The sequence below is a fragment of the Pseudonocardia alni genome (assembly GCF_002813375.1).
In the GTDB taxonomy this organism is placed as follows: domain Bacteria; phylum Actinomycetota; class Actinomycetes; order Mycobacteriales; family Pseudonocardiaceae; genus Pseudonocardia; species Pseudonocardia alni.
This window is the reverse complement of sequence record NZ_PHUJ01000003.1, coordinates 4,046,870-4,103,455: the sequence shown is the minus strand read 5'-3', so window position 1 is coordinate 4,103,455 and position 56,586 is coordinate 4,046,870. Positions and strand designations below refer to the sequence as shown.

Annotated in this window: 55 protein-coding genes, 1 tRNA gene and 1 pseudogene (2 of these 57 only partly in view); 23 read left to right on the top strand and 34 right to left on the bottom strand. The window is 74.9% G+C overall.

Features of this window, described 5'->3' with window-relative positions; genetic code table 11:
* Both ATL51_RS20335 and pth read left to right on the top strand, forming a co-directional pair.
* Positions 1-108, top strand: the 3' portion of a protein-coding gene (locus ATL51_RS20335) for a 50S ribosomal protein L25/general stress protein Ctc (RefSeq protein WP_073577623.1). It extends 591 nt beyond the left edge of the window; only the last 108 of its 699 coding nucleotides appear in the window; the start codon falls outside the window, past its left edge; it ends in the stop codon at positions 106-108.
* Positions 105-698: an aminoacyl-tRNA hydrolase gene (gene pth, locus ATL51_RS20330; RefSeq protein ID WP_073577622.1), complete on the top strand. Its 594-nt coding sequence runs from the start codon at positions 105-107 to the stop codon at positions 696-698. The genes ATL51_RS20335 and pth overlap by 4 nt, the downstream gene beginning before the upstream one ends.
* Positions 699-758: 60 nt before the next feature.
* Here the strand turns inward: pth and ATL51_RS20325 are convergent, their stop codons facing one another.
* Positions 759-2,441, bottom strand: a complete 1,683-nt coding sequence (locus tag ATL51_RS20325; protein WP_100879593.1) for a fatty acyl-AMP ligase — start codon at positions 2,439-2,441, stop codon at positions 759-761.
* Positions 2,442-2,531: 90 nt separating this feature from the next.
* Between ATL51_RS20325 and ATL51_RS20320 the strand changes: the two genes are divergently transcribed.
* On the top strand, positions 2,532-3,899 hold the full coding sequence (locus tag ATL51_RS20320) for a dipeptidase (RefSeq protein ID WP_100880835.1): 1,368 nt from the start codon (positions 2,532-2,534) through the stop codon (positions 3,897-3,899).
* A 29-nt stretch (positions 3,900-3,928) separates the two neighbouring features.
* Positions 3,929-4,753 carry an LLM class F420-dependent oxidoreductase gene (locus tag ATL51_RS20315; protein WP_100879592.1) on the top strand — a complete coding sequence of 275 codons (825 nt, stop codon included), beginning with the start codon at positions 3,929-3,931 and terminating at the stop codon, positions 4,751-4,753.
* Here ATL51_RS20315 and ATL51_RS20310 read toward each other — a convergent pair.
* The 8 genes from ATL51_RS20310 to metG all read right to left on the bottom strand — a co-directional run bounded on the left by ATL51_RS20310 (position 4,737) and on the right by metG (position 15,562).
* Positions 4,737-5,552 (bottom strand): alpha/beta fold hydrolase, encoded by an 816-nt coding sequence (locus tag ATL51_RS20310; RefSeq protein ID WP_301549108.1) that lies wholly within the window; start codon positions 5,550-5,552, stop codon positions 4,737-4,739. The genes ATL51_RS20315 and ATL51_RS20310 overlap by 17 nt on opposite strands.
* Positions 5,553-5,856: 304 nt before the next feature.
* On the bottom strand, positions 5,857-7,659 hold the full coding sequence (locus ATL51_RS20305; protein ID WP_100879590.1) for an ABC-F family ATP-binding cassette domain-containing protein: 1,803 nt from the start codon (positions 7,657-7,659) through the stop codon (positions 5,857-5,859).
* A gap of 23 nt (positions 7,660-7,682) precedes the next feature.
* Positions 7,683-8,672 (bottom strand): 4-(cytidine 5'-diphospho)-2-C-methyl-D-erythritol kinase, encoded by a 990-nt coding sequence (locus ATL51_RS20300; protein WP_073577619.1) that lies wholly within the window; start codon positions 8,670-8,672, stop codon positions 7,683-7,685.
* Between the two features lie 495 nt (positions 8,673-9,167).
* Positions 9,168-10,688, bottom strand: a complete 1,521-nt coding sequence (locus ATL51_RS20295) for a DHA2 family efflux MFS transporter permease subunit (protein ID WP_301549107.1) — start codon at positions 10,686-10,688, stop codon at positions 9,168-9,170.
* A gap of 34 nt (positions 10,689-10,722) precedes the next feature.
* A complete protein-coding gene (rsmA, locus tag ATL51_RS20290; protein ID WP_301549266.1) occupies positions 10,723-11,595 on the bottom strand; it encodes a 16S rRNA (adenine(1518)-N(6)/adenine(1519)-N(6))-dimethyltransferase RsmA in 873 nt (290 codons plus the stop codon).
* A 169-nt stretch (positions 11,596-11,764) separates the two neighbouring features.
* Entirely contained in the window at positions 11,765-12,676 is a 912-nt protein-coding gene (locus tag ATL51_RS20285; RefSeq protein WP_100879588.1) for a resuscitation-promoting factor, read from the bottom strand.
* A 265-nt stretch (positions 12,677-12,941) separates the two neighbouring features.
* The gene (locus ATL51_RS20280) at positions 12,942-13,775 is read right to left on the bottom strand and encodes a TatD family hydrolase (protein WP_073577616.1); all 834 of its coding nucleotides are present in this window, start codon (positions 13,773-13,775) and stop codon (positions 12,942-12,944) included.
* Entirely contained in the window at positions 13,772-15,562 is a 1,791-nt protein-coding gene (gene metG, locus ATL51_RS20275) for a methionine--tRNA ligase (protein WP_073577615.1), read from the bottom strand. Before metG ends, ATL51_RS20280 begins: the two co-directional genes overlap by 4 nt.
* 113 nt (positions 15,563-15,675) lie before the next feature.
* Between metG and ATL51_RS20270 the strand changes: the two genes are divergently transcribed.
* A complete protein-coding gene (locus tag ATL51_RS20270; protein WP_073577614.1) occupies positions 15,676-16,239 on the top strand; it encodes a TetR/AcrR family transcriptional regulator in 564 nt (187 codons plus the stop codon).
* A gap of 10 nt (positions 16,240-16,249) precedes the next feature.
* Here ATL51_RS20270 and ATL51_RS20265 read toward each other — a convergent pair whose 3' ends face one another.
* Both ATL51_RS20265 and zwf read right to left on the bottom strand, forming a co-directional pair.
* On the bottom strand, positions 16,250-18,079 hold the full coding sequence (locus ATL51_RS20265) for a glycoside hydrolase family 15 protein (RefSeq protein WP_100879587.1): 1,830 nt from the start codon (positions 18,077-18,079) through the stop codon (positions 16,250-16,252).
* On the bottom strand, positions 18,076-19,485 hold the full coding sequence (gene zwf, locus ATL51_RS20260; protein WP_073577612.1) for a glucose-6-phosphate dehydrogenase: 1,410 nt from the start codon (positions 19,483-19,485) through the stop codon (positions 18,076-18,078). Before zwf ends, ATL51_RS20265 begins: the two co-directional genes overlap by 4 nt.
* Before the next feature lie 95 nt (positions 19,486-19,580).
* Between zwf and ATL51_RS20255 the strand changes: the two genes are divergently transcribed.
* Positions 19,581-20,063 carry a cation:proton antiporter regulatory subunit gene (locus ATL51_RS20255; RefSeq protein ID WP_073577611.1) on the top strand — a complete coding sequence of 161 codons (483 nt, stop codon included), beginning with the start codon at positions 19,581-19,583 and terminating at the stop codon, positions 20,061-20,063.
* 16 nt (positions 20,064-20,079) lie between these two features.
* Entirely contained in the window at positions 20,080-21,255 is a 1,176-nt protein-coding gene (locus ATL51_RS20250; RefSeq protein WP_073577610.1) for a cation:proton antiporter, read from the top strand.
* A gap of 45 nt (positions 21,256-21,300) precedes the next feature.
* Here ATL51_RS20250 and ATL51_RS20245 read toward each other — a convergent pair whose 3' ends face one another.
* From ATL51_RS20245 to rsmI, 4 genes are all read right to left on the bottom strand, one after another.
* A complete protein-coding gene (locus ATL51_RS20245; RefSeq protein ID WP_157818464.1) occupies positions 21,301-21,933 on the bottom strand; it encodes a TetR/AcrR family transcriptional regulator in 633 nt (210 codons plus the stop codon).
* A 70-nt stretch (positions 21,934-22,003) separates the two neighbouring features.
* The gene (locus tag ATL51_RS20240) at positions 22,004-22,408 is read right to left on the bottom strand and encodes a TIGR03618 family F420-dependent PPOX class oxidoreductase (protein WP_301549106.1); all 405 of its coding nucleotides are present in this window, start codon (positions 22,406-22,408) and stop codon (positions 22,004-22,006) included.
* Positions 22,405-23,547, bottom strand: coding sequence for an epoxide hydrolase family protein (locus tag ATL51_RS20235; protein ID WP_100879585.1), 1,143 nt, complete (start codon positions 23,545-23,547; stop codon positions 22,405-22,407). Before ATL51_RS20235 ends, ATL51_RS20240 begins: the two co-directional genes overlap by 4 nt.
* Positions 23,548-23,606: 59 nt before the next feature.
* Entirely contained in the window at positions 23,607-24,482 is an 876-nt protein-coding gene (rsmI, locus tag ATL51_RS20230) for a 16S rRNA (cytidine(1402)-2'-O)-methyltransferase (protein WP_167410027.1), read from the bottom strand.
* A gap of 25 nt (positions 24,483-24,507) precedes the next feature.
* Here rsmI and ATL51_RS20225 point away from each other — a divergent pair, with 25 nt between their 5' ends.
* The 3 genes from ATL51_RS20225 (at position 24,508) to ATL51_RS20215 (ending at position 27,705) form a co-directional block, all read left to right on the top strand.
* The gene (locus ATL51_RS20225; RefSeq protein ID WP_100880831.1) at positions 24,508-26,103 is read left to right on the top strand and encodes a dolichyl-phosphate-mannose--protein mannosyltransferase; all 1,596 of its coding nucleotides are present in this window, start codon (positions 24,508-24,510) and stop codon (positions 26,101-26,103) included.
* A gap of 61 nt (positions 26,104-26,164) precedes the next feature.
* On the top strand, positions 26,165-26,731 hold the full coding sequence (locus tag ATL51_RS20220) for a copper resistance CopC family protein (protein ID WP_208623040.1): 567 nt from the start codon (positions 26,165-26,167) through the stop codon (positions 26,729-26,731).
* Positions 26,662-27,705, top strand: coding sequence for a CopD family protein (locus tag ATL51_RS20215; RefSeq protein ID WP_100879584.1), 1,044 nt, complete (start codon positions 26,662-26,664; stop codon positions 27,703-27,705). Before ATL51_RS20220 ends, ATL51_RS20215 begins: the two co-directional genes overlap by 70 nt.
* A gap of 20 nt (positions 27,706-27,725) precedes the next feature.
* On the opposite strand, the gene ATL51_RS28385 is transcribed toward ATL51_RS20215, so the two are convergent.
* The 7 genes from ATL51_RS28385 to ATL51_RS20180 all read right to left on the bottom strand — a co-directional run bounded on the left by ATL51_RS28385 (position 27,726) and on the right by ATL51_RS20180 (position 33,563).
* Positions 27,726-28,586, bottom strand: a complete 861-nt coding sequence (locus tag ATL51_RS28385; RefSeq protein ID WP_157818462.1) for a helix-turn-helix domain-containing protein — start codon at positions 28,584-28,586, stop codon at positions 27,726-27,728.
* Between the two features lie 66 nt (positions 28,587-28,652).
* Positions 28,653-29,195, bottom strand: a complete 543-nt coding sequence (locus tag ATL51_RS20205; RefSeq protein ID WP_100879583.1) for a GNAT family N-acetyltransferase — start codon at positions 29,193-29,195, stop codon at positions 28,653-28,655.
* A gap of 58 nt (positions 29,196-29,253) precedes the next feature.
* Positions 29,254-29,329 (bottom strand) — tRNA-Ala (locus tag ATL51_RS20200).
* A gap of 52 nt (positions 29,330-29,381) precedes the next feature.
* The gene (gene sepX, locus ATL51_RS29730; RefSeq protein ID WP_157818461.1) at positions 29,382-30,563 is read right to left on the bottom strand and encodes a divisome protein SepX/GlpR; all 1,182 of its coding nucleotides are present in this window, start codon (positions 30,561-30,563) and stop codon (positions 29,382-29,384) included.
* A 203-nt stretch (positions 30,564-30,766) separates the two neighbouring features.
* Complete coding sequence (locus ATL51_RS20190; RefSeq protein WP_301549105.1) at positions 30,767-31,432, bottom strand: GNAT family N-acetyltransferase; 666 nt, start codon at positions 31,430-31,432, stop codon at positions 30,767-30,769.
* Between the two features lie 5 nt (positions 31,433-31,437).
* Complete coding sequence (glp, locus tag ATL51_RS20185) at positions 31,438-32,658, bottom strand: molybdotransferase-like divisome protein Glp (RefSeq protein WP_100879581.1); 1,221 nt, start codon at positions 32,656-32,658, stop codon at positions 31,438-31,440.
* A gap of 2 nt (positions 32,659-32,660) precedes the next feature.
* Positions 32,661-33,563 (bottom strand): UTP--glucose-1-phosphate uridylyltransferase, encoded by a 903-nt coding sequence (locus ATL51_RS20180; protein WP_100879580.1) that lies wholly within the window; start codon positions 33,561-33,563, stop codon positions 32,661-32,663.
* 36 nt (positions 33,564-33,599) lie between these two features.
* Here ATL51_RS20180 and ATL51_RS20175 point away from each other — a divergent pair, with 36 nt between their 5' ends.
* From ATL51_RS20175 to ATL51_RS20165, 3 genes are all read left to right on the top strand, one after another.
* A complete protein-coding gene (locus ATL51_RS20175) occupies positions 33,600-34,247 on the top strand; it encodes a 5-formyltetrahydrofolate cyclo-ligase (protein WP_301549104.1) in 648 nt (215 codons plus the stop codon).
* A gap of 107 nt (positions 34,248-34,354) precedes the next feature.
* Positions 34,355-34,714, top strand: coding sequence for an FmdB family zinc ribbon protein (locus ATL51_RS20170; protein ID WP_100879579.1), 360 nt, complete (start codon positions 34,355-34,357; stop codon positions 34,712-34,714).
* A 100-nt stretch (positions 34,715-34,814) separates the two neighbouring features.
* Positions 34,815-35,465, top strand: coding sequence for an SAF domain-containing protein (locus tag ATL51_RS20165; protein WP_100879578.1), 651 nt, complete (start codon positions 34,815-34,817; stop codon positions 35,463-35,465).
* Positions 35,466-35,523: 58 nt separating this feature from the next.
* Here ATL51_RS20165 and ATL51_RS28705 read toward each other — a convergent pair whose 3' ends face one another.
* Positions 35,524-35,691 carry a hypothetical protein gene (locus ATL51_RS28705; RefSeq protein WP_167379102.1) on the bottom strand — a complete coding sequence of 56 codons (168 nt, stop codon included), beginning with the start codon at positions 35,689-35,691 and terminating at the stop codon, positions 35,524-35,526.
* A 166-nt stretch (positions 35,692-35,857) separates the two neighbouring features.
* Here ATL51_RS28705 and ATL51_RS20160 point away from each other — a divergent pair, with 166 nt between their 5' ends.
* Positions 35,858-36,277 (top strand): antitoxin, encoded by a 420-nt coding sequence (locus ATL51_RS20160; RefSeq protein ID WP_073577592.1) that lies wholly within the window; start codon positions 35,858-35,860, stop codon positions 36,275-36,277.
* An 86-nt stretch (positions 36,278-36,363) separates the two neighbouring features.
* On the opposite strand, the gene ATL51_RS20155 is transcribed toward ATL51_RS20160, so the two are convergent.
* The 5 genes from ATL51_RS20155 to ATL51_RS20135 form a co-directional block, all read right to left on the bottom strand.
* A complete protein-coding gene (locus tag ATL51_RS20155) occupies positions 36,364-36,855 on the bottom strand; it encodes a MogA/MoaB family molybdenum cofactor biosynthesis protein (protein WP_373324192.1) in 492 nt (163 codons plus the stop codon).
* A 224-nt stretch (positions 36,856-37,079) separates the two neighbouring features.
* Complete coding sequence (locus ATL51_RS20150; RefSeq protein WP_100879577.1) at positions 37,080-38,873, bottom strand: trypsin-like peptidase domain-containing protein; 1,794 nt, start codon at positions 38,871-38,873, stop codon at positions 37,080-37,082.
* Positions 38,874-38,936: 63 nt separating this feature from the next.
* The gene (locus tag ATL51_RS20145; RefSeq protein WP_392567406.1) at positions 38,937-40,385 is read right to left on the bottom strand and encodes a sensor histidine kinase; all 1,449 of its coding nucleotides are present in this window, start codon (positions 40,383-40,385) and stop codon (positions 38,937-38,939) included.
* Between the two features lie 5 nt (positions 40,386-40,390).
* Positions 40,391-41,086, bottom strand: coding sequence for a response regulator transcription factor (locus ATL51_RS20140; RefSeq protein ID WP_073577591.1), 696 nt, complete (start codon positions 41,084-41,086; stop codon positions 40,391-40,393).
* A gap of 77 nt (positions 41,087-41,163) precedes the next feature.
* The gene (locus ATL51_RS20135; RefSeq protein WP_455342416.1) at positions 41,164-42,012 is read right to left on the bottom strand and encodes an NAD(P)-dependent oxidoreductase; all 849 of its coding nucleotides are present in this window, start codon (positions 42,010-42,012) and stop codon (positions 41,164-41,166) included.
* 92 nt (positions 42,013-42,104) lie between these two features.
* On the opposite strand from ATL51_RS20135, the gene ATL51_RS20130 reads away from it, so the two are divergent.
* Positions 42,105-42,809 carry a mycothiol-dependent nitroreductase Rv2466c family protein gene (locus tag ATL51_RS20130; RefSeq protein WP_100879574.1) on the top strand — a complete coding sequence of 235 codons (705 nt, stop codon included), beginning with the start codon at positions 42,105-42,107 and terminating at the stop codon, positions 42,807-42,809.
* 22 nt (positions 42,810-42,831) lie between these two features.
* Positions 42,832-43,518 carry an SGNH/GDSL hydrolase family protein gene (locus tag ATL51_RS20125; protein ID WP_073577589.1) on the top strand — a complete coding sequence of 229 codons (687 nt, stop codon included), beginning with the start codon at positions 42,832-42,834 and terminating at the stop codon, positions 43,516-43,518.
* Positions 43,519-43,524: 6 nt separating this feature from the next.
* Here ATL51_RS20125 and ATL51_RS20120 read toward each other — a convergent pair whose 3' ends face one another.
* A complete protein-coding gene (locus ATL51_RS20120) occupies positions 43,525-44,724 on the bottom strand; it encodes an MFS transporter (protein ID WP_100879573.1) in 1,200 nt (399 codons plus the stop codon).
* 139 nt (positions 44,725-44,863) lie between these two features.
* On the opposite strand from ATL51_RS20120, the gene ppk2 reads away from it, so the two are divergent.
* The 5 genes from ppk2 to ATL51_RS20095 all read left to right on the top strand — a co-directional run bounded on the left by ppk2 (position 44,864) and on the right by ATL51_RS20095 (position 50,607).
* On the top strand, positions 44,864-45,661 hold the full coding sequence (gene ppk2, locus ATL51_RS20115; RefSeq protein WP_073577784.1) for a polyphosphate kinase 2: 798 nt from the start codon (positions 44,864-44,866) through the stop codon (positions 45,659-45,661).
* 91 nt (positions 45,662-45,752) lie between these two features.
* Positions 45,753-46,847, top strand: coding sequence for an SDR family oxidoreductase (locus ATL51_RS20110; protein ID WP_301549103.1), 1,095 nt, complete (start codon positions 45,753-45,755; stop codon positions 46,845-46,847).
* 25 nt (positions 46,848-46,872) lie between these two features.
* Positions 46,873-47,430: a TetR/AcrR family transcriptional regulator gene (locus tag ATL51_RS20105; protein ID WP_100879572.1), complete on the top strand. Its 558-nt coding sequence runs from the start codon at positions 46,873-46,875 to the stop codon at positions 47,428-47,430.
* A 44-nt stretch (positions 47,431-47,474) separates the two neighbouring features.
* Positions 47,475-48,227 (top strand): FkbM family methyltransferase, encoded by a 753-nt coding sequence (locus ATL51_RS20100; RefSeq protein ID WP_100879571.1) that lies wholly within the window; start codon positions 47,475-47,477, stop codon positions 48,225-48,227.
* 49 nt (positions 48,228-48,276) lie between these two features.
* Positions 48,277-50,607 carry a CDP-alcohol phosphatidyltransferase family protein gene (locus tag ATL51_RS20095; protein ID WP_100879570.1) on the top strand — a complete coding sequence of 777 codons (2,331 nt, stop codon included), beginning with the start codon at positions 48,277-48,279 and terminating at the stop codon, positions 50,605-50,607.
* 4 nt (positions 50,608-50,611) lie between these two features.
* On the opposite strand, the gene ATL51_RS20090 is transcribed toward ATL51_RS20095, so the two are convergent.
* A complete protein-coding gene (locus ATL51_RS20090; RefSeq protein WP_208623039.1) occupies positions 50,612-51,280 on the bottom strand; it encodes a RibD family protein in 669 nt (222 codons plus the stop codon).
* 92 nt (positions 51,281-51,372) lie between these two features.
* Between ATL51_RS20090 and ATL51_RS20085 the strand changes: the two genes are divergently transcribed.
* On the top strand, positions 51,373-52,353 hold the full coding sequence (locus tag ATL51_RS20085) for a zinc-dependent alcohol dehydrogenase (protein WP_100879569.1): 981 nt from the start codon (positions 51,373-51,375) through the stop codon (positions 52,351-52,353).
* On the opposite strand, the gene ATL51_RS20080 is transcribed toward ATL51_RS20085, so the two are convergent.
* A complete protein-coding gene (locus tag ATL51_RS20080) occupies positions 52,347-52,997 on the bottom strand; it encodes a GTP cyclohydrolase II (RefSeq protein ID WP_100880827.1) in 651 nt (216 codons plus the stop codon). The genes ATL51_RS20085 and ATL51_RS20080 overlap by 7 nt on opposite strands.
* A gap of 12 nt (positions 52,998-53,009) precedes the next feature.
* On the opposite strand from ATL51_RS20080, the gene ATL51_RS20075 reads away from it, so the two are divergent.
* A complete protein-coding gene (locus ATL51_RS20075; RefSeq protein ID WP_100880826.1) occupies positions 53,010-53,753 on the top strand; it encodes a creatininase family protein in 744 nt (247 codons plus the stop codon).
* Between the two features lie 60 nt (positions 53,754-53,813).
* Here the strand turns inward: ATL51_RS20075 and ATL51_RS20070 are convergent.
* From ATL51_RS20070 to ATL51_RS20060, 3 genes and pseudogenes are all read right to left on the bottom strand, one after another.
* Positions 53,814-54,647 (bottom strand): annotated as a pseudogene (locus ATL51_RS20070) (lysylphosphatidylglycerol synthase domain-containing protein); the annotation flags it as partial.
* 8 nt (positions 54,648-54,655) lie between these two features.
* A complete protein-coding gene (locus tag ATL51_RS20065; protein ID WP_100880825.1) occupies positions 54,656-55,480 on the bottom strand; it encodes an SAM-dependent methyltransferase in 825 nt (274 codons plus the stop codon).
* Positions 55,481-55,536: 56 nt separating this feature from the next.
* Positions 55,537-56,586, bottom strand: the 3' portion of a protein-coding gene (locus ATL51_RS20060) for a glycosyltransferase family 4 protein (protein ID WP_100879568.1). The gene runs 15 nt beyond the window's last position; 1,050 of the gene's 1,065 nt are visible here — the last part of the coding sequence; its start codon lies off the right edge, out of view — the gene reads right to left on this strand; its stop codon occupies positions 55,537-55,539.

Genomic DNA, 56,586 nt, shown 5'->3' with positions numbered 1-56,586 from the left:
GTCGAGGAGCCGTCCGACGAGGAGCAGGCCGCCGAGGCCGAGACCGAGGGCGACTCCGCCGAGGGTTCCGCGGACTCCGAGGGCGACTCCGAGTCCTCCGACAAGTGAGCCCCGTGCCGGGGCCGGCTCTCGTCGTCGGACTCGGGAACCCGGGTCCGGACTACGAGGGCACCCGGCACAACGTCGGTACCCGCGTCGCCGCACTGCTGGCGACGCGGGCCGGCGCCGGCCGGTTCTCCGCGCACAAGCGGTCGAACTCCGACATCGCGCAGGGCCGGCTCGCCGGTCGCCCGGTGACCCTGGCCGTCCCCCGGACGTACATGAACCTCTCGGGTGGCCCGGTCGCCGGGCTCGTGCAGTACTTCTCGATCCCGCCGACCGAGGTGATCGTCGTCCACGACGAGCTGGACCTCGACTTCGGCGTGGTCCGCCTCAAGCGCGGTGGTGGCGAGGGCGGGCACAACGGCCTGCGCTCGATCAGCAAGGCGCTCGGCACGAAGGACTACCTGCGCGTGCGGTTCGGCATCGGCCGGCCGCCGGGTCGCCAGGATCCGGCGGACTACGTGCTCAAGCGGTTCTCCGGCGTGGAGAACAAGGAGCTCGACCTCGGTCTGGACCTCGCCGCGGACGCCGCCGAGGCCCTGCTGTCCGAGGGCCTGGAGCCGGCGCAGAACCGGTTCCACCCGCTGTCGGGCTGAGCCCCGCCCTCCACGGGAGCCCCGGTCCCTCGCAGGGACCGGGGCTCCCGTGCGTCCGGGTCAGCGGCGGGCGGTGAGCAGGTCCGCCGTCGCGGCGCGGCGCAGCTTCCCCGACGGCGTCTTCGGCAGGCTCCCCGGCGCCAGCACGGCGACCTCGGCCGGCCGTACCCCCACCGCGGAGACGACGCGGCGGATCACGTCGTCGCGGATGGCACGCACCGCCTCGGGGCCGTCGGCCCCCTTCGCCTCGACGGCGACGGCGAACGACTCCCGGTGCCGCCCGTCACCTGCTGGGATCCGGACCGCGACGACGTTGCCCGCGCGCACGCCCTCGACCGCACCGGCGGCCCGCTCGATGTCGGTCGGGTAGATGTTGCGCCCACCCATGATGATCACGTCCTTGGTGCGGCCGCACACGACGACGGCGCCGTCGGGGGTCAGGTAGCCCTCGTCGCCGGTGTCGAACCAGCCGTCGCGGTCCTGGGTGGACAGCGGGCCGTCGACGGTGAGGTAGCCGGGCGTCACGGCGTCGCCGCGCAGGTGCAGCACCCCGACCTCCCGGGGGCCCAGCACGTGACCGCCGCTGCCGACGACCTTCACCTCGATCCCGGGCAGCGGCGGTCCGAGCTCGGGGAACTCCCGCGCCGGACCGGTGCCCGCGGGCTCGGCGCGCCGGTGCGCCTCCAGGGACTCGGCGTCGACCCGGTCCACCTTCAGCCCGGTGTGGACGGGCGCGAAGGACACCCCGAGCGCGGTCTCCGCCATCCCGTAGGCACACAGGACCGACTCCGGTCGCAGCCCGAAGCGGGCACCGGCGTCGGTGAACGCCGCGACGGCCGCCGGGTCCACCGGCTCGGCGCCGTTGAGCGCCAGCCGCAGCGAGGAGAGGTCGAGCGCGCCGTCGTCGACCCGGGCGAGCTGGCGGGCCAGCACGGCGTAGGCGAAGTTCGGCGCCGCGGTGACGGTGCCGCCGTAGGACGAGATCAGCTCGGCCCACAGCCGCGGGCGGCCCAGGAAGTCCGCGGGGGTGACGGTGACCAGGTCCAGCCCGACCGTCATGGGGACGGTCAGGAACCCGACCATCCCCATGTCGTGGAACAGCGGCAGCCACGACACCATCCGGTCGGTCGCGACGTCCAGAGCGGACGCGGTCACCATGGCGCCGATGTTGGCGTGCAGGTTCGCGTGGGTGATCCGCACGGCCTTCGGGGCGGCGGTGGAACCGCTCGTGAGCTGCAGCAGCGCGGTGTCGTCCTCGTCGGCGACGGCGGCGTCCGCGACGAACGCGGCGGGGTCGCCGGTCAGCGAGTCGAGCATCCGGAACGGGACGCCCCGCTCGGTCAGCACCGGCGCGAGCGCATCGAAGGGCGGGCCGAGCAGCACCATCGCGGCGTCGACCATGCCCAGGGTGGTCACGGTGTCGGCGGCCCACTCGGCGAGGTCGGTGCGCGGGGTCGGCTGGTGCAGCATCGTCACGCTGCCGCCGCACAGCCACACCGCCTGCGCGGCGGGGGCGATCGCCGCGGGCTCGCCGGCCAGCACCCCGACGGCGCCGCCGAAGGGCAGGGCAGGGCCGCCGTCCTCGCCGGGGCGTCGCAGGGCGTCCGCGATCCCGCGGGCCGTCTCGTGCACCTCCGCCCAGGAACGCCGCACGGGCTCGCGCGGCTCCCCCGTCGTCATCCCACGGGCGAGCCCGCCGGGAACGGTCGCGGACTCCAGCAACGTCGCCAGGAATCGGGACATGGGCCCGAATGTAGCGACGAACCGCCCGTGCGGGGCGGCACGATCGACGACCGGCCGTACGCGGCGCGCCGCGGCGTAGCATCCGGGCGCATGGCCGAGCCGCACACCGACCCCGCTCCCGCCGACCTCTCCGCCGCCGTCGACGCCGTCCTCCCGGGCGCGCGCACGGACCTCGAGGCGCTGGTCCGCATCCCGAGCATCTGGGCCGACCCGGCACACGCCGAGGACACCCGCCGCTCCGCGGACGCCGTCGCGACGCTGGCCCGCGACGCGGGCGCCGCCTCGGTCGAGATCCTCTCCGCAGACGGCGGGGCCCCGGCCGTCGTCGCGCACTGGCCCGCACCCGAGGGCATGCCGACGGTCATGCTCTACGCCCACCACGACGTCCAGCCCACCGGCGGCGACGACGAGTGGAGCAGCCCGCCGTTCGAGCCGACCGAGCGCGACGGGCGGCTCTACGGCCGTGGCGCCGCCGACGACAAGGCCGGCGTCATGACCCACCTCGCCGTGCTCCGCGCCTACGAGGGACGGCCGCCGGTCGGGGTCGTGCTGTTCATCGAGGGTGAGGAGGAGTCCGGTTCCCCCACGCTGACCGCGCTCCTGGCCGAGCACCGCGAGAAGCTCTCCGCCGACGTCATCGTGATCGCCGACGCCGCCAACCCGGCCGTCGACGTCCCGGCGCTGACCACCAGCCTGCGCGGCCTGGTCGACGTCGTCGTCGAGGTGTCGATGCTGGAGCGTCCGGTGCACTCCGGGGTCTACGGCGGCCCGATCGGGGACGCGCTGACCGCGCTGTGCCGCACCCTGGCCACCCTGCACGACGACAAGGGCGAGGTCGCCGTCCCCGGCCTGGTGCGCGGCAGCTCCGACGCGCCCGACCCGGACGAGGCCACCTACCGCTCCGACGCGGGCCTGCTCAACGGCGTCGAACTGCTCGGCACCGGCTCGATCCCGGACCGCGTCAATCACGCGCCCGCCGTCGCCGTGCTGGGGATCGACGCGCCCAAGGTCGCCGAGGCCTCGAACGTGCTGCTCCCCCGCGCCCGCGCGATGGTCAGCATGCGGCTGGCCCCCGGGCAGGACGCCCGTGAGGCCCAGCGCGCGCTGACCGAGCACCTGGAGGGCAACGTCCCGTGGGGCGCGCACGTGTCGGTGACGCCCGGCCACGGCGTCGCCGAGCCGTTCAGCCTGTCCTCGACCGGCGAGGTCTACGACCACGCCCGCGCCGCGTTCTCCGCCGCCTACGGCAACGACGCCGTCGAATCCGGCATCGGCGGCTCGATCCCGTTCATCGCGGAGTTCGCGCGGACCTTCCCGGGCGCGGCGGTGCTGGTCACCGGGGTCGGGGACCCGGCCAGCCGCTGGCACGGCATCGACGAGAGCCTGCACCTGGGCATGTTCGGGCGCGGGGTGCTGGCGGAGGCCCTGCTGCTGGACCGGCTGGCCGGGGGGGCGTGACCGTCCGGCCCGACGGGTACCCAGGGGTCATGAAGTTCGGTATCGCCACGTTCGTGACCGACGAGGGCATCCGCCCCGGGCCGTTGGGCCGGGCCCTGGAGGAGCGCGGCTTCGACTCGGTGTTCCTCGCCGAGCACTCGCACATCCCCACCAGCAGGGAGTCGCCCTACCCCGGCGGGGGCGACCTGCCGCGGGTGTACTACCGCACCCTCGACCCGTTCGTCGCGCTCACCGCGATGGCGGGGACGACCACCGACCTGCTCCTGGGCACCGGGATCGCGCTCCTGCCGCAGCGCGACATCATCCACACCGCCAAGCAGACCGCCAGCCTCGACCTGGTGTCCGGCGGACGGCTGCTGTTCGGCGTCGGCGCGGGGTGGAACCGCGAGGAGATGCGCAACCACGGCGTCGACCCGAGTACCCGGGGACCACTGATGAGCGAGCAGCTGCACGCGCTGCGGGCGCTGTGGACCGAGGACGAGGCCGAGTTCCACGGCGACCACCTCGACGTCGAGCGGTCCTTCTCCTGGCCCAAGCCGGTGCGCACCCCGCCGATCTACCTGGGCGGGGAGAGCGAGGCCGCGCTGAACCGGCTCGCCGAGGTCGGCGACGGCTGGCTCCCGCGCGGGCACACCTCCTTCGACGAGATCCGCCGCGTCCGTGACGACCTCGCCGAGCGGGGCAAGCCGGACGTGCCTACCACGGTGTTCGGCGGGGAGCCGGACCCGGATGTCGTCGCGGGGTACGCCGAGGCGGGCGTCGAGCGGGTCACCTTCCTGCTCCCGACACTGCCCGAGTCCGAGACCCTCGCGAAGCTCGACGAGCTGGCGAAGGTGGTCACGGCGTCCGGCTGAGTGCCCCCAGCACCAGCGCGGTGAGCGCCTCCGGGGCGTCGAGCTGGATCAGGTGCCCTGCCCCGGGCACCAGGTGCAGCTCGGCCCCCGGTACCGCTGCGGTCAACCGGTGCGCTCGGTCGACCGGTATCCAGGTGTCCTCGGTGCCCCACACCACCCGCACCGGCAGGTCCAGCTCGCCGTAGCGCGGCTCGACCTCGTCGGTGAAGCGCTGGTCGGCCTGCGCGATCTGGCGGTAGAACGCGGCCGCACCCCGCTCGCCCAACCACGGCCCGACCAGCGCGTCCTCGTCGGCGGGCCGCAGGGGCCGGTGCGCGGCACCCCGCACGTAGGCCCGGACGAGGGCCTCGTGCAGCGGCCCCGGCAGCGCCGCGAACACCTCGGCGTTCTCCCGCACCAGCCGGAAGAACGGCGAACCCCACGGGGCGAGCGCGACGACGTCGACCAGCGTCAGCGACCGGTAGGCCGCGCCGTGCAGCAGGTGCGCACGCAGGGCGACGGCGCCGCCGTAGTCGTGGGCGACGACGTGCGGCGGCTCGGGCAGGTCCCACCGCTCGAGTAGCCCGGCCAGCACCCGGCCCTGTACGCCGAGCGAGACGTCCGCGCTGTGCCCGGACACCCCGTAGCCCGGCATGTCCCACAGCAGGACCCGGTGCGACCCGGCCACCGCCGCGGCGATCGGCGCCCACAGCCACGACGACCAGGGGGTGCCGTGGCAGAACACCACCGGCGGTCCCGAGCCCCGTGCGGTCCAGCGCACCCGGTGACCGTCCACGACGAACTCGTCATCCAGTTCCACGGTCCCACCGTGCCACGACACCCCGACATCGTTCCGGGGCACAATGACCATGATGTCGATCCGGCTGCTCGGCCCGCATCGCGGTGACAGCCGCGGGCGGCGGACTCACCGCCACGAGCCCGGTCCCGTCGCCACCCCCCGACTGTGGCGACGGAACCGGCCCGTCTCTCCCCCCGCGCCCCGGCGAGGCTCCCCAGCCCGCCGTGACGCGAGTACGACGGTATCCGCGCACCCGGGGGCCGCGGATCGGTCGAACTACTGATTTCTTACCCGGGGTCTCTCCTACCTGGGTAGGAGAGACCCCTCATCCCTCGGCGCGCTCGGCGGCCTCGAACCACTCCAGCTCGACGCTCTCGCGCTCGGCGACGACGGCCTTCAGCTCCCGGTCCAGCTCCATCAGCCGGCCGGGCTCGGTGGCGGCCTCGGCGAGCCGGGCGTGCAGCTTCTCCTCCTGCGCGGTGAGCTGCCCCATCCGTCGTTCCAGGCGCTGGGCGTCCTTGCGGGCGGCCCGCTGCTCCGCGGCGCTCGCCTTCGGCCCGGCCGCCTGTGCGACGGGCGCACCGGCCGGTACCGGCGCAGTCGGTGCGGCTCCGGCGGGGCCGTGGCCGGTGGCGGCACGGCGGGTCAGGTACTCGCCGATCCCGCCGGGCAGGTGGGTGAGGTGTCCGTCGCCGAACAGGGCGACGACCTGGTCGCAGACCCGCTCGGTGAGGTAACGGTCGTGGCTGACGACCACCAGGGTGCCCGGCCAGCCGTCGAGGAGGTCCTCCAGCCCGGCGAGGGTGTCGACGTCCAGGTCGTTGGTGGGCTCGTCGAGCAGCAGGACGTTGGGCTCGTCCATCAGCAGCCGGGTCAGCTGCAACCGCCGTCGCTCGCCACCGGACAGGCGTCCGACCGGGGTCCATTGGCGGGCCGCGGGGAACCCGAGCCGCTCCAGTACCTGCGACGCGGTCATCTCCTGCTTGCCGAACCGCACGTACTTGGCGACGGCCTCGGTGGCCTCCAGCACGCGCATCTCGGCGGGCAGGTCGACGAGCTCCTGCGACAGCTGCGCCATCTTCACGGTGCTGCCCTGGACACGCCGGCCCGAGTCGAGCGCGCGTTCCCCGGACAGGGCACGCAGCAGCGTCGTCTTGCCGGAGCCGTTGACCCCGACGATGCCGACCCGGTCGCCCGGGCCGAGCCGCCAGGTCACGTCGTCGAGCAGGGTGCGCCCGGCGACGGAGACGGTCGCGTCCTCCAGCTCCAGCACGGTGCGCCCGAGCCGGTTGGTCGCGAACGCCATCAGCTCGACGGTGTCGCGCGGCGCAGGCACGTCGGCGATCAGGGCCTCCGCGGCCTCGATCCGGTAGCGGGGCTTCGAGGTCCGGGCGGGCGGGCCGCGGCGCAGCCAGGCCAGCTCCTTGCGGGCCAGGTTGCGGCGGCGCTGCTCGGCGGCGTCGGCCTGCCTGCCGCGCTCGGCGCGGGCGTAGACCCAGTCGGCGTAGCCACCGGTGTAGGACTCGACGCGCCCGTTCGCGACCTCCCAGGTCCGGGTGCAGACGGTGTCGAGGAACCAGCGGTCGTGGGTGACGACGACGAGTGCGATCCGCCGCGCCGTCAGGTGCGTCGCGAGCCAGCCGATGCCCTCGACGTCGAGGTGGTTGGTGGGCTCGTCGAGGACGACGAGGTCGAGCTCCCCGATCAGCGCCGCGGCGAGCGCGACCCGGCGCTTCTCGCCGCCGGACAGGCCGTCGGTGGGCCGCTCGATGTCGGAGATGGCGAGCCCGTCGAGGACGTCGCGGACCCGGGCGTCGGCGGCCCACTCGTGGTCGGCGCCGTAGTCGGCGAGGACGATGTCGCGCACCGTCGATCCGGCCGGGAAGCGGTCGTGCTGCACCAGGTGCGCCATCCGCAGGCCCCCGAGGCGGCTGACCCGGCCGCCCTCGACGGGCCGGTCGCCGGTGATCACGTCGAGCAGGGTCGACTTCCCGCCGCCGTTGAGGCCGACGACGCCGATCCGGTCGCCGCGCTCGACACCGAGCGAGACGCCGTCGAGCAGGACACGGCTGGCGTCACCGGGCACGTGCGCGGTGACGTTCTCCAGGTTGAGCAGGTTCTCGGGCAACTACGTCTCCACCGTCGGGAAGGTCAGGCACGGACCGGGGGCCACGAGCCGGAGCTCGAGGGACCGCCGCGGTCGGGGGGGTGGTCGCCGCCGGTCTCGGAGGTGTCGACGATGCGGGCGCCGCCGGCCGGGCCGTGGGCAACCCGCACCGTCCGGCACACCCCCATGCCGGCGAGCTCGGTCGCGACCTCGACGGCCGAGTCGGCGTCGGCGCACAGGAACGCGCAGGTCGGCCCGGACCCGGACACCAGCCCGGCGAGCGCGCCGGAGTTGACCCCGGCCCGCAGGGTGCGGCGCAGGTCCGGGGCCATCGAGACGGCGGCCACCTGCAGGTCGTTGCCCAGGTTGAGCGCGAGCCGCCGCGGGTCCCCGGAGGACAGTGCCTCCAGGACGGGCTCGACCGGCCGCTCGGCGATCGGGCCGTCGCCGCGCAGCCGGTCCAGCTCGGAGAACACCGCCGGTGTGGACAGCCCGCCGCGGGCCAGCGCGATCACCCAGTGCAGCCGGTGCCGGGCGAGCACGGGGATGATCTTCTCGCCGCGGCCGGTGCCGAGCGCGGTGCCGCCGTGCAGGCCGAACGTGACGTCCGATCCGAGCTCGGCGGCCAGCTCGGCCAGCTCGTCGCGGCCCAGCTCCAGCCGCCACAGCGACGACAGCGCGACGAGTGTGCCCGCCGCGTCCGCGGAGCCGCCCGCCATGCCGCCCGCGACCGGAATGCCCTTGCGCAGGGTCACCCGCACGTCCGGGGCGCGCCCGGCCTTCTCCGCGAGCAGCTCGACCGCTCGCCAGGCCAGGTTGGTGGCGTCCAGCGGCACCTCGGCGACGCCGTCGCCGTGCACCTCCAGCGCGGGCTCCTGCGCCTGCTCGACCGAGATCTCGTCGAACAGGCTGACGGCGTGGAACACCGTGACGAGGTCGTGGAAGCCGTCCGGCCGCACCCCGCCCACGGCGAGGTGCAGGTTGATCTTCGCGGGAACCCGGACGGTGACCGGTCGCGGCACGGCGGACAGCACCGCTCAACCCTACGGGCAGCACGGGACGGGCCGCCGCCGCCCGGCATCCGGGGTGGCCGGGCTCACCGGTCCGGCCGATCCGACCCCGACCGATCCGACCTCGGCCGACCCGTCCTTTGCGGCGCGGCACCGGGTGACGCGGCAGGGCGACCAGGCCGGTCACGGGCACCCGTCTCCCAACGAATTCGCTTACCCGGTAAGCGAAATTCGGAGAACCGGCACCCTGCGCGGGCCGATGGGCAGGATCACGCTGCCGGTGGGACCGCCACGGCCCGCCCCACCTGACACCGCCCCCACCCGACACCGCCCGATCTCCCACCGTCGACACCGGGATCGTCCCCACCGATACCGTCTCTCCGGCGAATTCGCTTACCGGATAAGCGAATTCGCACACCAGGCATCCGCGACCGCCCGGTGCGGACCGCCGCCTGACCGATCAGCCGGCCCACCGCCGACGCCCGCTCCCGGAGGAGGCGTCCGCTCCCGGAGGAGGAGCTACCGGGTGAGTGACTCCGCGGAGCCGGTGCGCTCCGCGGCCGCGCGGCGCTCGACCAGGTGGCGCGGCGTCGCGAAGCAGGCGACGGCCACGAACCCGATCACCAGCACGGCCGCGGGCAGCAGCATCGACTGGGCCATCGCCGTCGCGAAGGGGACACGGAGCACCTCGGGCAGCGGGCCGCCGGTCGCGGCGACCTCCGGGGAGCCGCCGATCGCCGACGCGCCCGGGACGAGCGCGGCGATCCGCGACTCCATGAGCACCGCGATGCCCGCACTGCCGAGCACCGCGCCGACCTGACGGGTCGTGTTGTAGACACCCGACCCGGATCCGGCCTGGTCCATCGGCAGGTTACGGGTGGCGCTGGTGGAGATCGGCGCCCAGACGCAGGAGTTGGAGATGCCGAGCAGGGTGAGCGGCAGCAGCAGCTGCCAGACCGGGGTGTCCGGGCCCATCACCCACGCCAGCCAGGCCAGCGCGATGACGAACGTCGACATCCCGAAACCGCCGATCAGTCGCGGGTGGACGCGGTCGGTCAGCCGACCGGTGTACGGCGCGAGCGCGCCGGAGAAGATCGCCAGTGGCGCGAGCAGCAGCGCGGCCTGGGTCGGGGTGAAGCCGCGCACGCTCTGCGCGTAGATCATCAGCGGGAAGCCCTGCGCGGTGATCGCGAAGCCGACGGTGCAGATCGCGATGTTGGCCAGCGAGAAGTTGCGGTCCCGGAACAGGCGCAGCGTGACCAGCGGCTCGCTGGTGGTGACCCGCTGCCACCACACGAACGCGACCAGCACGACGACGCCGCTGCCGATCAGCGCCCAGATCCCGGCACTCCAGCCGAACTTCTGGCCCTCCTGGATACCGAAGACCAGCAGGAACATGCCCGCGGCGGACAGCACCACACCGACGACGTCGAACCGGCGGCGCGAGGTCTCGAGCGAGGGCACCAGCCGCCAGGCGGCGACGAAGGCGATCACCCCGACCGGGACGTTCACGAAGAAGATCCACTCCCAGCCGAGGCCGCCGACGAGGAGCCCGCCGACGATCGGCCCGGTGAGCGTCGCGATGCCGGCGACGGCGCCCCACAGGCTCATCGCGCGTCCGCGCTGGGCGGCCGGGAAGGTCCGGGTGATGACGGCCATGGTCTGCGGCGTCATCATCGCGGCGCCGAAACCCTGGGCGACCCGCGCGACGATCAGGGCGCCGACGGTCGTCGTGAGCCCGCACCACAGCGACGCCAGCGTGAACACGGCGAGCCCGCAGAGGTAGACGCGCTTGGGCCCGAACCGGTCCCCCAGCCGCCCCGTGACCAGCAGCGGGACGACGTAGGCGAGCAGATAGGCGCTGGTCACCCAGACCACGGAGTTGACGTCGGCGTCCAGCGACGTCAACAGCGCCGGCGTCGCGACGGTGACGATGGTGGCGTCGACCAGGATCATGAAGAACCCGATCACCAGCGCCCACAACGCGGGCCACGGGTTCGTCCCGTCGGCGCTGACCACCTGTTCCCTCGACCGCGTCACCACGCCATCATGCGCCGCCCCCGGCACGGTCCGGTCAGGCGGGAGGGGGCCCCGCCGGGCGGTTCCGGGCGATCCGGGCGAAGTCGGACACCGCCAGGGTCTCGGCGCGGGCGGTGGGGTCGACCCCCGCGGCGCGCAGGGCCTGTTCGGCCGCCGCGGCCGAGCCGGCCCAGCCCGACAGCGCTCCCCGCAGCACCTTGCGGCGCTGGGCGAAGGCCGCGTCGACGACCGCGAAGGTCGCCGCCCGGTCGGCGTCGGCGGGCGGGTCGTGCCGGGTGAAGGCCAGCAGCCCGGAGTCGACGCCGGGGACCGGCCAGAACACCGCGCGCGGCACCGGCCCGGCCCGGCGGGCGGCGGCGTACCAGGCGAGCTTGGCGCTGGGGGCGCCGTACTCGCGCGAGCCGGGTCCGGCGGCGAGCCGGTCGGCGACCTCGGCCTGCACCATGACCAGCCCGGTCCGCAGCGACGGCAGCTCGGCGAGCAGATGCAGGATCACCGGCACCGCGACGTTGTAGGGCAGGTTCGCGACGATCGCGGTGGGCGGCGCCGCACCGGGCCCGGCGTCGGCCGCGAGCCGGTCCGCGCCGACCCGCATGGCGTCGGCCCCGGTCACGGTGAGGCGACCGGCCAGCTCGGGGGCGCGCTCGGCGACGGTGTCGGGGAGCAGCCCGGCCAGCACCGGGTCGATCTCGACGACGTGCACCCGGGCCGCGACCGGCAGCAGCGCCAGGGTGAGCGAGCCGAGACCGGGGCCGACCTCGAGGACGACGTCGTCGCCGTCGACGCCGGCCGACTTCACGATCCGGCGGACGGTGTTGGCGTCGTGGACGAAGTTCTGGCCGAGCTTCTTGGTGGGGCGCAGACCGAGCCGCTCGGCCAGCACCCGGACGTCGGCCGGGCCCAGCAGGCGGGCGGTGGCGGTGGTCCGGCTCCGGTCGCCGTCGCCGTCGCCGTCGCCGTCGCCGTCGGCGTCGGCGTCGGCGTCGGCGTCGATGCTCCGGCTCCGGCCGCCGTCGGTCCCGTGGTCGCTCACGGCACCATTCTCGCCGGGCACCCCGGGCGGGGTGCGTGCGGGATCAGCTCAGGCCGAGCTTGGAGGAGCAGGACGGCCAGGCGCTGTAGCCGCCGCGGTCGTCCTTGACCTTCTCCGCGACCGCGATCTGCTCCTCGCGGGAGGCCTGGTCCGCGGTCGGGGCGTACTGCCCGCCGCCGTAGGCCTGCCAGGTCTGCTTGTTGAACTGCAGCCCGCCCTGGTAGCCGTTGCCGGTGTTGATCGCCCAGTTGCCGCCGGACTCGCACTTGGCCAGCTTGTCCCAGGTCCCGCCGTTCGAGACCGCGGGCGCCGAGGACTTCGCATTCGCGGCGGCCTTCTCGACGGTCTCCTCGACCTTCTTCTTGGTGCCGACCTTGACCACGCGCGGCATGGCAGGGGTGTCCTGACCGGCGCCGACGCGCTCGCGGGCGATCTCGCGGCCCTGGTCGTAGGTGACCCGCCAGATGATGCTGCGGGCGCCCTCACGGCCCGGGTCGACGACGGTGCGGGTGCCCTCGTCGAGCGACGGGTCCTGCACCTCCTGCTCCGGCGCCGGGAGCTTCTGCGACTCGACGATCTGGGCGTTCACGATGTCCGAGCCGGTGGTCGGGGCGGCGACCGGGGCGAACGACGCGGGCGAGGAGGGCCGGTCGAGGTTCATCGACGCCGTGCCGAGGTCGGTGGCGTTCGCGGCGAGCCCGGCCCGGAGCTCCTGAGCGGGCTGCTCGGCCGGGGCGGTGAGCACCGCGGCGGCGAGGCCGCCGGTCGGGACCGAGAACAGCGCGGCCGCAGCGGCCGTTCGGACCCCGGCCCGGGAGCGGGCACCGGCGGTGCGGTGACGGCCCTCGTAGGTGACGTACCCGGCCTCGTCGCCGGCGAGACCGGCGGGCGCGATGACGGGGAGCGGTCGCGTGAGCTCGTCGTCGGCGAGCGGTGCGGCGTGACGCGAAGACATGACTTCCCGGGGGCTCGGCTGTCCGGGGAGGGGCCATGACCTGCGGGAACGACGACCGGCGCGGTGCCGGGGAGCGGAACCGTCGCTGGGGAGCGGACCGGTCGTCGTCCCGCGGGTCGGGGGAGCGACCCCGTCCCGGCGGGTACGACGAGGGACGTTAGCGGACCGTGACCCGGCGCAGCGTTTCCGACGCGCGCGTGGCGACGAGCGGACTGTGATCGACGGTGAGTGACGACAACCCCGCCATTCGTCACGGCGGACGGCGTCAATCGGTTGTGCGCAGCCGGAAGATCCGTTCGGCGTTGCGGCGGGCCGTCTCGGCGACCAGGGCCTCGGACTCCCCGCGGGTCGCGGCGATCCCCCGCACGGTCCACGGCAGCACGTAGGGCTCGTTGGCCCGGCCGCGGTGCGGGTGCGGGGTGAGGAACGGCGCGTCGGTCTCCACGAGGTACTGCCCGGCGGGCACCAGTGCCGCGGCGGCCCGCAGCTCGTGGTTGTTCTTGAAGGTGACGGGCCCGGCGAAGGACAGGACGTACCCGGCGTCGGCGCATTCCCGGGCCATCGCGGCGTCGCCGGAGAAGCAGTGGAAGACCACGGTGTCCGGGGCGCCCTCCTCGCGGAGGATGCGCAGGACATCGTCGTGGGCGTCCCGGTCGTGGATCATCAGCGGCTTGCCGGTGCGCTTGGCCAGCCCGATGTGCCAGCGGAACGCATCCTGCTGCGCGGCGGGCGGGCTGTGGTCCCAGTAGTAGTCCAGGCCGGTCTCGCCGATCGACACGACGCGGTCGTCGACGGCCAGCCGCTCGATCTCGGCGAGGTCGGCGGCCGGTACCCGTGCCGTCCGGGTGGGGTGCAGCGCGACGGCCGCCCACACCCGGTCGTCGGCGTGCGCGGCGCGGACGGCGAACCGCGCGCCGTCGAGGTCGTCGGCGATGGTGACCGCGCCGACGACGCCGACCGCCGCCGCCCGGTCCATCGCGGCGACGACGTCGGCGTCGGTCTCGCAGCCGCACGCGTCGAGGTGGGTGTGGCTGTCGATCGTCGGCGCGGCGAGCGGCTCCGGCGGCTCGGGACGCGGCCGGCGGCCGTGTCCGCTCACTTCCGGACCGGGGCCCACTCCGGCCCGGTCTCCCCCAGCTCGGGCGCGAGCTTGGCGATGATCGGCGACGGCTTGGCCAGCGGGCGCCCCACCTCGATCGGCGTCGACCCCCAGTGGGCCTGCTCGGCGGCGTAGTCGCCGGTGAGGACCGGGTAGGCGGGGCCGTCGCCGAGGTCGTCGACGGTCGTCTTCTCCGGCTGCGCGGCCCACACCCCGGTGCCGCCGAGCGCCTCGTGCACCTTCTGCGCCGCGTGCGGCAGGAACGGGGTCAGCAGGGTGTTGGCGTCCTGCACGACCTGCAGCGCGGTGTGCAGGATCGTGTCCCGGCGCTCCGGGTCGTCCTTGCGCTTCCACGGCTCCTGGTCGGACAGGTACCGGTTCGCGGCGGTGACCACGCGCATCGCCTCACCCGCGGCCTGCTTGAACCGGTTCCGCGCGAGCAGCCCGCCGACGGTGTCGAACCCGGCCCGCGAGTACGCGAGCAGCTCGGCGTCGGCCTGCTGCGGCGCCGTCGGCGTGGGGACCGCGCCCACGTTCTTGTGGGCCATCGAGATGGACCGGTTGACCAGGTTGCCCCACTCGTTGGCCAGCTCGAAGTTCACCCGGCGGACGAACTCGTCCCAGGTGAAGTCGACGTCCTGGTTCTCCGGCCCGGCGACGGCGATGTGGTAGCGCAGCGCGTCCGGCCCGAACTCGCGCAGGAAGTCGCCGACGTAGATGACGGTGCCGCGGCTGGTCGAGAACTTCGACCCGCTCATAGTCAGGTACTCCGAGGACACGACCTCGCTGGGCAGGTCGAGCGTCCCGTACGGCCCGGGCTCGCCGCCGCGGTCGCCCGCGCCGTTCTGCCCGAGCAGGATCGCCGGCCACATCACCGAGTGGAAGGTGATGTTGTCCTTGCCCATGAAGTAGAAGGCCTCGGCGGCCGGGTCGGTCCACCACTGCTTCCACGCGTCCGGGTCCGGGCCGCGGCGGGCCCACTCCACCGAGGCGGACAGGTAGCCGATGACGGCGTCGAACCAGACGTAGATCTTCTTGAGCGGGTTGTCCGACCAGACGTCGAGCGGGACGGGCACGCCCCACTCCAGGTCGCGGGTGATGGCGCGCGGCTTGAGGTTCTCCACCAGGTTGGCGGAGAACTTGAGCACGTTGGGGCGCCAGTCGGTGCGGGTCGACAGCCAGCTGCCGAGCGCCTCGGAGAAGGCGGGCAGGTCGAGGAAGAAGTGCTCGGTCTCGACGAACTTCGGCGTCTCCCCGTTGATCCGCGAGCGCGGGTTCTTGAGGTCGGCCGGGTCGAGCTGGTTGCCGCAGTTGTCGCACTGGTCGCCGCGGGCGCCGTCGTAGCCGCAGATCGGGCAGGTGCCCTCGATGTAGCGGTCGGGCAGGGTGCGGCCGGTGGACGGGCTGATCGCGCCCAGCTGCGTCTTCGGGACGACGTAGCCGTTCTTGTACAGCGCGGTGAACATGTCCTGCACGACGCGGTAGTGGTTCGACGTCGTGGTCCGGGTGAACAGGTCGTAGCTCAGCCCGAGACCCTGCAGGTCGTCGGTGATCACGCCGTTGTACTTGTCGGCGAGCTGGCGCGGGGTCAGCCCCTCGGCGTCGGCCTGGACCTGGATCGGGGTGCCGTGCTCGTCGGTGCCGGACACCATCAGCACCCGGTCCCCCGCCATCCGCCGGTACCGGGCGAAGACGTCGGAGGGCACACCGAAGCCGGACACGTGGCCGATGTGCCGGGGGCCGTTGGCGTAGGGCCACGCCACGGCGGTCAGCACGGCTTTGCTCATGCCCTCCAGCGTATTCACCGTCGCCATCACGTTCCGCGGCGGCACATCACCAAAGATGGGGATAGCTCCCGGAGATGGGTGTCGTTCCCCCTAGAGGTGCCATAGTGGCGCGCATGGACCGGGGTGAACGGGACCGCGAGGCCCTCCTCGACGCGGCCCTGCAGCAGTGGGCCGACGGCGGCTGGTCCGCCGTCGACCCCCGTTCGGCCGCGGAACAGGCCGGGCTGCCCGCCTCCGCCGCGGCGGAGTTCGCCTCGGGCGTGGAGCTCGGGTGCGCGGTGTTCGACCACGTCGTCGACGAGCGTGCCGCCGCCACGATGGCCGCGGTGCAGTCGGCGGCCCCGAACCCGGCCGCCCAGATCAGGGCCGCCCTCACCGCGTGGTTCGACGACGTCGACCGCGACCCGCGCCGGGTCGTGGCGCTGGTCGACGCGGTCGGCTGTCCTGCGCTGCTCGCGCGCCGGCGCAGCGCCAACCGCGGCTTCGCCGAGCTCATGGTCGGTAGCGCCGCCGACTCCCGGATCGAGCCCGACGACCTGCGCGTCGCCGGTCACTTCTGTCTCGGCGGGATGGGTGAGATCGTGCTGGCCTGGCTGGACCCGGAGAGCCCCGTCACCCGGGAGCAGGCCCTGGAGCACGGGGTCCGGCTCTACGAGTCCTGCCTGTTCACACACTGAGCGGCCCCCCTCATCCCAGCGCCCGGTCCAGGTTGATCGCGGAGCTGATCAGCGACAGGTGGGTGAAGGCCTGCGGGAAGTTGCCCAGCTGCTCCCCGGTCAGGCCGATCTCCTCGGCGTAGAGGCCCAGGTGGTTGCCGTAGGAGAACATCTTCTCCAGCGCGATCCGGGCCTGTTCCAGGCGTCCGGCCCTGGTCATCGCCTCGACGTTCCAGAACGAGCACATCGAGAACGTGCCCTCCTCGCCGTCGAGACCGTCCGGCGAGTCCTCGACGTCGTAGCGGAACACCAGGGTGTCGACGACGAGGTCGTCGTTGATCGCGTCCAGGGTCGCCAGGAACCGCGGCTCGGTGGGCGCGCAGAACTTCACCATCGGCATGAGCAGCACCGAGGCGTCCAGCGTGGTCGCGCCGTAGCGCTGCACGAACGACCCGCGCGGCCCCACGTCGGGGTTCCAGCCGCGGTCCATGATCTGGTGGTAGATCTCGTCGCGGGTGGTGGTCCAGGCCCCGACGTCGCCGGGCAGGCCGCGCCGGCGCGCCATCCGGATCATCCGCTCGACCGCGACCCAGCACATGAGCCGGGAGAACACGTGGTCCTGGCGGCCCGCACGGGTCTCCCAGATGCCCTCGTCCGGGGAGTCCCAGTGCTCGCGCAGCCAGTCGAGGATCGTGCAGAGGTTCGTCCAGTCCTCGTGGCCGACGCCGTCGCCGTACTTGTCGTACAGGTAGACCGAGTCGATGATCTCGCCGTAGATGTCGAGCTGGAGCTGCGCCGACGCCCCGTTCCCGGCCAGCACCGGGCGCGAGCCGCGGTAGCCGTCGAGGTGGTCGAGCTCGACCTCGTCGGGGGTCTCGTCGCCGTCGATCGTGTACATGACGCGCAGCGGGCCCTGGTCCCCGTCGCGGGTGCTCCCGAACCGGCCCGACAGCCAGCCGATGAACGCGCCCGCCTCCTCGGTGAACCCGAGCCGCAGCAGCGCGTAGAGGGTGAACGCGGCGTCGCGCATCCAGACGTAGCGGTAGTCCCAGTTCCGCTCGCCGCCCAGCTGCTCGGGCAGCCCCATCGTCGGCGACGCGATCACCGCGCCGGTCGGCTCGTGGGTGAGCAGCTTGAGGGTGAGCGCAGAGCGGTGCACACGCTCACGCCACCGCCCGGTGTACGACGAGTGCGCCAGCCAGTCCTTCCAGAACGAGACGGTCCCGGTGAACAGGGTCTCCGCGGCGTCGTCGCAGGCGGTGGGCTCCCCGGTCGCGTCCACCTCCAGCACGAACACCTCGGTGCGCCCCTCGGCGGTGCGGAACTCCGCGCCCGCGGCGTGGTCGGTGATCTCCAGCTCCACCGACGACGTCAGGTCCAGGGTGACGCCGCTGCCGGTGAAGCGGATGCCGGCGCCCGCGCTCTCGACCTTCGGGGTCTCCCGGGCGTAGTCGGGTCGCGGGACCACCTCGACGGTCATCGGCACCGACCCGCGGACCCCGGTCACCCGGCGGACGAGCCGCTGGCGGTGGTCGGGGTCGTGCGGGCGCAGCACCACCATGAGGTCCTGCACCTCGACGATGCCGTCGGCGGTGAGGAATCGGGTGATGAGGATGTTGGAGTCGGGGTAGTAGAACTGCTGCTGGCTGGCGAGCTCGGTCTCGTCGACGCACGGCGCGAGCCGCCAGTGCCCGCCGCGGTCGGTGTCGAGCAGCGAGGCGAACACGCTGGGCGCGTCGAACCGGCCCGGGCAGAACCAGTCGACGGTGCCGTCGGTGCCGACGAGCGCCGCGGAGCGCAGGTCGCCGATGATCCCGTGCTCGGCGATCGGGAGGTAGCGCTCGCTGCGCGATGGGCTCACTCCGGCACCCGCCAGCCGCGCGGGCCGGGCAGGTCGAGCGCGTCCTGCGGGCCCCAGGACCCGTCGGAGTAGGTCTGCGTCCGCGGCGGGTCGGCGAGCACCGGGTCGCACAGCTCCCAGAGCCGCTCGACCTCCTCGGTCGTGGTGAACAGCGTGCGGTCCCCCTTCATGACGTCCAGGAGCAGCCGCTCGTAGGCCTCCAGCGCGTCGTCGGGGTCACCGACGCTGTCGAGGTCCAGCCGCATCCGGCCGCGGCCGACCTTCAGCTCCGGGCCAGGGACCTTCGCCCGGACGTCGAGCTCGGCCGACACCTGGTCGGCCAGCTCGATCACGAGCTCGGTGGGCGGCCCGTCGTGGGCATCGCCCGTGAACGACCCGCCCGGGAACATGGTCAGCGCCGGCTCGTCGAAGCCGATCGTCACGGTGCGCCGGGTCGCGCCCATCGCCTTGCCGGTGCGCAGGAAGAACGGGACGCCGAACCAGCGCCAGTTGTCGACGTAGGTCTCCAGCGCGACGAACGTCTCGGACTCCGAGTCGTCGGCGACGCCCTCCTCGTCGCGGTAGGAGGCGTACTGGCCGAACACCACCCGCGACGGGTCGAGCGGGCGGATCGATCCGAACACCTTCGCCTTCTCCGCGTGCAGCGCGTCCGGCGCGATCTCGTACGGCGGCTCCAGCGCGACGAACCCGAGGATCTGGAACAGGTGGGTGGAGATCATGTCGCGGAACGTGCCGGTGGACTCCATGAACGACGCCCGGCCCTCGATCCCGATCTCCTCGGGGACGTCGATCTGCACGTAGCGGATGTTCTGCCGGTTCCACACCGGCTCGAACAGGCCGTTGGCGAAGCGCAGCGCGAGGATGTTCTGCACCGACTCCTTGCCGAGGAAGTGGTCGATGCGGAAGATGTCGGCCTCGTCGTAGACGTCCTTCAGGCCCGCGTTCAGCTCCTTCGCGGACTCCAGGTCGGTGCCGAACGGCTTCTCCAGCACCAGCCGGGAGCGCTCGGCGATGCCGGTCTCCCCCAGCATCGCGACCATCGGGGTCATCGCGGTCGGCGGCACGGAGAGGTAGACGAGCCGGCGCACGTCGCCGGAGCCGAGGTCCTTCTCCGCGCGCTGCACCGCGTCGGCGAGGTCGGCGCCGTCGTCGGCGTCGGAGACGACGAAGCTCAGGCGCGGCGCGAAGTCGTCCCAGCCGGTGTCGTCGGACAGCGCCTCGCGGATGCGGTCGCGGAACTCCTCGTCGGAGCCGGGCGAGTGCCGGCCGGACCCGATCACCCGGAAGTCCTCGGGGAGCAGCCCCTCGTTCTGCAGGTGGAGCAGCCCCGGGAAGAGCTTGCGCTTCGCCAGGTCGCCGGTGGCGCCGAACAGCACGATCACGTGCGGGGGCAGGTCCGAAGGCATGACTCCCGGCTACCCCCGGGCGGCCCCGGTCATTCGGCGGCGCCGGTCACGAGCGTGTTTCCGACGGCCGGTGTGCGCGGCGTACCGTTGCGGGGGTGAACGTCGACGTGACGCCGCTGCCCGGGATCGGGGTGCGGAAGGAGATCGAGCTGCGCAGCGGCCGCCGGGTCGGGGTCATCGCGCACCGCGACGGGAAGATCGACCTGATCCTCTCCCGTGCCGACGACCCGGACGCCTGCGTCGCGGAGCTGCCGCTGACCACCGAGGAGGCGGGCGCCCTGGCGAACCTGCTCGGCGCCCCGCAGCTGGTCAACCAGCTGAAGGACGAGCACGCAGACCTCCCGGGCATCACCACCCGCAAGATGCCGATCAAGCTCAACAGCCCGTTCGACGGCCGCCCGCTCGGCGACACCGCGCTGCGCACCCGCACCCAGGTGTCGGTGGTCGCGATCATGCGCGCGGGCCAGGTGATCCCGTCACCGACGCCGGACCACGTGCTGGCCGCCGGGGACATCGTGATCGCCGTCGGGACGGCCGAGAAGCTGGAGCAGGCCGCCGACATCCTCGCGCGCGGCTGAGGCCTCCCCGGTAGTCGTGGACCACACCGCACTCGAACTGCTCGAACTCGGCGCCGTCTTCTTCGGGCTCGGCCTGCTCGGCAGGCTCGCCCAGCGGATCGGCCTGTCCCCCATCCCGCTCTATCTGCTCGGCGGCCTCGCATTCGGCGCAGGCGGCGTCATCCCGCTGGGCGACATCGGCGACTTCACCTCGCTGGCCGGCGAGGTCGGCGTCGTCCTGCTGCTCCTGCTGCTCGGGCTCGAGTACTCCGCGGTCGAGCTCGTCACCGGCCTGAAACGGTCGTGGACCGCCGGGATCGTCGACATCGTGCTCAACGCCGCGCCCGGCGTCGCCGTCGCGCTGATCCTGGGTTGGGGCACGGTCGGGGCGATGGTGCTGGGCGGGGTCACCTACATCTCCTCCTCCGGGATCGTCGCGAAGGTGCTGTCGGACCTGGGCCGGCTCGGCAACCGGGAGACGCCGGTGGTGCTGTCGGTGCTGGTCTTCGAGGACCTGGTGATGGCGCTCTACCTGCCGATCCTCACGGCGCTGCTGCTCGGCGTGACGCTGTGGGGCGGGATCAGTGCGGTCGCGGTGTCGCTCGCGGTGATCTCGGTGGTGCTGGTCGTGGCCCTGCGCTACGGCCGCTACGTCTCGGCCGTCGTCGACTCCGACGACCGCGAGGTGTTCCTGCTCAAGGTGCTCGGCGCCGCGCTGCTGGTCGCCGGGTTCGCCCAGGCCATGCAGGTGTCCGCCGCGGTGGGCGCGTTCCTGCTGGGCATCGCGATCTCCGGCTCGACCGCGGAGAACGCGACGAAGCTGCTGGAGCCGCTGCGGGACCTGTTCGCCGCGGTGTTCTTCGTGGTGTTCGGCCTCTCGACCGACCCGCGGGCCATCCCGCCGGTGCTCGGCTGGGCGCTCGTGCTCGCCGTGTCGACGGCCGCGACCAAGTACGCGACGGGCTGGTGGGCGGCGAAGCGCGCACGGATCGGGCGGATGGGCCGGGCCCGCGCCGGGGCCGCGCTGATCGCCCGCGGGGAGTTCTCGATCGTCATCGCCGGGCTGGCCGTCGGCTACGCCGCCGTGCCCGCCGAGCTGTCCGCGCTGGCCACGGCCTACGTGCTGATCATGGCGGTGCTCGGCCCGATCGCCGCCCGCTACGTCGAGCCCGTCATGCGGGCGATCCCGACGCGCACCCCCGCGACCGTCTGAGGGCCGCCGCGTCGGATTCGGGGCGCCAGTGTCTCGCCGGCCGGCTCAGCGACCCTCTGAGCCCTGCAGCCGGTCGATCGCCTCGTCGTCCGGAGCGGCACCCGACCCGTCCACCCCGGTCCGCAGTCCGCCGAGAACGAGGGACAGGGCACGACGCCACGTCGTGTCGTCCTGCGGGCCTCCGGCCCGTTGCACCGCACCGATCATGATCTCGATCAGCACGAGGTCCCCCGCCCCGATGCCGGGCGCGACGCTGCCGTCGGCGCGGTCCCGCTCGAGCAGTCGCTCGGCGAGTGGGCCGATCCGCTCGCGAGCCCGAACGGCGAGGGCGGTTCCGTGTGGGCCGGTACGCAGGACCTGCGACAGGCCGAGCTCCGCGGCCTGACGTTCGGCGACCGCGGTCACGAAGCGCTCGACGCATCTGCCGTGCCGGTCCTCCGCCAGCACCCGCTCCGCCAGCGCGACCACCCCGTCGACGTGGGCGTCGAACAGGGCTTCCACGAGGGCTTCCCGGTCGGCGAAGCGCCGGTACAGGGTGCCGATACCGACCCCGGCGGCACGGGCGATGTCCTCGAGGGCGACGCCGAGCCCATGCTCCAGGATCTGCTGTGCGGCCGCATCGAGGATGCGGCGGCGGTTCCGTTCGGCGTCGCGGCGCAGCGGGGGGTCCACGGTCACCACACGACGGTACGGACCGCGATCCGCCCGGGGACGGGGCACGTCGGTGGATGCGGCCGGGCGGGGCGTGTCACCACGGTCGGTGCACCACCCGGTCGACCGAGATCCGCAGCAGGACCCGCGCCCCGGCGCTCCCGGGGACCGCCCGGTACGGGCCGCCCGTGTAGCGCTGCGCCAGCTCGTCGATGTGCTCCGCCGCGCCCTCCTTCGTGAACGCGACGACATGACCGCGCAGCCCCCAGTAAGCGGCGTCGTCGGTGCCGCACACGGCCACCGAGACCCGGGGATCGCGCCGCAGGTTCGCGAGCTTGCGGTGGCCCTCGACGGTGTTGACCAGGACGTGGGTGCCGTCGGTGTCGACCCAGGTCTGGGTGAGCTGGGGCTTCCCGTCGGCGTCGGTCGTGGCGACGAAGCACCGGACGCCGGAGCGCAGCAGCTCCAGCACAGGCGCGGGCAGTGCGATCGGCGTGCTCACCGCAGCCCCACGAAGGTCGCCCGGATGTCCTCGACCAGCGCAGCCGGCTGCTCCAGCGCAGCGAAGTGTCCACCACGGTCGTGCACCCGGTGGTGGACGACGTGCTCGTAGCGGGACTCGATCCAGCGCCGCGAGGCCCGCACGGGCTCACGCGGGAACACGCTCACCCCGAGCGGGGTGGGGTTGGCGCCCCGGCGCCCCGGGGTCTCCTGCGCCGCTTCCCAGTACAGCCGGGCCGACGAGGCCCCTGCCCCGGGGATCCAGTACAGCATGATGTCGTCGAGGATCGAGTCGAGCCCGAGAGCAGCGGCGGGGGCGCCGTCGGTGTCGGACACGTCGAGGAACAACCCGTAGATCCAGGCCGCGAGCCCGACAGGATTGTCGGCGAGCAGGTAGCCGATGGTCTGCGGTCGCGTGCTCTGCGCGAACGCGTAGGCCGACATCCCGTCGCGGTACCGCGTGGCCGAGGCGATCATCTCCTGTTCCTCGGCGTTGGCGCCCGCGACCTCCTCGGCCGTCGGGAACGCGGGGATCAGGTTCAGGTGGATCCCGCGCAGACCGGGTGGGACGTCACGGCCGAGGCGGTCGACGACAGCGGCCCCCCAGTCGCCGCCCTGGGCGCCCCAGCGCTCGCCGTGACCGAGCCGGTCCATCAGGACCGCCCACGCCCGGGCGATGCGACCCACGTTCCACCCGGGGCCGGTCGGCCGGTCGGAGAAGCCGAATCCGGGCATCGAGGGGACGACGACGTGGAAGGCGTCCTCGGCCGAGCCGCCGTGGGCGACAGGGTCGGTCAACGGCCCGATGACGTCGCGGAACTCGAGGATCGATCCGGGCCAGCCGTGGCACAGCAGCAGCGGGAGCGCATCGGCTTCGGGCGAGCGTACGTGCAGGAAGTGCACGCCGAGGCCGTCGATCTCCGTGCGGTACTGACCGAACCCGTCGAGCACGGTCTCGGCGCGTCGCCAGTCGTAGTCGGTGCGCCAGTACTCGACGAGCTCCTGCATCGCCCGCAGCGGCGGCCCCTGAGAGGTGTCGGTGACCGTCTCCGGCTCGGGCCAGTCGACGTCGGCCAGACGGGCACGCAGCCGGTCGAGGAGCACGTCGGGGACGTCAGGTCGGAACGGTGTGATGAGCACCGATCGACGCTAGCACGAAGCGGAGGCTTTCATCCGTTTCGTGGTGGAGGTGGTCGCCGTCAGTCCCGGGCGGCGAGGGTCGCGTTGTAGAGGTCCCGCTTCGGCACGCCCGCGGCCTCGGCGACGGCGGCGACGGCGTCCTTGAGACGCTCGCCGTCGTCGGTGCGCTCCCGGACGGCGTCGACCAGCGACTCCACCGGCGGCGCCTCCCGGGCCTCGGCGCCGGCCAGCACCACGGTCACCTCGCCGAGCACGTCGCCGGAGGTGGCCCAGGTGTGCAGCTCGGCCAGGGTGCCGCGCACGACCTGCTCGTGGGTCTTGGTCAGCTCCCGGCACACCGCGGCACGGCGGGACTCCCCCAGCACCGCGACGGCGTCGGCGAGGGTGTCCGCGGTCCGGCGCGGCGACTCGAAGAACACCACGGCGCGGCGCTCGTCGCGCAGGGTCCCCAGCCACCGGCGGCGCTCGCCGGAGCGGCGCGGCGGGAAGCCGTCGAAGCAGAACCGCTCGCACGGCAGGCCGGACAGGACCAGCGCCGTGGTCACCGCGGACGGGCCGGGCGCGCAGGTGACCGGGAGGTCCTCCGCGGCGGCCGCGGCGACGAGCCGGTAGCCCGGGTCGGAGACGGCGGGCATGCCGGCGTCGGAGACGACCAGCACGGTCGCGCCGTCGCGGACCGCGGCCAGCAGGCCGGGGAGTCGCTCGGCCTCGACCGCGTCGTAGTGGCTGACGATCCGGCCCGTGTACGTGACCGGCAGTGCCGCGGCGAGGGTGCGGAACCGGCGGGTGTCCTCGGCGGCGATCACGTCGGCGGTGGCGATGAGCTCCCGCAGCCGCGGCGAGGCGTCGCGCGGGTCGCCCAGCGGGGTCGCGGCCAACACCAGGCGTCCGGTGGACCGGGCCGTGTCGGGCGTGGAGTCGGGGGCGGGAGTCACGCGGACCAGCCTACGATCGGCGGCGATGGCCTCCACGACCGCCGACGCCGGGAGCCGGGTCGCCGGGGCGGCCCCGGAACCCGGGCTGACCCCGCGCGGCACCCCGCCCCCGCTGCGCCGCGCCGATCCCGGCCCGGCCGCCCGGCTCGGGGCGCCGCCGCCGTCGGACCGGCTGCGCGGGTGGCTGGTGACCGCGGGCGTCGTGCTCGTCGCGGCGCTGCTGCGGTTCTACGACCTGGGCGAGCCGACCGACCGCGGTACGCCGGTCTTCGACGAGAAGCACTACGTCCCCCAGGCCTGGGACATGGTCCGCAACGGCGGGGTGGAGTCCAACCCCGGCTACGAGAAGATCGTCCACCCGCCGCTGGCGAAACAGCTGATCGCGCTGGGCCAGATGGTGTTCGGCTACGACGGCGTCGGCTGGCGGGTCTCGGCCGCGCTGGCCGGGGTGCTCACGGTGCTGCTGGTGGTGCGGGCCGGGCGTCGGCTGACCCGCTCGACCGCACTGGGCGGGCTGGCGGGGCTGCTGCTGTGCGCGGACGGGCTGTCGCACGTGCAGTCTCGGATGGGGATGCTCGACGTCTTCTCCGCGCTGTTCGTGGTGGCCGCGTTCGCCGCGCTGCTCGCCGACCGCGACGACGTCCGCTCCCGGATGGCACGGGTCGTCGCGCAGGGGCGGGTCGGCGACACCGTCTGGGGCCCGCGGTGGGGGGTGCGCTGGTGGCGCCTCGCCGCGGGCGTCTCACTCGGCCTGGCCGGCGCGGTGAAGTGGAACGGCGCCTACTACGTCGCCGCGTTCGGGGTGCTCTGCGTGCTGTGGGACGTGTCGGTGCGCCGCCGCGCCGGCGTCACCCGGCCGTGGGTGGGCACGATGGTCCGCGACGTCGCCCCCGCGCTGTGGGCGCTCGCGCTGGTCCCGGTGCTGACCTACGTCGGGTCCTGGTGGGCGTGGTTCGGCAGCGAGACCGGCATCGACCGGCACCAGGTCGGCCGGGAGATCGGCACCGGCGGCGCGTTCGCCTGGCTGCCCGACGCACTGCGCTCGCTCTGGTACTACCACGGCCAGGCCCTCGCCTTCCACGAGAACCTGACGACCCAGTCGGCGGGCGCGCACCCGTGGGAGTCCAAGCCCTGGACCTGGCCGATGGGGCTGCGGCCGATGCTCTACCGCTACGCCGACGACGCCACCGGCTGCGTAGAGACCGAGTGCGTCTCGGCGGTCATGCTCATCGGAACGCCCGCGCTGTGGTGGCCGGCGATCCCGGTGCTGCTCTGGGGTCTGTGGCGGGCCGTGACCCGGGTGGACTGGCGCTGGACGGCGGTGCTCGTCGGCTACGGCGCGGGCTTCCTGCCGTGGTTCCTCAACCTCGACCGGCAGATGTACTTCTTCTACATGATGCCGGTGGTGCCGTTCCTCGTGCTGGGCGTCGTGCTGGCGATGGGGCAGATGCTGGGCCACTCCCGGATGAGCGCGCAACGGCGACGGAACGGGTTGCTCGTGGTCGCGACGTGGGTGGCGCTGATCGGGGTCAACTTCGTCTGGCTGTGGCCGATCCTGGTCGGCGACCCGATCACCACGGCGCACTGGCAGGCCGAGCTGTGGCTGCCGTCGTGGCGCTGAGACGTTGCTCCGTCCGGGTGAGGCACGGAACCGCGGAGGCAGCGGCGACGACGACTCCGGCGTGAGCCCCGTTCTCCGCCGCCTCGCGGTCGCCCTCCCCGCCGTACTGCTCGCCCTGGTCGCCGGGGCCGCCCCGGCCTGGGCGCACACCGAGCTCGAGTCCAGCTCGCCCGCCGCGAACTCGCAGGTGGGCACCGCGCCGACGTCGGTGTCGCTGACCTTCTCCGAAGAGATCGCGGCCGCCGACGCGTCGGTCTCGGTGACCGGCCCGGACGGCACCGACCACGCGGCGGGCCCCGCCACCGGCGAGGGCGCCACCCTCACCGTCCCGCTGCGCCCGCTCGGCGCGGCCGGTGCGTACACGGTCACCTACCGGGTGGTCTCCGACGACGGCCACCCCGTCTCGGGCACGGTGCCGTTCACCCTGACCTCCCCCGGCCCCGGCGCGGCCGCTACGACCCCCGCACCCGCCGCCGCAGCGCCGACGGCCGCCGCGCCGGAGACCGCGCCGCAGACCATCCCCGCCGCGGCCGACGACGGCGGCGCCCCGGTCTGGCCGTGGGTGGTGCTCGCCGTCGTCGTGATCGGGGCCGGGGCCGTGTTCGCGCTGCGCCGGTCGCGGGCCTGACCATCGACGGGACCTCCCCCGGCGGCGGCGTCCTCCGCGACCCGGTCCGCGAGCCCGCGCCCGCGGTCGCCGGGTGGGTCGCGGTGCTGGTGGGGGCCGCGGTCGTCGTCGCCGGGGTCACCGGTGGCATCGGGCCGGACGGCGTCGCGCTCGACCTGGCCCGGACGGTCGTGCGGGCCGCGGCGGACCTGGCCGCGGTGGTCGCGGCGGGTGCGACGCTGGTCGCGCTGCTCGCACCCGACCGGGTTCCCGGCGCCGACCGGGTCCTGACGACCGTCGCGCCGCTCTGGCTCGGGGTGCTGCTGGTCGAGACGTTCGTCCGGGGCGCGGTCGTGTCCGGGCGCGGGCTCGCCGACGTGCGCGGCCCGGACCTGCTGGGTTTCCTGGCCGGTCCGCGTGCCGGGACCGGCCAGCTGGTGGCGCTGGCCGCGGTGCTCGCGCTGATCGGCGTCGCCGGGTCGCGGCCGGCCCGGCCGGGCGCCGGTCCGGGGCCCGCGGTGCTGGCGCTGATGGTGGTCGTCGTCGCGGCGGCGGCGCCCGCGGCGACCGGGCACACCGCGGCGTCGACGGTCGCGGCGTACGCGGTGCCGGCGGTCGTCGCCCACGTCGCGGCGGCGCTGCTGTGGGTGGGCGGGCTCGGCGCAATGCTGGTCACCGCCCGCGACGCCGACGTGCGCACCGTCGCGGTGCCCCGGTTCTCCCGGCTCGCGCTCGCCGCCGTCGTCGTGCTGGGGGTGACCGGGCTGCTCGCCGCCACCGCGCGGCTGACCTCCCCCACGGACCTGGTCACGACGGCCTACGGCGCGGTCGTCCTCACCAAGGTCGTGCTGCTGGCCTGCGCCGCCGCGCTGGGCGGCGCGACGCGGGCCCGGCTGCGCGCCGGGCGGCTGCCGGTGCAGGTGTGGGCGGCGGTGGAGGTCCTCGTGCTGGTCGCGGCGACCGGCGTCGCCGCGACCCTGACCCACACCGCCTGAGCGGTCGGCGGGAGGCGAGGTCAACCGCAGGCCGGAAGACCGAGCCCGCCGCGGGACGCCGGCTCCAGGTACACCTCCGAGAGGTAGCCGGAGCGCCCGTCCGGCCAGCTCACCCGGTACCAGAGCTCGGACTCGACCCGGTGCGGGTTGCGCGCGGCGGGCGAGTCGAGGTTGTGGTTCCACATCCGCTCACCGACGACCGTGCAGGTGGCGGGCAGCAGCGCCCCGCTGACGACGTCGGTGCCGTCCTCCCGGCAGCCCCGGGTACCGCAGAACGCGATCGCCCGTGACGAGAGGTAGGCGGGCCCGGAGTCCTCGACGAGGTCCTCCGCGCCGAGCGCGACCTTGTTCTGGACCGTGACGACGACCGGTCCCGCCGCGATCGGTGTGCCCGCCGTCCGGGCGGTGAACCAGCCTGCGGCGCCCGAGGCCATGCCGGTGACCAGTACGGCGACGACCACCGCCCGCGTCGTACGTCCCCCGGTCTCCTGCGGGCCCGCCGCCGGGGCCGCGGTCGCGTCCGGGACCGCAGGTGCTCCCGCGGACGGTGGCGGCACGTCCGCGGAGAGGGTCGCCGTGGACCTCGCCGGGGCCGTGGCGGGCGACGCGGGCGCTGCGGGAGCCGCGGCCAGCACCGCGTGCCGGCGCGCCCAGCCCCGTACCTCCACCTCGGGCACCCCCACGGCGGCGAGCACCGTCGTCACCAGGTCGGCGCGGGGCAGGCGGGGTCCGGTGCGGGCGTTGCCGATCGCGCTCTTGCTCCAGTTCGACCGCTCCGCGGCCTCGCGGACGGACACGCCGCGGGCGTCGAGCGCGGCGGCGAAGTCGCGGCAGAACTGGTCCGGGGAGTCGAGGGGACGACCGTCAGGGGATTCGGTCACCCGGACGAGTATCCGGCCTGCGATCACGAGGGGCCAGGGGGAACGGGCACCGTCCCACGAAGATCGTCACGATTGACGAGAGGATCTCGCGATGACCAGGTGCATCCGCAGCGACCACAGGCCGTCGTCCGCGGCGGAGGTGTGCATCGGCACCCGGTCGCGCTCGACGAAGCCACGGGCCCGGTAGAACGGGACGCCCAGGTCGTTGCCCTCGGCGACGCTCACCCACATCCCCGTCGCGCCGTGGTCGCACAGCTGGGCGGTGACGTGGTCGAGCAGCCGGGTGCCGATCCCCTCGCCGCGACGGTCCGGGTCGAGGTAGAGGACGTAGAGTTCGCCGACGCCGGCCCCGGTGATCGCCCCGCCGGCCGCGCCGACCACCGTGCCCGCCTCCTCGGCGACCACGTAGCCCAGCCAGTGCGGCGGGGCGGGGACGGTCTCGGACCGCACCCTCGTCTCGTCGTAGAAGCGGACGACGACGGCGTCGACGAACGCCTCCGGCAGCAGGTCGCGGTAGGTGGCCCGGTAGGCGCGGGTGCAGACGTCGGCGATCCCGGGGGCGTCGGCGGGGACGGCGGCGCGGACGGTGGGCGCGATCGGATCGGCCATGTGACCACAGTAAGCCTGCCACGAGGAACGGCCGGACCCGTCGGGTCCGGCCGTGTGGTGGTGGAGCTGAGGGGAATCGAACCCCTGACCTTCTCGATGCGAACGAGACGCGCTACCAACTGCGCTACAGCCCCAAGTGTCTCAGGCCCGCCCTCGCGGGCTGACCTGAAGAACCCTAACAGACCCCTATTCGCCCACCGCACGCCGGTGGGGGGTGCCCGTGTCGAACTCGTCGGGCTCCTCCTCGGCGTCCACGTCGACCAGCGACGTCCCGGCCGGGACCGGCGGCGGCGGGGCCGCGGCGAGACGCGGGAGCGACGACTCGTGCTCGGTCCCGACGGGCCCCTCGACGGTGCGTCCGCGGGCCGGGAGCACACCCAGCGGCTCGCCGGTGCCGCGGACCCGGGTGGGCTCACCGTCGTCGGCGGTCCAGTCGTCGTCCTCGTCGGTGCCCGTGCTGACGGTGGCGGCGGTCGCGCGGATCTCGTCGTCGGCCCGCTCCTCGGCGGAGGCGTCGCGGCCGCGGTGGGCCCACTCGTCGAGCTCGGGGTCGTCGGCGGCCGGGGACTGCCGGGTGCCGGCCAGGCGTGCGGCGCGGCGGGCCCGGATGCCCTCCTCGATGCGGACCTGGCGGCGCAGATAGGTCAGGTAGCCGACCAGGCCGGCGCCGACGACACCGGTGACCCACCAGAACACCGTCGAGACCAGCAGCGCGGCCGCGCCGGCGGCGAGCAGCAGGACCAGCAGACCGAGCACGACGCGCTGGCGGAACGCGTACTTGGCGTGCGCGGCCGCGGCGGCGGCCTCGGGGTCGAAGCCCCCGCGGCCGGGGCGGTAGCGGGCCGGCGGGCGGGACCAGCCCTCCTCGTCGAGGTCGTCGACCTCGTCGAGGCCGTCGGCGCCGGTCCCGTGCTCGTCGTCGGCGTCGACGGGCCCGGCGGGCTCGTGGTCGTCGTCGGGCCGGGGGTCGCGCTCCCGGTCCGACCGGACCCGCTCGTCGGGATCGGCGTCGTCGTGGCCGACGAGGTGGTCGTCGTGGTCGTCGCCTGCGGGGCCGCGGACGCGGCCCTCGTCGTCGATCTCGGTGTCCTCGACGTCGTCGTAGGCGTACTGGTCGGCCTCGTCGGAGCGCTCACGGGGAGCGGGGACGTCGTCCCGCGCCTCCGCCAGCTCGCCGACCGTGGTCGGACCGGATCGCTGTGTCACAAGAACCTCCGGGTGTCGATGCCGCGCGGGACGTTCCAGCACCCGCCCGGACAGCAGCGCCGGGCTGAGCCGGGCCACTTCCTGCTGGCGCCGGGCGACGGTCGGAACGAGGATCAGCAGCCAGAGCACGACCAGACCCACGAAGATCAGAGAGCTGGGCACTGCTGCCTCCTCCCCCGACCGGCGCAGTCCACCCGGTGGAACGGCCCCGATCCGCGCCACCACCGATCACCGTAATCGGGCGGACCTCCGCACCCGGGTCGCGACGCGCCGTGGTCCCTCGGACGGAGGGTGCGAAACCAGGGACGTGCGGTACACGTGTGACTCCGGTGAGTGATCAGGCGAGGTGTCGGTGCTGCGCAGGGTCAGGCCCGCGAGGCGCGTCCGTCCCGCACCAGCCGGGCCGCGAAACCACCCGGCGGGACCTCCTCGGCGGTCACCGCGTAGGCGTAGTGGTCGCGCCAGGCGCCGTCGACGTCGAGGTAGCGCTGCAACAGTCCCTCGCGGCGCAGCCCGAGCCGGGCGAGCACCGCGATGCTGGCCACGTTCTCCGGGCGGACCGTGGCCTCGACGCGGTGCAGCCGCACCGGGCCGAAACAGTGGTCGAGGACGAGAGCGACGGCCGCGGTGGTGATCCCGCGCCCGCCCAGGGTCGAGTCGAGCCAGTAGCCGACGTAGCCCGACAGCAGCGGCTCCCGCACGACGTTGCCGACCATGACGTGGCCGGCCATCGCCCCGTCGACGGTGATCGCGAACGGCAGCGACAGCCCGCGCCGGGCGGCCCCGCGCAGCAGCCACCATCGGCCGGGCCACTCCACCCCGGAGTTGCGGCGGGACCACCCGCCGTGGGTCGTCGGCTCCCAGGGGCGCAGGAAGTGCTCGTCGCGCACCCGGATCCGGGCCCAGTCACCGCCGTCGCGCAGCCGCACCGGGCGCAGCCCCACCTCGTGCCCGCGCACCCGCAGCGGTCCGAGGACGGCGGGCCAGCCGGGGTGACCGCCGGGCGGTTCGGGGACGGCGGACGGCGGCACGCGGCTCAGTTCCGCCCGCGGGGAACCAGCTCGACGTGCTCACCGACGGTCATCTCGGTCACGTCCTCGTCGATGACCGCCAGCGCGTTGACCTCGGACAGCACCGCCAGCAGGTGGGTGCCCGACACACCGAGCGGCTGGGCGAGCAGCTCGCCGCCGTCGTCGGAGCGCAGCAGCCGCGCCGGGATGTAGGACCGGCGCCCGGCCGGGGAGACGATCGGGGAGGTCAGCCGGGCGGTCCAGGTGCGCCGCATCGGCTCCTGGCCCAGCGCCAGCCGGATCAGCGGCCGGACGAACACCTCGAACAGCACCAGCGCGGTCGCCGGGTGCGACGGGAACAGGAACACCGGCACGGCGTCCGGGCCGAGCCGGCCGTAGCCCTGCGCGGAACCGGGGTGCATCGCGACGCGGGTGTCGTCGATGCCACCGAGGTCGGCCAGCCCGCTCTTGGCCTCGGCCGCGGTCGTCCCGCCGCCCGCACCGCAGACCACGACGATCTCCGACGCCGGCAGCAGGTCCTCGACGGCGCCACGGATCTCCGCGGCGCTGCCGCCGACGGTGCGGGGCCGGTTGGTCTCCGCGCCCGCCTCGCGGGCGGCGGCGACCACGGCGTGCGAGCAGACGTCGGCGACCTGCCCGGACGACGCCGAGCGGCTCACCTCCACCAGCTCGTCGCCGACCGAGACGACCGAGACCCGCGGCCGCGGGTGCACCAGCAGCTTGTCCCGGCCCGCGGCGGCGAGCATCGCGACCTGGGCCGAGCCGACGACGTCGCCCTCGCGGACGGCGACGTCACCGGACTGGACGTCCTCCCCCACCCGGCGCACGAAGCCGGCCGACGGCACGCCGCGGCGGATCGTGAGGCGCGCGGTGCCGCCGTCGGTCCACCCGAGCGGGGCGACGGCGTCGGCGAGGGTCGGCAGCGGCGCCCCCGCCGCGACGCGGACGGCCTGGCCGGGCTGCAGCCGCAGCGGCTGACGCGACCCGGCGGCGATCTCGCCCACCACCGGGACGGTGACCGGGGAGGCGTCGGTGGCCCCGGCCACGTCGACGCTGCGCACCGCGTAGCCGTCGATCGCGGCCTGGTCGAAGACCGGCAGCGGACGCGCCGCGACGACCTCCTCGGCGCTGCGCAGCCCCTGCGCGTCGGTGATCGCGACGCGCACCGGGGCCGGGCGCACCGCCACGTCCAGGATCCGGGACAGGTGATCGGTGACCGTGCGCACTCTCAGTCCTTCAGTCGCTCGTTCAGCCAGGTCCGCAGGTCCTCGCCGTACTCCGGGTGCTGCAGCATGAAGTCGACGTAGGCCCGCGCGTACCCGGCGGGGTTGCCCAGGTCGTGGCGGCCGCCGCGGTGCACGACGACGTGTACCGGGTGCCCCTCGGAGATCAGCAGCGCGACGGCGTCGGTCAGCTGCAGCTCACCGCCCGCGCCGGGGGTGATCCGGTCCAGCGCGTCGAAGATCGCACGGTCGAGCAGGTAGCGACCGGCCGCGGCGAAGGTCGACGGAGCCTCGTCCGGGGCGGGCTTCTCGACCATCCCGTGGACCTGCTTGACGTCGTCGTCGCCGGTGTCGGAGACCTCGAAGACGCCGTAGGCCGAGATCTGCTCGCGCGGCACGTCGAAGGCGCAGAGGACGCTGCCGCCGTGCTCCTCGCGGACCTGCGCCATGCGGGCGAGGACCCCGGTCGGGAGGACCAGGTCGTCGGGCAGCAGGACGGCGACGGCCTGCTCGTCGTCGGCCAGTGCCGGGCCGGCCTGGGCGACGGCGTGGCCGAGGCCCTTGGGCTCGTACTGGTACACCGAGTCGACCTCGAGCAGGCCGGGAGCGCGGCGGACCTTGTCGGCCAGCTCGCCCTTGCCGCGGCTCTCCAGGGTCTTCACCAGCTCGTCGTCGGTGCGGAAGTAGGCCGCGACCGAGTCCTTGCCGGGGGAGGTCACGATCAGCAGCCGCTGTGCGCCGGCCTCGGCGGCCTCCGCGGCGACCAGCTCGATCCCGGGCGTGTCGACGACGGGGAGCAGCTCCTTCGGCACGGCCTTGGTCGTCGGCAGGAACCGGGTGCCCAGACCCGCCGCCGGGACGACGGCGGTGCGGAAGGCCCCGGTGCCGCTGGACGTCTGCACGCTCATGGTCGGCGAGCCTAGCCACAGCTCTAGCCTGGAGCCGTGACGGCTCGCGCGGAGGACAGGGGTGGATCGTCGCCTGATCAGGGTGGGCGAGCCGCTGACGCCAAGCGGTCACTGCGGCGCACGCTGCTGGCGGCGCGTCGCGGGCGCCCGGTCGCCGACCGGCTGGCGACGACCGCCGCGCTGTCCGCGCACCTGTGCGCGCTCGCCGCCGCGACACCCGGCCCGGTGGCCTGCTACCTGCCGATCGGCACCGAACCCGGCGGTGCGGGACCGGGCGTGCCGTCGCTGCCCGACGCGCTGGTCGCCGCCGGTCATGATGTCCTCGCCCCGGTGGTCCCGGACGCGCCGGGCCCGCTGGACTGGACCGTCCACCGCGGCCCGGACGACCTGGCCCCCGGGCCGCTCGGGGTCGTCGAGCCGACCGGTCCCCGGCTCGGGCCCGCCGCGCTCGCGTCGGCCGGCCTGGTGGTGGTGCCCGCACTGGCCGTCGACCGGCGCGGGCGACGCCTGGGCCGCGGCGGCGGCTTCTACGACCGGACGCTCGCGCTCGCCGCGCCCGGCGCCCTGCTGGTCGTCCCGCTGCACGACGGCGAGCTGCTCGACGACGTCCCGGCCGAGGACCACGACGTCGCGGTGGGGGCCGCAGTCCTGGCTCGGGACGGGGTGGTGCATCTCTCGCCCTGACCGTGTGGACGGGTCGGAGCGACCGTTGCCTCGGAGTATGCTGGCACTCGTTCTCGCCGAGTGCCAGCCCGCGGGCGGGCACCGCCCCAGTTCGTCCGGAGGATGTTGTGCCGACCTACCAGTACGCATGCACCGCGTGTGACCACCGCTTCGAGGCGGTGCAGTCGTTCTCCGACGACGCCCTCAGCACCTGCCCGAACTGCGGCGGGAAGCTGCGCAAGGTCTTCTCCTCGGTGGGCATCGTGTTCAAGGGCAGCGGCTTCTACCGCACCGACTCCCGCTCGGGCTCGGTGAGCAGCGGGTCCGGGGCCTCGTCCGAGTCGGCGAAGTCCGACAGCTCATCGTCGAGCTCGTCGTCCTCGGACTCCTCGTCCTCGTCGAGCTCCTCGTCCTCCTCGGACTCCTCGTCGTCGAGCTCCTCGTCGAGCTCGGCCGGCGCGTCGTCCTCGAAGGCCGCCGCTTCCTGATCCGTCCACAACCGGCCGGGTTGTCCACAGGCCGGTGGATCGGCCCGTCACCGGCCGAGTCCCGCCCTAGCGTCGGAACGACGACGGCGGAGGGGCGGCCATGGCGGAGCAGACACAGCGGGCGGACCGCCCGTGGGACCGGCTGCTGCGGCGGCCCTCCTGGTCACGGGCGTTGCTGGCCCGCCGGGTGCTGGCCGCCACCCTCGCGGTCGCGGCCGTGGTCGTGGCACTGCTCCCCGCCGCGGGTGACGAGCGGGTCCCGGTACTGGTCGCGGCCCGTGACCTCGCCCCCGGCACGGCACTGGGCCCGGCCGACGTCGTCGTGGCCTCCTGGCCGCCCGCCCTCGCCCCCGCCGGTGCCCTGACCGCGCCCGACGCCGTGGCCGGGCGGCTGCTCGCCGGACCGGTGACCGCGGGCGAGCCGATCGGCGAGCTGCGGCTGGTCGGATCCGCGCTCGCCGTCGTCACCGGTGGGCCGGGCGCCTCGGCGGTGCCGCTGCGCCCGGCCGATCCGGCGGTGGCCGCGCTGCTGTCCCCCGGTTCCCGGGTGGACGTCGTGGCGGGCGACCCGGACGGCGCCCGCGTGCTGGCCGCGCGGGCCGGGGTGGTGGCGGTGCTGCCACCCGCCCCCGGGGCCGCCGGGGCGCGGGCGGACCCGGGACCGCTGGTGCTGGTCGCGCTGCCCGAGGCGGAGGCGACCGCGGTGGCCGCCGCGACGCTGGCCGGCGAGGTCACGGTCACCCTGCGCTGAGCCCCGCGCCGTCCCCGCGGTGCGGGCCGCCCTCGGTCTCCGAACGCGCTCCGGCCGGTCAGCCGCCGTGGTGCGGGGGACGGTTCTCGGTGAACCAGCGGTCGGGGTCCGCGGTGTCGCGCTCGTCGGCGGCGCCGTAGTCGGCCCGCTCGTCGGCGGTGGTCGAGGGGTCGTCGCCGAAGATCTCCTCGATCCGTCGGCGCATCCGGTCCGCGGGCTCGCTCATGGCCCCATGGTGCCGTGCGCGGGCGGCGCGGGTGGACACCGATCCCGCGTCACCGTGCCGTGCCGTACTCGCGCCGCCCCACGACGACGCGTCCGGGTGACACCATGGGGTCAGCCGTACGCATCCGCCCGGGCGACCGGGCGACGACAGGAGAGGTGGACCACTCATGGGGTTCCTGGACAAGGCACGCGAGGCGGCCGAGAACGCGATCGAGAAGGCGAAGCCGCACCTGGACAAGGCGATGGAGCAGGCCGGCCCGCACCTGGACAAGGCCAAGGAGAAGGCAGGGCCGCTCGTCGAGAAGGCCGCCGAGAAGGTCGACCAGGCCACCGGGGGCAAGTACTCCGAGCAGATCGGCGGGGTGAAGGGCAAGGTCGAGGGTGCACTCGGGCACACCGGCCCGGCCGCTCCGGGCGCCGGCACGCACGGCGACGCCGTCCCGCCGGTGCCGCCCGCCCCGCCCGGGGGCGACGCATTGGCGCCGCAGGGCAACCCGGCCGCGTCGCAGCAGCCCCCGGCCGTCCCGCCGGTGCCGCCGGAGCGCAAGGACGACGGCGGCGTCCCGCCGGTGCCCCCGGCGAACTGACCCCGATCACGACGAACGGGCCCCGGCTTCCGCCGGGGCCCGTTCCCGTCGCGTGACCGGTCGTGCGACCGAGCCGGCGGGGCCGGTCAGTCGTCGAGGCCGGACAGCTCCGAGATGACGTGCGGGACGAGCGGGGTCAGCGTCGCCATGCCGTCGCGGACGGCGGCGCGGGACGCCGCCAGGTTGACCACCAGCGTGCTGCCCGAGACGCCGACGACCCCACGGGACACCCCGGCGTCGACCGCACCGGCGGCGAGGCCGGAGGCGCGGATGGCCTCGGCGATCCCCGGCACCGGCCGGTCGAGGACACCGGTGGTGGCGTCCGGGGTGACGTCACGGGGCGACACGCCCGTGCCGCCGACGGTCACCACCAGGTCGACGCCGCCGATCACGGCGGTGTTCAGCGCGCTGCGGATGGCCACCACGTCGCCGGGGGCCGAGACCACGCCGTCGACGAGGAAGTGGGCCTCCTCCAGCAGCTCGGTGACCAGCGGCCCGGTGCCGTCGGACCGCTCACCCGCACTGACCCGGTCGTCGACGATCACCACGAGGGCACGGCCGATCTGCGGACCCGACATCTCCATGGCGGTCACCCTAGCGTCGGCCGGGACGCGGCCCGGGGGAGGCCGTGCCGGTGCGGGGAGGGGGGACCGGCACCGACACGACGCTCCGGGCGTATTCGGTGGGGCACCACCGAATACGGGGACACCCCATCACGCCGGTTGTTCACCCGTCAACGACGTGCGGTGCGCGCCACCCACCCGGCCCCGTCCGGTCGGACGGACTGCACCCGGGCAGGCCCTCACTGCTCGCCCAGTGTCACCTCGACGGTCCGGGTCGCCCCGCCGGCGTCGACGACCTCCAGCTGGACGACGCTGCCCGGCGGCTGCGACCGCACCGCGGCCTGCAGATCGGTGCCGGTGGTGATCCGCTGGTCGCCGAGCCGGGCGACGATCTCCTGCAGGCGCAGCCCGGCCTTCGCGGCCGCGCCGTCCGGGGTGACCTCCTGGATCACCGCGCCGCGCAGCTGCGGGTCGTTGCCGACGGTCACGCCGAGCACGGCGTGCGTGGCCTTGCCGCCGCCGCGCAGCTGGTCGGCGATCCGGCGGGCCTGGTTGATCGGGATGGAGAAGCCGACGCCGATCGAGCCGCCGCCCGGCCCGGCCGTCGCGATGGCGGAGTTGATGCCGACGACCCGGCCGTCGGAGTCCACCAGCGGGCCCCCGGAGTTGCCGGGGTTGATCGCGGCGTCGGTCTGGATCGCGTTCAGCACGGTGTCGCTCGCCCCGGGCGCGCCCGACTCGGCGGGGATGCCGACGGCCCGGTCGACGGCCGAGACGATCCCGGTGGTGACCGACCCGCCGAGCCCGAGCGGCGACCCGAACGCGGTGACCTGCTGACCGACCCGGACGCGGTCGGAGTCGCCGAGCTCGACCGCGCTCAGGCCCGGCAGGTCCGTGCGCACGAGCGCGATGTCGGACTGCGGGTCCTGCCCGACGATCGTCCCGATGGCGGTCCGGCCGTCCTGCAGGACCACGCGCAGCGTGCCGCCCTGGGCCGCCGGGGCGACGACGTGGTTGTTGGTGAGGATCAGGCCGTCGTTGCCGACGATCATGCCGGAGCCCTCGCCGCGGTCACCGACGTTGCCCGCGCCGCCGTCGACGCGGATCTGCACGACGGCGGGCAGTACCTTCTCGGCGACGGCCTCGACCGAGCCGGACGGCGCCGTGCCTCCCGACCCGCCTGTGAGGCGCGCACCGATCAGGCCGCCGAGGGCACCCGCGACCAGCGCGATGAGCAGCCCGGCCGCGAGCAGGACGACACTCCGGCGGCCGCGGCCGGGCGGGCGCCGCGGTGCGGGCGGCGCACCGACCGCCCACGGGGGCGGGGCAGGCTCGCCGGGGGCGGCCGCGCCGGTCGCGTCCGGGTGCGCCGGGAGCTCCCGGGCCCCGTCCGCCAGCACCGGCGTCGTGTCGGTCGAGGTGTCCGGGGCGGCCGCGTCGGGCGTGGCACCGCCGGAGCCCGCGACGGGCGCGTCTGCGGCGGTGGAGCCGGGGCGGGCCCACGGGTTGGCGGGCACGGCCCAGCGGTCGGTGGGCGGATCCTGGGTGGAGACGGCCTCGGTGTCGGGGCCGTGGTCGTGGTGCGGGGTGGCGTCCTCGTCCGCCGGGGTGGCGGCCGACGCTCCGGCCGCGGTCGTCGCGGCGGTCGTGCCGGACCGGGTGGACGCGTCGTCGTCGGTCGTGCCGGACCGGGTGGACGCGTCGTCGTCGGCGGTCGCGGGCGTCGTCGCGGACTCCCCGCCCGCGCCGGTCGCGGCGGTGTCCCCGGCCGGGCCGGCCTCGGCGCCGTCCCCGGCGCCCGGCGAGCCGGTGGCCGGAGCGTCGGTGACCCCGTCCGACGCGGACCCGTCGGTGGAGGACCCCGACGAGGACGACCGCGGCCCGTCCTCCTCCGGGGCGGCGTCGCCGGAGGACCCGGCCGGTCCCGCGGTGGCGGCGGGCCCGCCCTCGCGGCCGGCCGCGTCCCCGGAGGCCCCACCGGACGTCCCCGCTCCGGTGCGGGTCGGCTCGTCGGGCGGGTTGTCCTGGGTCATGCGTCCACCGTCCGTCGTCTCCGTCCGTCGTGTCACCGCTGTGTCACGTCGTGTCACACCAGGCTATGGGCTGTCCGGCTCCGCCACGTACCGGCCCGGCAGGGCCATCGAGAGCAGCGCACCGCCCTCCGGGGCGCGCCCGGCCCGCACCTCTCCCCCGTGCCGTGCCGCCGCCTGCGCGACGATCGACAGCCCCAGCCCGGAGCCGGGCATGGTCCGCGAGGTGTCGGCCCGGTAGAAGCGGTCGAACACGTGCGGCAGGTCTTGCGCGGCGATCCCCTCACCCGCGTCCGCCACCTCGATGACCAGCCACTCCGGCGAGATCGGCACCATCGACAGCCGCACCGTGCCGCCGGGCGGGCTCCACTTCACGGCGTTGTCGAGCAGGTTGAGCACGGCCCGTTCGAGGGCGCTGGCGTCGCCGTCGAGGATCCACGGGGTGCGGTGGACGTCGAACTCGACCTCCCCCGCGCGTCGCTTCACCCGGTCCAGGGCGCGGTCGACGATCTCGGTGAGCTCCAGTGCCTCGCTGGTCATGGTCGGGGCGTCGTCGCGGGCGAGCTCGACGAGGTCCCCGACGAGGTGGGACAGCTCCTCGACCTGGGCGCGGACGTCGTCGAGCAGCTCGGTGCGGTCCTGGGCGGGCAGGTCGGGGGTGTCCGGCCGGTCGGCGGAGGCGAGCAGCTCCAGGTTGGTGCGCAGCGAGGTCAGCGGGGTGCGCAGCTCGTGCCCGGCGTCGGCGACGAGCCGGCGCTGCTGTTCCCGCGACGCGGCCAGCGCGCCGAGCATCGTGTTGAACGACTGGGTGAGCCGGGCGAGCTCGTCGGACCCGGAGATGGGGATCGGGCGCAGGTCACCGGTCTTGGCCACGCGTTCGGTCGCCGCGGTCAGCCGCAGCACCGGCCGCAGCCCGGTCCGGGCGACGGCGACCCCGGCGAGCGCGGCCAGCACGACGCCACCCAGCCCGACGATCGGCAGCGCGGTGCCCATCCGGGTCACCACCCGGGTCATCGTGTCGAGCCGCTGGGCCAGCACCAGCGCGCGGCCGTCCCCTGCCCGGACCGCGACGATCCGGTACGGCACGCCGTCGAGCTCGGCGGTGCGGCCCGGCTGGGTCGGCCCGCCCTGGGCGACCTCGATCTCCGGCTCCCCCAGCGGCGGCCGCGACGACTCGTCCGCCGAGGTCGCCACGCCCGAGGAGTAGACGAGCGCGATGTGCAGGTCGGCCGCGCCGAGCACGTCGGGCGGGAGCGCGGCGAGCAGCCGCGGGTCGATCAGGTCGCTCTGCGCCGCGGCGTAGGCGCGCTGGCGCAGCGTCTCGTCCAGCGAGCTGGTGAGGTTCTGGCGCACGACGAGGAACGCGGCGGCGGACACGAGCAGCACCATCGCGGCGGCGACGAGTGCGGCGAGCACCCCGATCCGGGCGCGCAGCGTGAACCGCTCACGGTCCGGCTCGGCCGCGGGCCCGCGGCGCCACCAGCGCTCGGCCCGCTCCTCGTCGGGCGGGAGCAGCTGGGTCACGGCGGGGTGTCCCGCAGAACGTAGCCGACACCGCGCACGGTGTGGATCAGCCGGGGCTCGCCCTCGGCCTCGGTCTTGCGGCGCAGGTAGCCGACGTAGACCTCCAGGGCGTTGCCGCTGGTCGGGAAGTCGTAGCCCCACACCTGCTCGAGGATCTGGGCGCGGGTCAGGACCCGGCGCGGGTGCGCGAGCAGCAGCTCCAGCAGGGAGAACTCGGTGCGGGTGAGGCTGATCGGCCGTCCGCCCCGGGACACCTCGCGGGTGTCGGGGTCCAGCGACAGGTCGCCGAAGGTGAGCGCGGGGCTGGTGCCCGCGTCGTCGTCGGCGTCGGGGGTGCGGCGGCGCAGCAGCGCGCGCAGCCGGGCGAGCAGCTCCTCCAGCGCGAACGGCTTGGGCAGGTAGTCGTCGGCGCCGGCGTCGAGCCCGGCGACCCGGTCCGACACCGCGTCGCGGGCGGTGAGCACGAGGATCGGGAGCGCGTCACCGGCGCTGCGCAGCCGCCGGCACACCTCCAGCCCGTCGACGCGCGGCATCATCACGTCCAGGACGAGCGCGTCGGGCCGGTCGGTGAGCATCTTGTCCAGCGCGACCTGGCCGTCCTCGGCGAGGTCGACCTGGTAGCCGTTGAAGGCCAGCGAACGACGCAGCGAGTCACGGACCGCCTTGTCGTCGTCGACCACCAGAATGCGCATGGGCGCCAGTCTCGCCGACGGCTCTGAGAGGAACCTGAGCAGGCCCTGATCAGCGGATGGTGATCAGGGCCCGGTGATCAGGACGCCTTGTAGGCGGCGGCCATGTCGTCGCCGCCGTGCCCGCGCTCCGACGCCCGCCGCAGCCGGTCCCGCACCGCGGGCGCGACGTCGAGCCGGGTGCCCGAGGCCTCCGCCGCGGCGACGATCAGGCCCGCGTCCTTGGCCGCGTTGTCGACGGTGAAGCTGGGCGTGAAGTCGTCGTCGAGGATCGCCTTCGCCTTGTTCTGCAGGTAGGGCAGGTCCAGCGGACCGCCGGCGACGGCGTCGAGGAAGGCCTGCGGGTCCACCCCGAGTCCCTGGGCCAGCGCGACCGACTCCCCCGTCGCCGCGGTGATCGCCAGCACCCAGCTGTTGGCGACGAGCTTGAGCCGGCTCGCCTGGGCGGTCGTGTTGTCCTCGGCGACCCAGACCGTCTGCCTGCCGACGGCGTCGAGCACCGGGTCGACGACCGGACGCGCCGCGGGGTCGCCGGCGACGAACACGACGAGCTGCCCGGACTCGGCGGGCGCGCGGGTGCCGAGCACCGGCGCGTCGAGCAGGGTCAGGCCGTGGCGTCCGGCGATCGCGCGGAGCCCGTCGAACGGCTCGACGCCGACGGTGGTCGTCTGCAGCCACACCTGGCCCGGCGCGAGACCGCCGGCGGCCTGCTCCAGGACGGCGGTGACGTCGTCGGCGTCCCCCAGCATTGTCACGACCACGTCGGCGCCGCGCACGGCGTCGGCCGGGTCGGTGTGCAGGGCCGCGCCCGCGTCCGCGAGCGCCTGCGCCTTCGCCGCGGTCCGGTTCCAGACCCGCAGGTCCAGCCCGGCCGCGAGGATGTTGTGCCCCATCCCGGCGCCCATGATCCCGGTTCCCAGCAGTGCCACGGTCGTCATGGACCCACCGTAGGTCGATCTCCGTGGGAGCGCCGACGCGCCTGCGCGGCACTGCCGGCACGCCGACCGGGTACCCGGGTGGGATGAGCGACGAACTCGAGTTCTTCTTCGACCCGATCTGCCCGTTCTGCTGGGTCACGTCCCGCTGGGTGGTGGAGGTGGGCCGCCTTCGCGAGCTGGCGGTGCACTGGCGCCCGTTGCCGCTGGCGATGCTGAACGAGGGCATCTCCTACGAGGAGCGGCGGAAGGTCTCGGAGTCCTACCCGGACTCCCACCTCCGCGGCCTGGAGATGCTGCGGGTGATCGCCGCGGCCGAGGCGGTGGCGGGTCCCGAGGTCGTCGGGGACCTCTACACCCGGTTCGGCGAGCTGGTGTGGGACTCCCCCGCACCCGACGGCGAGGGCTTCGACCCGGTCATGCGGGTCATGGCGCAGCAGCGGGACCTGCGTCCGGTGCTGGAGGACCTCGGTCTGGACCCTGCCCTGGCCGACGCCGCGACGGGCACCGACCTCGACGAGGGCCTCGCCGCGAACGTGGCGGAGGCCCGGCGGCGGTGCGGCGACGACGTCGGCACCCCGATCCTGTCGTTCTCCCCGCCGGACGGGCCGGCCCTGTTCGGGCCGGTGATCGACTCCGTGCCGTTCGGCGAGGACGCGCTGCGGCTGTGGGAGGCGACGTACACCCTCGCCACCTGGCCCGGGTTCGCCGAGCTCAAGCGGAGCCTGCGGTCGTTCCCCGACACCCCGCTGACCGCGCGGATCGCGCACGGGGAGACGACGGTGCGGTGACGATCTCTGCTTCACTGGAGACGTGACCGACGCGGGCGATCTCGGCTTCTCCAACCGGACCGGGCGCCCGCCGGGCCGGGTGATCACCGCGGTGTCCCGGTTCGTGCCCGCGATCCGCCGGGTGCAGCAGCAGATCGAGCCCTACGCCGCGTACTGGGAGCAGCGCAACCGCACCGAGCTCGCCCGGACCGGGCCGGTGTGCGTCGCGCTGGGCGACTCGATGGCCCAGGGCGTCGGCGCGTCGGCCCCGGAGCGCGGCTGGTTCGGGCAGCTGATCCCGCTGCTGCCGGGCTGGCGCACGGTCAACCTGTCCCAGTACGGCGCCCGCGTCGACGACGTCCTCGACGCGCAGCTCCCGGCGGCGCTGCGGCTGCACCCGGACCTGCTGCTGTGCCTGATCGGGTCGAACGACCTGATGCAGCCCAAGCACCAGGAGGGCGTCGGGAGCCGGTACGCGGCCCTGCTCGACCGGCTCCCGCGCGGCACGGTCGTCGGCAACCAGCCGGGCACCTTCGCCGCGGCGGTGCAGGTCAACGGCCTGATCGACGACGCCGTGCGGCGCCGCGGGCTGGTACTGGCCGAGCTGCGGGACCCGCGGACGCGGCACTGGCGCGGCAAGCTCGCCTCCGACCGGTTCCACCCCAACGACCGCGGCTACGCCGCCATCACCGAGGTGTTCGGGGAGGCGCTGCGTCGCGCCGGGTACTGAACCCCGTCACACCGCCGCGGCGGCCGCGCGCGCCCGGGACGCCGCCGTCCGGTCCCCACGCCCGGCCGGCACCGCGACGACCAGCCCGACCACGGCCAGCCCGGCCGCGACGACGTTCGGCGAGGCGTAGCCGTAGCCGGCCGCGATCACCATGCCGCCCAGGGCGGCCCCGATCGCGTTGGCGACGTTGAACGCGGCCTGGTTGGCCGCCGAGGCCAGGTTCGGCGCGTCACCGGCGCCGCTGATGATCCGCAGCTGCACCGCCGGGACCAGCGCGAACGTCGTCACGGCGAAGGTGAACAGGGCGACGACCGCGGTCGCCTGGTTCTGCAGGGCCGGCACGAACAGCAGCGCGACGACGGCGTCGGCGACGAGTGCGCCGTAGATCGTCGGCATGGTCGCGATGTCGGCCAGGCGGGCGCCGACCAGGTTCCCGACGGTCATGCCGACGCCGAACAACGCGAGCAGCAGCGTGACCTCGGTCGGGGTGAACCCGGCGACCTCGACCAGCATCGGGGTGATGTAGCTGTAGGTGCTGAACAGCGCGGCCCCGCCGACCGTCGCGATCAGCAGCGCCGTCCACACCGGACGGTGGGTGAGGGCGCGCAGCTCGGCGCGCAGGCGCACCGGGGTGGCGTCGCGGACGTCGGGGACGCAGGCGGCGACGGCCACCGCGGCGACCGCGGCGATCACCCCGACGACGCCGAACACCGGCCTCCACCCGAGCTGCTGGCCGAGCAGGGTCCCGACCGGGACGCCCGCGACGTTGGCCAGGGTCAGCCCGGCGAACATCGTCGCCATCGCGCGGGCCCGGCGGTCGGCGCTCACGAGCCCGCCCGCGACGACGGCGCCGATCCCGAAGAAGGCGCCGTGCGGGAGCCCGGCGAGGAACCGGGCGGCGAGCACCGGCAGGTAGCCGGGCACGACGGCGGACAGCACGTTGAACGCGGCGTAGCCGGCCATGAGTCCGATGAGGACGTGCTTGCGCGGGAACCGGTTCGCCGCCGCGATCAGCAGCGGGGCCCCCACGACGACGCCGACCGCGTACGCCGAGATCAGCCGGCCCGCGCCGGGGATGTCGACGGCGAGCCCGCCGGCGACGTCGGGCAGCAGGCCCATGATCACGAACTCGCCGGTGCCGATGGCGAAGGCGCCGACGGCGAGTGCGGCGAGCGCGAAGGCGGGACGGGTGGTGACGGCACGCATCGGGTGCCTCCTCCGGGACGTGGCGGGACAGGGAGGCGGCGTCGTCGTCGCGAATAAACACGCTAGACGAGTAAATAGGCGACGCGCCAGCCCACCGCGCTGTCCGCCACGTCACCCCGCCTTCTGGTTGGCTGTGCCGGTGAGCACCCCGAAGCTGCCGCGCAAGGTCTACGACGCCGAGCTGCTCCGCCTGCAGGGCGAGCTGCTGCAGATGCAGGAGTGGGTCCGGGCGTCGGGCGCACGGGTGGTCGTGGTCTTCGAGGGACGCGACGCCGCGGGCAAGGGCGGGGCGATCCAGCGGGTCACCCAGTACCTCAACCCGCGGTTCACCCGGATCGTCGCACTGCCCGCGCCGACCGAGCGCCAGAAGGGGCAGTGGTACTTCCAGCGCTACATCGAGCAGCTGCCCGCGGCCGGCGAGATCGTGCTGATGGACCGGTCCTGGTACAACCGCGCCGGCGTCGAGCGGGTGATGGGGTTCTGCACCGAGACCGAGTACCGCCGCTTCCTGCGCCAGGCGCCGGTGTTCGAGAACATGCTCGTCGAGGACGGCATCCACCTGCGCAAGTACTGGTTCTCGGTCAGCGCCGAGGAGCAGGCGCGGCGGTTCGCCGAGCGGCTGGAGAACCCGCTCAAGCAATGGAAGCTCTCGCCGATGGACCTCGAGTCGATGACCCGCTGGGACGACTACTCCCGCGCCCGCGACGACATGCTGATCCACACCGACACCGAGCACGCGCCGTGGTGGATCGTCGAGGCCGAACAGAAGCGCAACGCGCGGATCAACATGATCCACCACCTGCTCGGGTCGATCCCCTGGGAGCCGGTGGCGCGACAGGTGCTGACGCTGCCGGACCGGAAGCCGTCGACGGGCTACGAGCGCCCGCCGCGCGAGGTGCAGCGCGACGTGCCCGACCACGCGTCGACGCTGATCTAGGTCACACCCACCCGGACGGTACGGCCGGTACCGGATAGCGTCCCGGCGAGCGACGATGCGGCACGGACGCCGCGCGAGAGGCGGTGCACCCGTGGGTGTCGTGCTGTTCACCGGGTTCCCGGGGTTCCTCGGGTCGGCCCTGCTGCCGCGGACGCTGCGCCGAGCGCCCGACGCGCGCGCGGTCGCACTGGTGCAGGCGAAGTTCCTCGACCAGGCCCGCACGACGCTGGCCAGGATCGAGCGCGAGGCGCCGGAGATCGCCGGGCGCACCGACCTCGTGGTCGGGGACATCACCGTCGACGGACTGGGACTGGAACGGGCCGAGCGCGAGCGCCTGCTCGGCGGACCGCTGGAGATCTTCCACCTGGCCGCGGTCTACGACCTCTCGGTGCCGGCGGACGTCGCCTGGCGGGTGAACGTCGAGGGCACGCGGCACGTCGTGCGGTTCGCCGAGGCCGCGTCGCAGCTGGCCCGGCTGCAGTACGTGTCGACCTGCTACGTCTCGGGCCGCTACGACGGCATCTTCTCCGAGACCGACCTGGAGCTCGGCCAGCCCTTCGCCAACCACTACGACCACACCAAGCACGAGGCCGAGCGCGTCGTGGCGAAGGCCCGCGACGCCGGCCTGCCGGTGTCGGTCTACCGGCCCTCGGTCGTCGTCGGGGACTCGGTGACCGGTGCGACGCAGAAGTTCGACGGCCCCTACTACCTGCTCCAGCTGCTGGCCCGGCAGGGCCGGACGGCGTTCGCGCCGCTCCCCCGCGCCGCGTCGCGGACCCGGTTCAACCTGGTGCCCTCGGACTACGTCGTCGACGGGATCGCCGCGCTGGCCGGGCACGGCCCGGCGGTGAACCGGACGTTCGCGCTGGCCCAGCCGGCCCCGCCGACGGTGACCGAGATGTGCGAGGTCTTCGCCGACCGGCTCGGCAAGCAGCTGCGCGTGGTGCCGATGCCGGTCGGGCTCGCCGCGTTCTCCATCGACCACGTACCCGGCGTCGGACGGCTGTTCCAGGTCCCGTCGAGCACGCTGGAGTACCTGACCCACCCGTCGCACTACGACACCGACGCGACGACGGCGATGCTCGGCGGGCTCGGCGTCCACTGCCCGTCGTTCGCCGGGCACGTCGACGCGATGGTCCGCTTCTTCAGCGCGAATCCGCAGGTCGGAACGGCTGCGATGGTCTGACGCCGGGAGGTCTACCGTCTCCGGCGTGGCCATCGAGCGGAACGACGTGCTCCTCGCGGCCGCGACCGTGCTCGTGCAGAACCCGGCCGCGTCGATGTCGGAGATCGCGACCGGCGCCGGCATCAGCCGGGCGACCCTGCACCGGCTCGTCGACGGCCGGGAGGCCCTGCTCTCCGAGCTCAGCGAGATGGGCGTGGAGCGCGGGATCGCCGCGATCCGGGAGGCCCGGACCGACGAGGGCGACCCGATCGAGGCGGTGCGCCGGGTCATCGTCGGCCTGCTGCCCTCGGTGGACCTGTGGGTGCTCGCCGAGCGCATCCAGTCCAGCGACGAGGTCCTGGCCCGCTACGCCGAGATGGACACCCTGCTCGTCGAGCTGTTCCGGCGCGGCCAGCGGAGCGGGGCCTTCTGCGTGACCCAGTCCGCGACGTGGATGACCGAGGCGCTCTACGCCCTGCTGACCCGGGCGGTGCTCGCCGCGCACGACGGCAGGCTCGGCCGGCAGGAGATCGCCGGGGTCACCGAGCGGACGCTGCTGGCCGGGGTCGTGGAGACCGCCGACCGCAGCCCGGCCACCCCCTGACCGTCGAGTCCGTTTCCTCCTCGTTCGTCCACTACGCTCGGGGCGTGCTCACCCGTGCCTCCGGCATCGCCCGCTCGCTCGCGACCTACCACGGGATCCCGGGCCGGCAGCGCCGGATGCGCCGCTTCTACTCCGCGTTCCTGCGTCCCGGCGACCTCGCCTTCGACGTCGGCGCGCACGCCGGCAACCGGGTGCGTGCCTGGCGGGCCCTGGGGGCGCGGGTGGTCGCCGTCGAGCCGCAGCCGGACTTCACCCGGCTGCTGCGCCTGTTCTTCGGCCGCGACGACGCCGTGACCGTCCTGCCCCTCGCGCTCGGCGCCGCGGCGGGCACCGCCCGCCTCGGGGTCTCCCGCGCCACCCCCACCGTCTCGACGCTGTCGCAGCGCTGGCGCGACACCGTCGCCGACGACGCCGGGTTCAGCCGGGTGACCTGGGACTCCTCGATCGAGGTGCCGGTCAGCACGCTCGACGCGCTCATCGCCGAGTACGGCGTCCCGGCCTTCTGCAAGATCGACGTCGAGGGCTTCGAGGCCGACGTCCTCGACGGGCTGTCGCGCCCGCTGCCCGCGCTGTCGGTGGAGTACCTGCCCGCCGCACACGACGCGACCCTGGAGTCGCTCGCCCGCATCGAGGCCCTGGGCCGCTACGTCTACCGCTACTCCCCCGTCGAGACGATGACCTGGGACACCTCGGCCGGCGACCGCTGGGTGGACGCCGCCGAGCTCCGCGCCCTGCTCGACCGGCGCCGCCCGCTGGGCCGCTCGGGCGACGTCTACGCCCGCCACGTGCCCGCCTGACCGCACCGCCGGGTCGATCACCGGACAAGTCGGGCATGCTGGACACCTGATGCTCCGGAAGACCAGCGGTACCGCCCCCGTCGCCCTCCAGGTCGCGGCGGGCGCGGCGCTGCTCGCGGCCGTCCTCGCCGTGCTCGTGCCGACGGCCGGGGCCGGTGCCCTGCGGGTCACCGGCGCGGCCGTCGTCGGCGTCGTCGCCGCGGCGCTGCTGCTGCGGGCCGCGCGCCGCGCCGGGGAGCGCACGCTCGGCCCGGCCGGGGTGGTCACGGTGGCCCGGGGGGCGCTCGCCGTGGCGGTCGTCGCGCTGGTCGGGCTGGACGGCGCCGGAACCGTGGCGCTCGTGGCGCTCGTCGGCGTCGCGCTCGTCCTCGACGGCGTCGACGGCCCGGTCGCGCGCCGCACCGGCACGGCGACCGCGCTGGGCGCCCGGTTCGACATGGAGACCGACGCCTTCCTGCTGATGGTGCTGTCGGCGCACGTCGCGGCGACGACCGGGCAGTGGTGGGTCACCGCGCTGGGCCTGCTGCGCTACGCCTTCGTCGCCGCCGGGCGGGTCGCCCCGTGGCTGCGCGGCGAGCTCCCGCCGCGCTACTCGGCCAAGGTCGTCGCCGCCCTGCAGGGGATCGTGCTCGTGGTGACCGCGGCCGGGGTGTTGCCCGACGCCGTCGCGCTCACCGCGGTCGGGATGGCGCTGGCTGCGCTGGTGTGGTCGTTCGGCGTGTCGGTGGTGCAGCTGTGGCGGGCCGCCGACCGGCACCCGTTCCACGCCCGACGGGCCGGGGCCGCGCTGCTCACCACGCTCTGTCTCGCGCTCGTCGGCGGGATCCTGGTGCTGCCCGCCGACCCGGTCGCCCTCGACCCGGCCGGGCTGCTGCGGCTGCCGATCGAGGCGGTCCTCGGGGCCGCGGTGCTCGCGCTGCTGCCCGGGCGGGCCCGGCGGGTCGCCGCCGCCCTGGCCGGGGCGCTGCTCGCCGCGCTCGGGCTGCTCAAGCTGGCCGACATCGGGTTCCTCACCTTCCAGGGCCGCCGGTTCGACGCCGTGTCCGACTGGTCGCTGCTGGGCAACGCGCACGACTTCCTGCAGGGCACCGCCGGCGCCGCCGGGACGGCGGTCGTGGTGCTCGCCGCCGTCGTCGCGGTGGGCCTGGTCGTGGCGACGGCCGCCGCGGCCGTCCGGCTCGGACGGCTCGCGGCCCGGCACCGGCGGGCCACCGTCGGCGTCGCCGCGCTGCTGGCCGCGGCCTGGCTGGTCGTGGGCACGGTCGCCGACGCCCGCCTGGTCCCCGGGGTGCCGGTGGCCGCCGCCGACGGCGTCGCCGAGGTCGCGCACCGTGCCCGGCAGGTCCCCGAGACGCTGCGGGAGCGCCGCGAGCTCACCGAGAGCCTGGCCCGCGACGGCTGGGACGGCGCCCCGCCCGACGCGCTGCTGTCCGCGCTGCGCGGCAAGGACGTCGTGATCACCTTCGTGGAGAGCTACGGCCGCAATGCCCAGAACGCCCCCGCGATGGCGCCCCGGATCCGGCCGGTCCTCGCCGAGGCCGACGCCCGCCTCACCGCGGCCGGGTACGGCGCGCGCAGCGGCGTGCTCACCGCACCGATCAGCGGCGGCGGCAGCTGGCTCGCCCACGCGACGCTGTTCTCCGGGCTCTCCATCGCCGACCAGGGCGCGCACGACCGGCTCACCGCGTCCGACCGGCTGACGCTGCCCCGCGCGTTCCGCGACGCCGGGTGGGAGACCACCGTGATCACCCCGGCGACGACGCGGGAGTGGCCCGAGGCAGCGTTCTTCGGCCACCAGCGGGTGTACGCCGGCGACGACCTCGGCTACACCGGCCCGCCGTTCAGCTGGTCCCCGATGCCCGACCAGTACACCCTCGACGCGTTCTCCCGGCTCGAGCTCGACCGCCCCGACCGGGGCCCGGTGCTCGGCACCGTGGTGCTGACCTCCAGCCACGCGCCGTGGTCGCCGGTGCCCCCGCTGCTGGACCCGGCCGGGATCGGCGACGGCGCCGTCTACGGGCCGTACGCCGGCGGCCAGCAGTCCTACGACACGATCTTCTCCCTGGACCGGGAGACGCTGCGCGGGGACTACCTGACCTCCCTGGAGTACGCGCTGCGCAGCGCCACCGGCTGGGTCGCCGACCGCCCGGAGGGCGACCGGGACCTCGTCGTCCTGATGCTGGGCGACCACGAGCCCGGCGCGACGGTGTCCGGGCCCGGCGCGGGCTCCGACGTCCCCGTCTCGGTCATCACCCGCGACACCGACGTGCTGGACCGGATCGACGACTGGGGCTGGACGCCCGGGCTGCTCCCGCCGCCGGACGCGCCGCCGTGGCTGATGGCCGAGTTCCGGGACCGCTTCCTGGCCGCGTTCTCGTGACCGGTCAGGACGCGCGGTAGCGCAGCAGCACCAGGTCCCCCATCGGGCGTGCCTCGACCAGGGACATGCCGCGCTGCGGGCACTGCGGGAACCGGCCGTCGTGCACGAAGCGGGGGGCGCGGGCGTCGCCGACGAAGAACGGCGCGACGACCACGTGCAGCTCGTCGACCAGCCCGGCGGTGAGGAACGCGGTGTGCACGCCGCCCCCGCCCTCGACCAGCAGCCGTCGCACGCCGCGGGCGGCCAGGTCGTCGAGCACCGCGCACGGGTCCGGCGGGTCCCCCGCGGCGACGACCTCGGCGGCGTCGCCGAGCAGGTCCCGCAGTGCGGGGGCCGCGTGGCCCGCGGTGAACACCAGCGGCGCGTCCCCGCCCGCGAACACCCGCGCCGCCGGGTCCAGCGAGGACCCGGTGGTCAGCACGACCCGCCGCGGCGACGGCGGGCGGCCGTCGGCGACCCGCCCGGCCCGGCGCTCCGCGCAGCGCACCAGCAACCGCGGGTCGTCGGCGCGCACGGTCCCCGCGCCGACCAGGATCGCGTCCACCCCGGCGCGTACGGCGTCGACGCGGTCGAGGTCGCCCGCGTCGGAGAGCACCAGCGTGTCGGGACCGGCGTCGTCGATGTAGCCGTCCAGCGACATCGCGACCGACGCCAGCACGTGCGGCCGGTCCATCAGATCACCTCCGTGTACCGGGCAGGCGCCCGATACGTCCGGATACTGTCGGGGCCGTCGGCGCGCCGCGCGCCGGGATCGGGGACGGTGGAGTGGGGCACGAGGCACGGGCGTTCTGGCTGGCCGCACCGGGGCACGGCGAGATCCGGACGGTGCCGGTGCCCGACCCCGGGCCCGACGAGGTGCTCGTGCGCACCCGGTACACCGCGGTCAGCCGCGGCACCGAGACCCTGGTGTTCCGCGGCGAGGTCCCGGAGTCCGAGCACGAGCGGATGCGCGCCCCGTTCCAGGACGGCGACTTCCCCGCCCCGGTGAAGTACGGCTACCTCGCGGTGGGCGAGGTCGAGCAGGGCCCGCCGGAGCTCGCCGGGCGGACCGTGTTCTGCCTGTACCCGCACCAGAGCCGGTTCGTGGTGCCCACCGACGCGGTCACCGTCGTCCCCGACGACGTGCCCGCCGCGCGCGCCGTACTCGCCGGCACCGTCGAGACCGCCGTGAACGCGGTGTGGGACGCCGCCCCGCTGGTCGGCGACCGGATCGCCGTCGTCGGGGCGGGGATGGTCGGGGCGTCGGTGGCCGCGGTCCTGGCCGGGCTGCCCGGCGCGCGGGTGCAGCTCGTCGACCCCGACCCGGACCGGGCCGTCGTCGCCGCGGCGCTCGGCGTCGGGTTCGCCTCTCCCGACCACGCCGAGGGCGACCGGGACCTCGTCGTGCACGCCAGCGCCACCCCGGCCGGGCTGGCCCGCTCGCTGGAGCTGCTCGCACCGGAGGGCGAGGTGGTCGAGCTCAGCTGGTACGGGACCCGCTCGGTGCCGCTGCCGCTGGGCGGGGCGTTCCACAGCCGCCGGCTCACCATCCGCGCCAGCCAGGTCGGCACGGTGTCCCCGCGCCGGGCGCGCCGCGGCTACGGCGACCGGATGGCGCTGGCGCTGCGGCTGCTCGCCGACCCCCGGTTCGACGCCCTGGTCGGCGGCGACTGCACGCTCGACCAGCTGCCCACCGTGCTCGCCACGATGGCGGCGGGCGGGCCGCCGTCGCTGTGCCTCCGGGTGTCGCACCACGGGGGTCAGTAGCCGGTCGCGGTGTGGCCGCGCGGCGCGTCCGGCGCGGCGTCGACCTGCGGCAGGACGTGCCCGAGCCGGTCGCGCTTGGCGGTCAGATACCGCACGTTGTGCTCGTCGGCGGGCTCCAGCACCGGCACCAGCTCGGTGACGACGATGCCGTACCCGGTCAGCGCCTCGACCTTCGCCGGGCTGTTGGACAACAGCCGCACCCGGCCGATCCCGAGGTGGCGCAGCACGACGGCGGCGGCCCCGAAGTCGCGCACGTCCACCGGCAGGCCCAGCGCGACGGCCGAGTCGATGGTGTCCAGGCCGTCCTCGTCCTGCAGCACGTGTGTGCGGATCTTCGCGAGCAGGCCGATGCCGCGGCCCTCGTGCCCGCGCAGGTAGACGATCACGCCGCGGCCCGCGCGGACGACGGCGTCGATCGCGATCGACAGCTGCGCCCCGCACTCGCAGCGCCGCGCGCCGAAGACGTCACCGGTGAGGCACTCGGAGTGCATCCGCACCAGCGGCGCCTCCACGTCCGCGGGGTCGCCGTGCACCAGCGCGAGGTGCTCGGGACCGCCCTCGTACTCGCGGAAGGCGATCGCACGGAACTCCCCGTGCCGCGTGGTCAACCGGGACTCGGCGAACTCGTGTCGGTCGTCGTGCACCGTTGCTCCTCCATGATCGGGCAGGGCCGTGAGAGCCTCGCCTGCGTGAATCCCCTCCCGGTCGACACCACCGAGGACGTCCGGGAGCGAGGTGCCTCCGTGGCCCTGCTCCCGGTCGGGAGCCTCGAGCAGCACGGACCGCACCTGCCCCTGACCACCGACACCCTCGTGGCGTCCGCGGTGGCCGCCCGGATCGCGCAGGCCCACCCCGTGCGCGTCCTGCCACCACTGACGATCTCCTGCTCCCACGAGCACGCCGCGTGGGCGGGCACCGTGAGCATCTCCGCGGCGACGCTCGGCGCGGTCGTCTCCGACGTCGCCGCCTCGCTGCGCGCTTCCGGCACCACCGCACTCGTCCTGGTCAACGCGCACGGTGGGAACCACGTCCTGCGCAACGTCGTCCAGGAGGCCTCGGTCGGGCCGCTGCCCATGGCCCTGTTCCCCGTCTCCGAGGACTGGACCGCCGCCCGCCGGACCGCCGGGTGCGCCACCTCGAACACCGCCGACATGCACGCCGGGGAGCTGGAGACCTCGATCCTCCTGCACACCGTCCCCGACCAGGTCCGGCCGTCGTACCGCACCGCCGACCACGTCGCCGACGAGCGGCCGTACCTGCTCACCACCGGGCTCGCGGCCTACTCCGCCGGCGGTGTGGTGGGACGGCCGTCGCTCGCCACCGCCGACAAGGGCCGGGGCCTGCTCGACGCGCTCGTGGTCGCCTTCGAGGGGCACCTGCGGGTGCTCGCCGGGCGCTGACGGCGCGGTCTCCCGGGCCGCCCGGCGGCGCCGCAGCACCACGAGCGCGCCCGGTGCGACCCCGACGAGCGCCAGCACCCCGTAGGCGACGGCGGCGGCGAGCCCCTCGGCCGCGGACAGTCCGACCGCGGCGAACCCGGCCGCCGCGGCCGCCTCGCGCGGCCCCCACCCGCCGACGGTCAGCGGGATCGTCATCGCCAGCAACGCGACCAGCAGCAGCGGCAGCAGGACGGTGAGCGGGGCGGTCGCCCCGGCCGCCCGCGCGGCCAGCACGAACAGCGTGAGGTGGCAGGCCAGTGCCCCGGCCGAGGTCAGCACCACCCCGGCCGCGGTGCGCGGGCGCAGCACGGTGCGCGCGTCGGCCCACACGCGGCCGAGCCGGGCGCGCAGCAGCCACCCGACCCCGGCGAGCGCGGCCACGACGACGACCGCGGGCAGCACCGCGCCGCCCGGGACCGCCCCGGCCGCGGCCCGCAGCAGGTCCGGCTGCAGCGCCAGGACGAGGGCGACGGCCGCCACCGCGACCAGGTGCCCCGCGACCCGTTCGAACACCACGGCCCGGACCCCGGCGCCGAGGTTCCCCTCGCTGCGCCCGTGGCTGACCGCGCGGTGGACGTCGCCGAGGACCCCGGCAGGCAACAGCGAGTTGAGAAAGGTGGCGCCGTAGCAGTCGGCCACGGCGCGTCCCGCAGTCAGGCCGAGCCCGATCGAGCGGGCGACCATCCGCCACCGCCAGGCGCTGAGCACGGTCGCGACCGCGCCGAGCAGCAGCGCGGCGACGACCGCTGCCGGCCCCACGCCGCGCAGCCGCTCCAGCACCGGCCCGACACCGACCTGCACGACCAGCGCGGCCAGCAACCCGGCCCCGGCGAGCAGCCGCAGGGCCGGACCCACCCGGCGTCTCACGGCCACTCCCCCGGGACCACCAGCAGGTCGATGTGGCCGACCGACACGGTGAGCTTCCCCGCGTCGAGGGCGCGCTCGCGCCGGTCACGGTAGGCGCCTGCGTGTGCGGCGAGGCCGGGACGCTGCGCGCACGCCGCGTCGAGCCGTCCGGCCAGCCACTCGCGGAGCAGCGCGGGCCGGTCGGGGCCGAGCCGCCACGGCGAGTCGGCGGTGCGGACCCGCGCGCCGTGCCGGGCGAACGCGGCCGCCGCGGCGGCGGGGGCGTCCGGCCCGAGCATCCGCCGGCCGTTCTCGTCGCGGCGCTGGTGGTCGTCGAAGGCGGCGCCGATCTCGGCGTCGAGCGGGTCCTCGGGGTGCAGCCGGACCCGGCCGGACACGGTCAGGGTGAACAGCACGGGGCAGCCGGCGGCCGTGCAGACAGCGGCCAGGGCGTCCATCTCGTCCGCGGTGAGCAGGTCGAGCAGCGCGGAGGCGGTGATCAGCGACGTCCCGGACAGCAGGTCGGCGCCGAACCCGGTGAGGTCGCCGGGCCCGGCTTCACCGGTCACCCCGCCGGGGAGCGACGCGACGGCGTGGGAGAGCACGACGGGGTCGCGATCATGCAGGACCCAGTGCTGGCCACCGGGCCGGGCGAGGCGCGGGGCGAGCCAGCGGCCCATCGACCCGGTGCCGCAGCCGAGGTCGCGCAACAGCAGCGGGCCCGGCGGCAGGAGGTCGCGGACGGCGTCGGCGAGCACGGTCGAGCGCGCGTCGGCGTCGGCGGGCTCGCGCAGGGCGAGCCACTCCGGCGGGCAGACCGGATTGCCCGCCGCACCCTGGATCGGGACGGCGGTGTGGTCGATGCGACGGTCGGCGCCGCGGTGGTCGGCGGCGGGGCTCACGGCAGCACCGCGCAGAGGGCTCGGGCGGTGTCGGCCCAGCCGTCGAGCCGGTCCCGGCGGTCCCGGGCTGCGGCGCGCAGGTCCGCGCGCATTCCCGGGTCGGTCAGCCAGGACCGCAGCGCGCCGGCCAGCGCCTCCTGGTCGCCGGGCTCGACGAGCAGCCCACCGTCGCCGAGCGCCTCGGGCACCCCGCCGACCGCAGCGGCGATCACCGGGACGGCCCGGGCCAGCGCCTCGGTGACGACCATCCCGTAGCTCTCGGTGCGCGAGGGCAGCACGAGCAGGTCCGCGGAGGCGTAGGCGGCGTCGAGGGCGGGGCCGGTCAGCGGGCCGGTGAGGGTGATCCGCCCGGCCAGGCCGTGCCGGTCCACCGCCGCGCGCACGGCCGCGGCGTGCGCGGGGACGCGGTCGAGCGGCCCGGCCAGGCGCAGCGTCCACTCCCGGTCGGCGACGCGGGCGAGGGCCTCGACCAACAGGTCGTGGCCCTTGGTCGGGGTGAGCGCCCCGACCGCGAGCAGCCGGGTACCGGCCGGGTGCGCGGACGTCATCGGGGCAGCGTCCACCCCCGGCGACGCGACGTGCACGCGGGCGACGGGCAGTTGGTGCAGACGGACCACCCGCCGTGCCGTCCATCGGCTGGTGGTGACGACGGCGGCTGCCGCGTGCAGCGCCGCGCGCTCCCGGGCCCGGCGGTCCGCGACGACCGCCGCGGCGAGCCCGTGCTCGTCGCCCAGCGGCAGGTGCACCAGGACGACCACGCGTACCCGGCCGGTGTGACGGGCCAGGACCCCCGGCGCGGCGCAGGCGACGAGCCCGTCGAGCAGCACCGACCCGCCGTCCGGGACGCCCGTGAGCGCCGCGTCGAGCCGCTCGAGGGCGGCCCGGTCCGGGTCCGGCCAGCCGCCCACGACGGCGATCTCCCGCACGGGGCGGTCGAACGCGGCGCAGACACCGCGGTCGTAGCGGTTCCCGCCGCTCGGCGAACGCGGGTCGTCGATCCCGGCGGGGACGACGACGTGCACCGCACGCCCCGTGGTGCGGGGCGG

Excerpts from the sequence above, each read along its gene's own strand:
- ATL51_RS20130 (WP_100879574.1), top strand. The coding sequence starts at position 42,105 with ATGAGCGACGAACTCGAGTTCTTCTTCGACCCGATCTGCCCGTTCTGC.
- metG (WP_073577615.1), bottom strand. The coding sequence starts at position 15,562 with ATGAGCAAAGCCGTGCTGACCGCCGTGGCGTGGCCCTACGCCAACGGC.
- ATL51_RS20320 (WP_100880835.1), top strand. The coding sequence starts at position 2,532 with ATGGCCGAGCCGCACACCGACCCCGCTCCCGCCGACCTCTCCGCCGCC.
- ATL51_RS20155 (WP_373324192.1), bottom strand. The coding sequence starts at position 36,855 with ATGTCGGGTCCGCAGATCGGCCGTGCCCTCGTGGTGATCGTCGACGAC.
- ATL51_RS20150 (WP_100879577.1), bottom strand. The coding sequence starts at position 38,873 with ATGACCCAGGACAACCCGCCCGACGAGCCGACCCGCACCGGAGCGGGG.
- ATL51_RS20315 (WP_100879592.1), top strand. The coding sequence starts at position 3,929 with ATGAAGTTCGGTATCGCCACGTTCGTGACCGACGAGGGCATCCGCCCC.
- ATL51_RS20225 (WP_100880831.1), top strand. The coding sequence starts at position 24,508 with ATGGCCTCCACGACCGCCGACGCCGGGAGCCGGGTCGCCGGGGCGGCC.
- ATL51_RS20325 (WP_100879593.1), bottom strand. The coding sequence starts at position 2,441 with ATGTCCCGATTCCTGGCGACGTTGCTGGAGTCCGCGACCGTTCCCGGC.
- ATL51_RS20180 (WP_100879580.1), bottom strand. The coding sequence starts at position 33,563 with ATGAGCGTGCAGACGTCCAGCGGCACCGGGGCCTTCCGCACCGCCGTC.
- ATL51_RS20120 (WP_100879573.1), bottom strand. The coding sequence starts at position 44,724 with ATGCGTGCCGTCACCACCCGTCCCGCCTTCGCGCTCGCCGCACTCGCC.
- ATL51_RS20270 (WP_073577614.1), top strand. The coding sequence starts at position 15,676 with ATGGACCGGGGTGAACGGGACCGCGAGGCCCTCCTCGACGCGGCCCTG.
- ATL51_RS20165 (WP_100879578.1), top strand. The coding sequence starts at position 34,815 with ATGGCGGAGCAGACACAGCGGGCGGACCGCCCGTGGGACCGGCTGCTG.
- ATL51_RS28705 (WP_167379102.1), bottom strand. The coding sequence starts at position 35,691 with ATGAGCGAGCCCGCGGACCGGATGCGCCGACGGATCGAGGAGATCTTC.
- ATL51_RS20075 (WP_100880826.1), top strand. The coding sequence starts at position 53,010 with ATGATCGGGCAGGGCCGTGAGAGCCTCGCCTGCGTGAATCCCCTCCCG.
- ATL51_RS20285 (WP_100879588.1), bottom strand. The coding sequence starts at position 12,676 with ATGTCTTCGCGTCACGCCGCACCGCTCGCCGACGACGAGCTCACGCGA.
- ATL51_RS20160 (WP_073577592.1), top strand. The coding sequence starts at position 35,858 with ATGGGGTTCCTGGACAAGGCACGCGAGGCGGCCGAGAACGCGATCGAG.
- ATL51_RS20095 (WP_100879570.1), top strand. The coding sequence starts at position 48,277 with ATGCTCCGGAAGACCAGCGGTACCGCCCCCGTCGCCCTCCAGGTCGCG.
- ATL51_RS20090 (WP_208623039.1), bottom strand. The coding sequence starts at position 51,280 with ATGGACCGGCCGCACGTGCTGGCGTCGGTCGCGATGTCGCTGGACGGC.
- zwf (WP_073577612.1), bottom strand. The coding sequence starts at position 19,485 with ATGCCTTCGGACCTGCCCCCGCACGTGATCGTGCTGTTCGGCGCCACC.
- ATL51_RS20205 (WP_100879583.1), bottom strand. The coding sequence starts at position 29,195 with ATGGCCGATCCGATCGCGCCCACCGTCCGCGCCGCCGTCCCCGCCGAC.
- ATL51_RS20140 (WP_073577591.1), bottom strand. The coding sequence starts at position 41,086 with ATGCGCATTCTGGTGGTCGACGACGACAAGGCGGTCCGTGACTCGCTG.